Origin of the sequence: Parabacteroides goldsteinii DSM 19448 = WAL 12034, from assembly GCF_000969835.1 — a bacterium.
Taxonomy (GTDB): Bacteria; Bacteroidota; Bacteroidia; order Bacteroidales; family Tannerellaceae; genus Parabacteroides; species Parabacteroides goldsteinii.
The window spans coordinates 57672-115342 of sequence record NZ_KQ033913.1 but is presented as its reverse complement, the minus strand read 5'-3'; the positions used below and the strand labels follow the sequence as shown (position 1 = coordinate 115342).

Here is a 57671-nt window from a genome sequence, read left to right as displayed (position 1 = left end):
GGGATGTTCGACCGGATTTTCCTGATGGGGGTCAGTCCTATCACTTTGGATGATTTATCGAGCGGTTATAACATCAACTGGAATATCTCGACTGACGAAACTTTTAACGCAATGATGGGATTCGATGAAACAGATGTTCGTGAAATGTTTCATTATTACCGGCAAAACGATATGCTGACAGGAGACATAGATACAATGATCGCAGAAATGAAACCGTGGTATAATAATTATTGTTTCGCACGAATGGCATTGGATAGTGACCGGGTGTTCAATTGTGACCTGATTTTGTATTATTTACACAATCAGGTAAATTTCCACCGTGCCCCGGAAGAGATGGTAGACAAAAATATTTGCATAAATTACAGCAAACTAAAAAAGCTAACCGGTATCAACCATAAAAGTTTACACGAAGATAGCTGTATGAATACTATCAAAGATATTGTCGCAAAAGGAGAAGTGCTAGTCGACCTGCACACCTCTTTCCCGGCTGAAAAAGTAATGGATATCGATAATTTCCGAAGTCTACTTTATTACTACGGACTGCTTACTATGTGCGGTACACACGGAAAACTATTAAAAATGTGTATCCCCAATAATTGCGTACGTGAACAATACTTTGGTTTCCTGCGCGATTATTATCAACAGTTTCATACAATAAACCTTTCTCATCTGAAAGATTTAATAGACGACTTCGCTTACGACGGCCAATGGAAACCGTTTTTCGAATCCATCGCCCTTGCCTATCGTGAAAACTCTTCCGTACGTGATGCTATGGAAGGAGAAAGAAATCTGCAAGGTTTTCTGAAGGCATATCTGGCACTCGCTTCTTATTATCTGGTAGAACCGGAACTGGAAATGAATTACGGTTACTGCGATTTCTTTTTATTACCTGACAAAAAGCGGTATCCTGATATCGGACACAGCTACATATTGGAGTTAAAGTACGCTGGACGTACCACCACTGATACGGAACTCGAAACACAAGCAGAAGAAGGACGCCGCCAACTATTACAATACAGTAAAGACAAAATCGCTTTACAGTTGGCCCAAGACACAACACTTCATTTGATACTGCTTCAATTCCGGGGTTGGGATTTGGTTAAGTGTGAAGAAATAGCTTCCTGCTAACAATCTTCACCGGATGATAGCTTTCAAAACGCTATCATCCCAACACCTTATTCTTAGCGATTGTTGCCTGAAATTCTTTCAGGTAGAACGGCTCGAAATAAGCGACATCCTCAAACCGACTTCCGGCAAATGCTTTTTCAGACAAGGTTATCATATTAACAGCCAGCGGGTGGATATTATCAATAAAGAGCGCATTCGGAGAAGTAATCACCTCCCGACATTTGGCTGCACCGTTCCCAAAGAAACAAACTTTCCCTTTTTCCAGCCAGGAAGCATAAGTTTCTGCATCTACAATATCAGCAGACGTTTCGCGAACCGTCTTCAAATTAACATCATAGATAGCTGCATACACCTCCATCCGACGGGCATCGAGCATGGCGCAATACAAACAGTCGGACGCATTATTTTGCTGTTCCAATGCGGCAACAGCCAACACTTCCAGCGTAGGGATACTGATCAGAGGTATGCCGTAACCGAAACACAAACCTTTGGCGACCGATACGCCGATACGCAATCCGGTATAAGATCCCGGACCGCTGCTGACAGCTACTGCATCCAGCTTCAATCCTTTTTCTTTGGTCACCGCAATAGCCTCTTCCACATAAACACCCAACAAAGCAGCATGCGACGGACCTTCAAACGAACTCTTTTCAAAAAGCACCTCACCATCAGCCGATAAAGCGACGGAACACACCGAGGTCGATGTTTCAATATTTAAAATACAAGACATAATAGTTGACAGTTGACGGTTGACAAGTGACAGATATTTTTCAATAGAACTCCGCTGTTCATCAACCGGATTAATTGGTCGCAAAAGTACAAAAACGTCTTTATACGAATGAGAAAATAACGAACTTTTTCTCTATCAGGACGAAGAATTATCAACTGTCAACTGTCAACTATCAACTGAATAAGCTATCTTTGCACAAATTTTTAGAACAATGATACAATCAATGACTGGATTCGGTAAGGTTACAGCCGAACTTCCTTCAAAAAAGGTAACCGTAGAAATAAAAGCACTCAACAGCAAACAACTGGATTTATCAACCCGCATCCCTTCTATCTACAAAGATAAGGAAATGCAAATCCGTAGCCAGCTGCTTCAGTCGCTTGAACGGGGTAAGGTCGATTTCAGCATTTATATCGAATATATAGGAAAAGATACTCCTACCCAGATCAACCTTACCGCTTTTGAAAGTTATTACAGCCAGGTTAAGGATATTGCAGAAAAACTGAATATTGCACTTCCGGCTGACTGGTTCCAGACATTACTAAAAATGCCGGACGTTATCAAATCTGAAATTGTAGAAGTAGACGAAAGCGAATGGGAAGTTGTTTTCAATGCGGTAAAGGGAGCCATCAAACATCTTTGTGACTTCCGCATCCAGGAAGGCGCCATGCTGCAAAAGTTATTTGAAGACAAAATCGGTAATATCGCCCGCCTGCTGACCGAAGTGGAAGAATATGAAGGCGAACGCATCGAAAAGATCAAAGCCCGTATCATGGATAACCTCGAAAAGGTAGCCAACCAGGATTACGACAAGAACCGCTTCGAGCAGGAAATGATCTATTACATCGAAAAACTGGATGTGAACGAAGAAAAGAACCGCCTCGACAACCATCTGAAATATTTCATCAGCACGATGAAAGACGGACACGGACAAGGCAAAAAGCTCGGTTTCATCGCTCAGGAAATGGGCCGCGAAATCAACACGCTCGGTTCGAAAAGCAACCATGCGGAAATGCAGAAAATTGTCGTTCAGATGAAAGACGAACTGGAACAAATCAAGGAACAGGTACTAAACGTATTATAATATGGCTGGTAAATTAATTATATTCTCCGCCCCGTCAGGCTCAGGTAAATCAACCATCATCAACCATCTGCTAAAACAGAACCTGAACCTGCATTTCTCTATCTCGGCAACAAGCCGTGCACCGCGCGGAACAGAACAGAACGGTGTGGAATATTATTTCCTGACTCCCGACGAATTCCGGGCCCGTATCGCTGCCGGTGATTTTTTGGAATATGAGGAAGTATATACCGATAAATACTACGGCACATTGAAAAGTGAAGTGGAACGCCAACTGAACGAAGGCAACAACGTTATATTCGATGTGGACGTTGTCGGCGGATGCAACATCAAAAAGTTTTATGGTGACCGTGCTCTTTCAGTATTTATCCAGCCGCCCAGCATCGCCCATCTGCGTGAACGTCTGGAAGGTCGTGGCACGGATGCTCCCGAAGTGATCGACAGCCGTATCGCAAAAGCGGAATTCGAACTGGGATTTATTCCTCATTTCGATGTCTGCATCGTAAACGACGACCTTGCGACAGCACAGGCCGAAGCAGTGGAAGTTATAAAAGATTTTCTGTCTAAAGAATGAATAACAACAGACAATTATCACGTAAATGGGGATATATTTTCGCACTGACCGGAATCGCGGCATTGGGAACCTGCATTGCAGGCCTCATTTATAAAGAATATCTCATTGCATTTGCAACCGGACTCGTATTCGGCGTACAGGCATTCAACTTTATAATGTGGAAGAAACAACGGTAAAGGAAAACAACAAACTGAAAACCGGAATCTTTTCCGGTTCTTTCAACCCGGTTCACATCGGTCATTTGGCCCTGGCCAACTGGCTGTGTGAGTTTGCGGGGTTGGACGAACTGTGGTTTGTTATCACGCCTCATAACCCGCTAAAGAAACGCGACGACCTGATGGATGACCGGCTCCGGCTCGAACTGGTCGAAGCTGCCGTTGCCGGATATGCTAAATTCCGTACCAGCGATATCGAGTTTACGCTTCCCCAACCGACTTACACGATAGACACCTTACGTACCCTCGACCGTACATATCCCGACCGCGAATTTCATTTTATAATGGGAGCCGACAACTGGTCGTCAATCAATCGCTGGAAAGAATCGGAAACGTTAATTACCAGCTACCCTATCCTGATTTATCCGCGTAAAGGATACGAAATCAACATCCCCGACAACCTTCCCGACATCCGTAAAGTCGATGCTCCGCTGATGGAAATATCCTCCACTTTTATACGCGAATCACTGGCAGCCGGCAAAGATATACGTTTCTTCTTACCGGAAGCAATACGTAACCATAAGTGCTTTTCTAATATATAATTAAGTAAACTACTACTCACTTTTATCCTATAAGTGAGAAAAATTTTGTACTTTTGCGCCGTATTATACAAAATAATAGCGTAATGAATCTATTAGAACTGAGTGAACAGGAAATCATAAGACGCAATAGCATGGAGCAATTGCGCCAAATGGGGATAGAACCGTATCCCGCTGCTGAGTACGTAACAAACGCATATTCCAAAGAAATAAAGGCATCTTTTAAAGACGATGCAGAACCCCGTCCTGTAACTATTGCAGGCCGTATCATGAGCCGCCGTATTATGGGTAAGGCTTCATTCATGGAGTTGCAGGATTCGGAAGGCAGAATACAGGTATATATTTCCCGTGATGATATCTGCCCGGGTGAAGACAAAGATTTATATAACGTCGTTTTCAAGAAGTTGCTCGATATCGGAGACATTGTAGGAATCAAAGGTTTTGTATTCCGTACGCAAATGGGTGAAATCTCCGTCCATGCACAGGAATTGACGGTATTATCCAAATCACTCAGACCGCTGCCTATCGTTAAATACAAAGACGGTGTAGCTTATGACGGATTTAACGATCCCGAACTACGTTACCGTCAGCGTTATATCGACCTGATCGTAAACGATGGCGTAAAGGATATTTTCATGAAACGTGCAAAAGTGATCAAAACAATGCGCGCCGTACTCGACGAAGCCGGATATACGGAAGTAGAAACTCCGATCCTTCAGTCTATCGCCGGTGGTGCAAGTGCACGTCCGTTTATCACGCATCATAACTCATTAGATATTGACCTTTATCTGCGTATCGCTACCGAACTGTATCTGAAAAGACTGATCGTCGGCGGTTTCGAAGGGGTTTACGAAATCGGGAAAAACTTCCGTAACGAAGGTATGGACCGGACGCACAACCCGGAATTTACCTGCATGGAATTGTATGTCCAATATAAGGATTACAACTGGATGATGAGCTTCACGGAGCAGCTGCTGGAAAAAATATGTATGGCTGTCAACGGTACATGCGAAACCGTAGTCGACGGCAAGACTATCAGTTTCAAGGCTCCTTTCCGTCGCTTACCTATCCTGGAAGCCATTAAGGAAAAGACCGGCTACGACCTGGAAGGCAAGAACGAAGATGAAATCCGTTCAATTTGTAAAGAATTGAAGATGGAGATCGACGAAACAATGGGTAAAGGCAAGTTGATCGATGAAATCTTCGGAGAATTCTGTGAAGGTACATTTATCCAACCGACATTCATTATCGACTATCCGGTTGAAATGAGTCCGCTGACCAAAATGCACCGCAGCAAACCGGGACTGACCGAACGTTTCGAATTGATGGTGAACGGAAAAGAGTTGGCAAACGCTTACAGCGAGCTGAACGACCCGATCGACCAGGAAGAACGTTTCAAGGATCAGTTGAAGTTGAGCGAAAAAGGGGACGACGAAGCGATGTTCATCGACCAGGACTTCTTGCGCGCACTGCAATTCGGTATGCCTCCTACATCCGGTATCGGTATCGGTATCGACCGTTTGGTCATGTTGATGACCGGCCAGACTACTATTCAGGAAGTATTGTTCTTCCCGCAAATGCGTCCGGAAAAAACAGTAAAGAAAGATGCTGTCGACAAATACGTAGCATTAGGTATCGATGAAGCCTGGGTGCCGGCATTACAGAAAGCCGGTTATCTGACTGTCGACACGCTGAAAGAGGTGAACCCTAACAAGCTGCGCCAGGAACTTTGTGAGATGAACAAGAAGTATAAGCTGGAACTGCAAAATCCTGTGGCCGAAGAAGTGGAAGCATGGATTGCCAACGCAGCCAAATAAAAGGGAATGCTATGAAATTACCCGGTAAAATTGCAATAATGGGAGGTGGTAGCTGGGCTACCGCCTTAGCCAAGATTGTACTTTCTACACAGGATAGTATTAACTGGTATATGCGCCGGCAGGACCAGGTTGACGACTTTTTAAAGACAGGACATAACCCCAGTTATCTGTCTGCCGTAAAGTTCGACACGGACAAAATAAAATTCTACACGGATATTAACGATGCGATTAACGATTCCGATACGCTAATCTTCGCGACTCCATCTCCGTTCCTGAAACAACATTTAATGAAGGTGACAACCCCGCTGAATGATAAATTCATCATCTCGGCCATCAAGGGGATTGTACCGGACGAGAACATGCTGATTGCCGACTATTTCACGGAATATTATAATGTACCTATGGAAAACATCGCAGTAATCGGCGGTCCGTGTCATGCGGAAGAGATTGCGCTCGAACGTCTTTCCTATATTACATTAGCCTGTTCCAATATCGACAATGCACGTGCCGTCGCCCATGTATTCCAGAATCAATATCTGAACAACTATTGTTGTAAAGATGTTAGAGGAATAGAATATGCTTCTGTTTTAAAGAATGTATATGCGATTGTTGCCGGTATCTGTCACGGGATGAAATATGGAGACAACTTCCTGGCAGTATTCATCTGTAACGCAATCGAAGAAATGCGTAATTTCCTCAATTCCGTACACAGCCTGGAACGCGACGTAACCGACTCGGTTTATCTGGGAGACTTGTTGGTGACAGCTTATTCCCGTTTCAGCCGTAACCGTACGTTCGGGACGATGATTGGAAAAGGATATTCCGTCAAGATTGCCCAGCTGGAAATGGAAATGATTGCCGAAGGATACTACGGGACCAAATGTATCCACGAGATAAATGAAAAGTATAAGGTAAACATGCCGATTCTGGACGCCTTATACGATATATTATATGAAAGAAAATCGCCGACTACCGTTATACGGCAGTTGACAGAAACATTTAAGTAGGTATGAAAAACATCAGTATTAACATTGACAAAGCACTGGGCGTTGTTACAAAAGAACAGGTTTACGCACAGGAAGCCAAGGCAAACGAATGTATTGCCACTTTACATAACGGAAACGGAGCTGGTAACGATTTTCTGGGTTGGTTACATCTCCCCTCTTCTATCACGGATGCTGAATTAACAGACATCGAGAACACGGCCAACGTGCTTCGTTCTAAATGTGAAGTTGTCGTTGCCATCGGTATCGGCGGAAGCTATCTCGGCACAAAAGCCGTTGTCGAAGCATTGAACAACAGTTTCGACTGGTTGCAGTCTGACCGTAAGAACCCGGTTGTTCTCTATGCCGGACAGAATATCGGTGAAGATTATCTGTATGAGCTGTGTGAAATACTGAAAGGTAAACAATTCGGTCTGATTAACATATCCAAATCGGGAACAACAACAGAGCCTGCCCTGGCATTCCGTATGCTGAAGAAGCAACTGGAAGACGCAGTCGGCAAGGAAGAAGCAAAACATCGTATTGTTGCCATTACTGATGCCAAAAGAGGTGCCCTTCGCACATTGGCAGACCAGGAAGGTTACAAGACATTTATCATTCCTGATAATGTAGGCGGACGTTTCTCCGTACTGACTCCGGTCGGTTTACTGCCTATCGCAGTGGCAGGTATCAGTATCCGCGACCTGGTTGCTGGTGCCGTATCTATGGAGAAGGCTACAGGCATTGAAGTTCCTTTCAATGAAAACCTGTCGGCTATCTATGCTGCAACCCGCAACGAATTATATAAAAGCGGCAAGAAGATTGAAATCCTTGCCAACTTCCATCCGAAACTTCATTACATTGGTGAATGGTGGAAACAGCTGTACGGCGAAAGCGAAGGTAAAGACGGAAAAGGTATTTTCCCGGCTTCTGTCGACCTGACAACCGACCTTCACTCAATGGGCCAATGGATTCAGGAAGGCGAACGCATCATCTTCGAAACAGTCATCTCTGTTGAAACTCCTTCACACAAAGTAGAAGTCCCGACAGACGAAGCCAATCTGGACGGCCTGAACTTCCTTGCCGGGAAACGTGTAGACGAAGTAAATAAGATGGCAGAACTGGGTACTCAGCTGGCACACGTAGACGGTGGTGTTCCAAACATCAAAATCACGATGCCGGAAGTAAATGCTTATTACATCGGCCAGTTGTTCTACTTCTTCGAGAAAGCCTGTGGAATCAGTGGTTATATGCTGGGCGTTAATCCGTTCGACCAACCGGGTGTCGAAGCATACAAAAAGAACATGTTCGCGCTGCTGAACAAGCCCGGATATGAAAAAGAAAGCGAAGCAATCCGCGCACGATTGTAATAACCTGTTACATGACATAAATAAAAAGGTGAAAGTGGATGTTCTTGCTTTCACCTTTTTATTTTTAAGAAGATATCTATACTAAAGGAGATTCATATCTTTGCAAAGATTATTAAGGATATAAATAAAATGATACAAGAAGCTATCAACCGTTATCTGCTTAGGACTAAGCAGAATTCTCTTTCTCCTAAAGCTGTACTTTTCGATATGGATGGTGTCTTATACGACTCCATGCGTTTTCATGCCCGTGCCTGGAACGAAACAGCGATACATCATCAGCTCCAGGCTAAAGAGGAAGACTTTTACATGTTTGAAGGCCGTACCGGTGACAGTACGATCAATGAATTGTACCAACGTACCTTTCAGCGTGATGCGACCGATGAGGAAAAACGGGAACTATATGAAGAGAAAGCAACACTTTTCAATAAATATAATGATGGTAAAGCAATGACAGGCGCCGCAGAAGTACTGGCTGCCGTTAAAGCGACCGGACTACAAACATTAGTCGTGACCGGTTCCGGCCAGCACAGCTTGATTAACAAACTGGAACATACCTATCCCGGCTGTTTTACCCGCGAAAAGATGGTTACGGCTTTTGACGTAAAATATGGCAAACCTCATCCCGAACCTTATCTGATGGGATTGCAAAAGGCCGGAGTCCATGCCAACGAAGCATTTGTCGTAGAAAACGCCCCGATGGGTGTCGAAGCCGGTGTTGCAGCAGGCATCTTCACGATTGCAGTCAATACCGGTCCCCTCCCCGACAAAGTGTTATTGGATGCAGGCGCCGATTTACTATATCCGGATATGGCAGGCCTGGCAAAAGACTGGGATAATATAATGAGGTGTATAGGATAGATTCTATTTCCATATAAAAAAACAAAGCGATACCTACAGAAAACCGTAAGTATCGCTTTTGCCATGAATAATTATCTTATAATCGTTTACTTTACATAATTCGCCTTGTTCAGGAAGTCGAAACTTTCTTTACAGCTGGCTACAGGATCATTGTTTGTATATTGTTCCACTTCAACGTACCAGTCTCTTACATTATTTGCATACATCTGGTCGAAGATCGGTTTAAAGTCGATCTTACCGCTGGCACCGATTTCCATGTCATCCTTAATATGGATCGTCTTGAACTGGCTCGGACGGGATTTCAGATAGGCTACAGGATCTGCACCACCTTCTTTCACCCAATAAACGTCCATCTGGAAGAATACGTGATTCGGACTTACGTTATCCAACAGGAAGTCGTAAATCAACTTATCGTCGATTTTACGGAATTCGAAAGCATGGTTATGATAACCGAATGCGATACTGGCAGCAGCAGTCTTATAACCAACCGTATTGAAATAATCGCAATACATCTTCAAGTCATCCAAAGTAGTCTGATCGTTTACCGGCATCCAGGGCTGAACCATATATTTAACCCCTAATTCGTTGTGAGCGGCAATCGCCTTATCCCACCAACTCATTACTTCCGCTTCCTTTTCTTTAGTAAACTCCTGTCCCAGGTGGGCGCTGGTACATTTCATACCCAGGTCATTACACATTTTCTTAAATTCAGCAGGAGCTAAACCATAAATTTTACCATTGTCATAACCGGCTGTTTCCAGATTGGTATATCCTATTTTAGACGCTGTTTCCAACACCTTTTGAATGCCTTCGTCTTTTACAAGGTCTCTCAAAGAATATAACTGTAAACCGATATGTTTCTTTTCGGCACAAGAAGATAACAACTGAGGTGCAACTAAACCTCCCGCAAGCAACATGGAAGCTTGCTTTAAAAAGTCACGTCTGTTCTGCATAGTACTAAAAATTAAGTTTGATTGAGAATTTGTACAAAAGTAAGACTATATTCGATGGATTCTAAGATTATTTCGTTAAAATCAATAAAAAGATAAATTACTTTTGCCTTAACATTCGTTGCATCTTCATGTATCGATATTGTTTTATGATCAATTTTCGGCTACGCATAATCTGATACCTGTAAATAATGCAAGCTGTAATAAAATAGATACCGGCCTGTATCCAAAGCGTACGGTATTCGTGAGCTACTTCATTCAAGGAGGCTCCTGCCGTATTGATACGGATAAATCCCTGTATTCCAGGTGTGGAAGGAAACAAATAACCGATTGCTTTCCAGAACGGAGGTATTGCCTCCTTAGGCCAGGACACGCCGGAGATAAACAACAGAATGACCGAAGTAAAGACAAAGACCAGCATCGGCGACTCACGGCTTGTCATAAAACCGGACAAGGTCATCGACAAAAAGATGGACGCGAACAGATAAGGCAGAACAAACAACATAACAGTCCACGGCTCTCCCACCTGCGGCAATGAAAATAATTTCGGAACCACCCCTAATGCCCAGATACAAACGACTATATATAACAATATATAAGTAAGCGACTTGCCGAACACAATACGCAACGTCCCGTTAAAATGACGGCTTACCGGAACCAAACTGTGGAAACGGTTCTTTTCGCGTGCCGTTCCTCCCAACATACCGATACCCAGAATCAGCGTCTGCTGGATAACCAGAATAAGGATAGCCGGCACAAGGAAGCTGGCAAACCCGTTCTGCGAATTGAACAGGGCTACCGATTCATACGGAATAGGATTGATCGTTATCTTTTCCTGTTCTATCGTCGACGACGGATTATTCTGCGCCCGTAGTTCTTTTCCTATCTCGAGCGAAACTTCAGTCGTTGCCAACAGGAAGGCTTTATAAAACAACAAAGCACTCATATCACAATAAAGCGAAACCGTCGCCTGCTTTCCTTTATGTATATTTTTGCTGAACTCACTGGGGAAATACAGTATTCCGTATGCTTCTTTCGCATCCATCATCCGTTTTGCCTCTTCCATATCCGAACAGACGGCAACAACCTTTACATCTGCCGTTGCATCGACCTTCCGAATATATTCGCGACTCAGATAAGAATCCGACTGGTCCACCACCACCATCTTGGCATTGTGAACCACCTCATTATTATAGATAAACGCATACAAAAGCGGATAGATGAACGGGACCAGGAAGAAAAAGATCATGACTCCCGAATCCTTGAAGACGTTCTTCAATTCATCCTTCCAGATAAAAAAGGTATCCAGTATACCTTCTTTGATTATATATCGTAAACGATGTTCTCTTTTCATTACTTTCAGTTTTACGGAATATACTTAAAGTACAGCAACGCATTCTTCAGGTTCTTTCCTATCAAGAACGGTAAGATAAGGAAGCCAGCCAACCAGACATATTCACTCCATGAATAGAACAAATCCCTACCGTTCAACGCCTGATCCACATAAATCAAAAAATAGTGACGAAGCGGGAACAGGTCGCTCAATGCCTGCAAAGTCGGATCCATCCCTAACACGGGAAAAGAAAATCCGACAATAGAGAAAGCAATCATACCGAACAAACTGGCAAAACTCAATCCCAGACGCAAAGTTGGCAACACACCGATCATAAACACACCGACAGCCTGCGAAGCCAGCACCAACAGGATTATTGCCGATATCATCGGCATCCAACCACTATTCAGCGGGAAAGCATTGAAACCGTACAAAGCGGCACAACACATCAACGCCACAAGAGTAAAAATAACAGTTTGCGGGAGTAACTTCCCCAACAGACTAGTCGTCAAGGAGTTCCCTCCCGTCTGCAGCCACTGGCGGGCGGTCGAATATTTTATTTCTGTACCGATACTGAACACCGTCACCAGGAAGATCATCAACTGAAGCACGCCCGGCAAAATCGTGTTATTCAGATAGACGGAATAGTTCAGCCAGGGATTACCGATCGCATGAGTATCCACTACTACCGGCTGAAGCTGTCCCATAATCTGGTCGGTCGTATATCCTTTCGCCAGTCCGGTCTGCAAGCCGACCGAAGCACCAGCCAGGACAGACATGGTCTTCATATCCCTGAAAAGCAGGGAAGCTGCGATTAGATAAGTACCGTTCGTATAGAAAGACAATGTAGGTTGTTTTCCCGTTGTTGCCTCCACTGCAAAGTTCTTCGGTATATAGAAAATACCGTATATGTTTCCTTTTTGCATCTCCCGGCGAGCATCATCGAACGTAGCGGTCTTATAAACAACCTCCGTCTGTTCAAAAGCATCCAACTGCCGGATCAGGTTACGGGAAGTGGCTGAACCATCCATATCGACCACGGCAATCGGCAGATTGGTTGGCAAGCCATCTTGCATCAGTGACAGGAAGAAGACGACACAGAGAGCCGGAGCGATCAGCATACAGAAGAAATAGATCGGCTTCGATGTAAGCCGCTGTATCTCCCGCTTCGCCACATTCCAGATACTATGTAAACTCTGCTTCAATGTCATAATATTTCGTTTCCTTTTTTCTTCATTACGACAGACATTCCGGGACGTAAGTCTGCTATTTTTTCCTGCGGACGGGCACGGACTTCAAAGGTCTTCGAATCGAATTGTCCGGTTGTCTTTGTAGCTTTCCAGGCAGCATACGAGCCCATGTCCTTCATATAATATACTTTCAGCTTTACCGGCTTATTGTCGAGTGCCGGAATAAAAGCATTCAGTTCGGAACCGATCTTGATATCCTTCAACAGGTCTTCACGAACACTGAATGATACCCACATATCGTTCAAATCCGTAATATTCATAATTGGCGCACCGGTACCGACCAACTCTCCCACTTGTGGGAAACGTTCGGATACCTCTCCGTCGATAGGTGAAACCAAAGCCGACTCTTTCAAATAAGATTCCACTTCGGCAACAGCGCCGCCGGCCTGTTGAACCAGGGCAGCCGCAGCAGCCTTATCTTCCGAACGGGCACCGTCCCGAGCCATATCGTACTGTGACTTAGCCGCTTTTTCGGTAGCGACCATCGCTTTATAGTTTGCCTCAGCCTCATCTCTTTTCTGAGCAGACATGACTCCCTTATCATATAAGTTCTGAACACGGGTATATGATTTTTTGGCAATCTCCAAACCGGCTTGCGCTTTCTGCCACATCTCGTAAGCACCGGCTATTTCCTGTGCACGGGCTCCTTTAAGAGCTTTGGCATTCTGTGCTTCGGCAGCTTTCTGAACAGCTTCCGCCTGTTGCAGTTTTGCCAGGACTTCCGGAGTATTCAGATACACCAATGTATCACCTGCTTTTACCTTATCTCCTTCATCAAAACGATACATTTCGATTCGTCCGGGTACTTTTCCGGAAATACGAACCTGATTGGCTTCAGCCTGCCCCATAATAATATCGTCGGGAGGAGTAAGCAAAAAGAAACCGGTCAATGCGACTAATCCAATCACGACCAATACCGTGATAAATGCCAACATCATGTTGCTGATCGAAAACTTTTTATTCTCGTTCATCTTTGTATATTTTTATTGTTATTACTTCTGTTTATCTACCGACAGTTTACCCATTGCCTTCGACAGGTAAACTTCCGTTAATTTCACTTCTATCTGAGCATCAATCAGGCTGGAACGTGCCGATACCCAAGCCGTCTGAGCTTCCATCAGGTTTAAGGCCGGAATAACACCTTCCTCAAAACCCAGATTGGCATGGCGAAGGTTCTCCTCCGCATTCTCCATATTCCGCGAAGAAGCGGTCAGTTTCTTATTGGCTTCATTCACCTTATAAACGGACTGGTTGACCTGCAACTCGACCTTTTCGCGGGCTTCCATCAGTTGCAACATCTGGATACGTGTTTCAGCACGGGCGGAGTTCCTTTTATAAGTACCCTCCCACCAACCGGACAAAGGCACTTTCATCATCACACCGACATTAAACATTCCGGCAAATTCATTCTTAAAACCGTTGAAAGCATTCGGGTTCGTTACCAGATAGTTGGCTGACAAAGCCACATTGGGCAACATGTCTGCCAAGACTATCCGTTCTTTCTTCTGATAAATCTTAGCTGCCAGTTCCAGACTTTTCAACTCATCGCGGTTAGCAAACGCTTCATTCACATTTGCGGTAGCATCACTGGAATGGACGGGGAAGTTCTCTATATTTTCATCTGCCAGCGCCAAAGGTTCATCCAATGGCAAACCGCAAATCTGGGAGAGCAGCATACGCGACAAAGCCAGACCGTTATCCACTTTCGTCTGCGCCATTTCCGCCTCATTCAGTTTTACCTTCACCGACAGTCCGTCTGCCTGGGTGGCAACTCCTTCGGCGATCATGGCTGTCACGTCACTGTCCATCTTCCGGAGTAACCCGACATACGCATCGGCCAGCTTTTTCTTATTGACCAACGAAATCACCTGCCAATAAGTTTCATCGGTTTTATAAATGACTTCCTGTAACTGGAGGTCGTTCATCGACTCGGCCAATTCACGGGCATATTTGGTAATCTGATTATAGGAAACAATCTTTCCTCCCATAAAGACCGGTTGAACCAACGAAACGCCTCCCACCCAAATATTCTGCACATCCAGATGTTGCACATCGTCAATTCCTCCCATTAATTGTCCGAAAACAGGAAGTTGGGCAAGCGGTCCCAGGGCGGAACCGAGTTTGGCACTCAAAGCGTCCATATCCAGCAGATTGATATCTTTCTGATTCCACATATATCCTCCCATAGCGGAAAGCTGCGGAAAATATTTAGTAAAAGCCGCTTTTCGTTCTTCATTGGCCGCCTTTACCTTTTCGCCGGACATCTGTAATTCCTTATTATTCTGAATAGCTAAGTTTCGACATTCTTCCAATGTCAAAGTCTGTTGGGAACTTGCATAACCAGAACAGACCAACAATCCTACTAATACAATAATCCGTTTCATCTTTTTATTGTTTTTTCATCCGGAGACTTTATTTTACCACTAAAACAACTTATCACCTTTATCTAAATAAAAAACAACCGGTTATCTCCTATTGTTTATATTCGATAAACCTATATTCTTCGTACACAAACAAAAGTACGATTTATCGGTGCAAAAGTACTGGTTTAGTTTAAATATAAAATTGAATTAATTCAATTAAAGATGCGCTTTTTCAGCTTGCAGTACCAGGCATTGCTGATTCCCATATACTGAGCAATATATTTGTCGGGAACACGCTGCATGATCCACATGTAATGATTATAAAGGTATTTGATAAATTCTTCTGCCGTACACGACTGACGGATGGCAAACATAGAATAAAGTTTTGATATGATAGTCAGCATCGCATTCTGGTAATACGATGCAAATAGCGGATAACGCAGGGAAAGGTCCTCAATATGGGTACGTGATAGCCTTAGCAGTTCACCGGCTTCGAGCGCCTTAATCTCGAACTCGGAAGGCGCCTGGGTAAAATAACCGATAGCGGAAAGGAAAGGATATTGATAGTCGGATGAAAAACCGGTTACGCATTCATCGCCTTTTTCGCTTACATATAAATTAATGAACAGTCCTTTATTAATGAAGTAGGCATCCTGACAAATCTCACCGGTACGAAGCAGGTAATCCCCTTTATCGACAGCAACCACTGTAGTGATATTCTTCAGTTCACTCACAAAGACTTCGTCGCGGGCCAGAGATTCCGGTAGATCCGCTAAAAGCTTCGCTAAGTAGCCGTCTGTTTCCATCGTTAATCTTCCAACGTGAAGTTTCTCTTTCCAATCAAGTTTCCGTCAATAAAAATATCTACACGGTAAGTTCCCGGAGAAAGGAATTCTTCGATATCCCAATACATGGTAACGGGATATTCTTCCCCGTCATATTCGATCAGTTTCTTCATTGAGTAATTGATATCCTTTCCTTCGAAGGGGAAAACATCAGCACGGCTCTTTACCAGCACATCATCGTCCGGTTTCATAATACGCACATATACAGTCTTCTCACCAACAGGAGCGGTAATATTCTTGGCGATACGGAAATCGACTACGAAACGTTCCATACGTTTGATCTTCTTTGCCAGCTTTCCACGCGAATTGACCGGAGTAACCGTGATGCCGGTAGCATCCAGGCGGCTTGCAATAGTAACGCGTTCTGCCAACTTTTCTTTTTCTTTCTTCAGGGTAGCAGCTTGTGATGTGGCACGCTGGTATTTCTGAACAGCTTCTTTCTTTTCTACCTGCAACTGTTCGTTCGCTCGGTTCAAAGAGTCGATCTGAACAACATAATTACGCATGATCTTACGAAGCGTTTCCAGTTCTTTCTTCAGACGGGCAATTTCTTTGGTATTTGTCGCCTTCACCGTACGGAGTTCTTCCATCAGGCGCTGAACCTTTGCCTGCTCTGTGGATAACAAATTCATCAGGGAATCATTGCCTACCTTGAACTGGTATCCCTCATATTGCATAGAGAGTTCATTAAACTCATCTTCAAGCGTTTGCTTATCCAGGTCATAAGCCTCAACCAAATCATTCATCTGCTGTTTCTGCTGATAAATATAATAACCTGCACCAGCGATAATCAGTATCAACACGACTACCGCCATGATTAATAATGAGAGTTTATTTATTTCCTTCGTTTCTTTCTTTTCTGTATCCATACGGTTCCTTCTAAAAATGAACGTACAAAGGTAATGTTTAATCAGATGTATTAAAACATATCCTGTCTGTTTATACATTTTTTAAGAACTTAACCATCCTTTCAACATATACCGACATCTTTTTAGTTTCATTCGGATGAAAATACAGTTTCTTTCGGGAGAAAACACAGTTTCTTTCGAATGAAACTTTTGTGAAATCATAAAAAATATATTGAAATCTCCTCATCAATACCTTTATATATAGGATGAGCTTTACAGATTTTCTAAATAAAATTACTACCTTTGCGCCACTCAATTAAATAATAACACTGCATGCACGAGAAACTTATTATTCTTGATTTCGGCTCGCAAACAACTCAATTGATTGGCCGCAGGGTCAGAGAGTTAAACATGTATTGCGAGATCCTTCCCTACAACAAATTTCCGCATGATGCAACCGATGTGAAAGGGGTTATCCTTTCAGGAAGTCCTTACTCCGTTTACGACGAAAATGCTTTCAAGGCAGACCTGAGCGAGATTCGTGGAAAGTATCCGGTTTTAGGTATTTGTTACGGGGCTCAGTTTCTGGCTTATACATCCGGAGGCAATGTAGAACCGGCCAACTCACGTGAATACGGACGTGCCAATCTATCCTACATTAATAATGAAGATCCTCTATTGAAAGGCATCGACACCGGTTCTCAGATCTGGATGTCTCATGGAGATACAATCACCGTATTGCCGGATAACTTCAAAGTGATCGCCAGTACCGACGATGTAAAAGCGGCAGCTTATCATGTAGAAGGCGAACAGACCTGGGGCGTACAGTTCCATCCGGAAGTATTCCACTCTACAGACGGTACAAAGTTATTAGACAATTTCCTGAATATCTGCGGATGCGCCAAAGACTGGACACCGGCTTCTTTCATCGAATCGACGGTTGCCGAACTGAAAGAGCAACTAGGTGACGACAAAGTGATCCTGGCCTTATCGGGCGGCGTAGACTCTTCCGTTACAGCTGTATTGCTGAACAAGGCGATCGGCAAAAACCTGACCTGTATCTTCGTAGACCACGGTTTGCTTCGTAAGAATGAGTTCGAAAACGTAATGAAAGATTACGAACACCTGGGGTTGAACGTGATCGGAGTAAACGCAAAAGATAAATTCTATAAAGCATTAGCGGGAGTTACCGAGCCGGAACAAAAACGTAAGATCATCGGCAAAGGTTTCATCGACGTATTCGACGAAGAAGCTCATAAGCTGAAAGATATCAAATGGCTGGGACAAGGTACGATCTATCCGGACGTTATCGAGTCTTTATCCATCACCGGAACAGTCATCAAGAGTCATCATAATGTAGGCGGACTGCCTGATACGATGAAGTTGCAACTGGTTGAGCCGCTTCGCCTTCTTTTCAAGGATGAGGTTCGCCGTGTCGGTATCGAACTGGGCATGCAGCCGCATCTGATCAAACGTCATCCGTTCCCCGGCCCTGGTCTGGGTATCCGTATCTTAGGCGATATCACGCCGGAGAAAGTACGTATCCTTCAGGATGCCGATGATATTTATATGTCGCTGATGCGCGAATGGGGTTTATACGATAAGATCTGGCAAGCCGGAGTCATCCTGCTTCCTATCCAGTCGGTCGGTGTTATGGGTGACGAACGTACCTATGAAAATACCGTTGCCTTGCGTGCCGTAACTTCTACCGATGCCATGACAGCCGACTGGGCACAACTGCCTTACGAGTTTCTGGCAAAAGTATCCAACGAGATCATCAATAAGGTAAAAGGTGTGAACCGCGTTGTGTACGACATCAGTTCCAAACCACCAGCAACTATAGAGTGGGAATAAAAAATCACAAGAAGGATAATCTAATTAACTTAATAATTTTAGGAGGAATACGATGAAACAAGATATGATCGTTATTTTAGACCTGGGAAGTCATGAAAATACGGTATTGGCAAGAGCAATCCGTGCATTGGGTGTTTACAGTGAAATTTATCCTCACGACATTACAGTAGAGGAACTGAAAGCACTGCCGAACGTAAAAGGTATTATCATCAACGGTGGTCCTAACAATGTGATCGACGGTGTTGCCATAGATGTAAATCCGGGTATTTACTCGCTGGGTATCCCCGTAATGGCTGCCGGCCACGACAAAGCATTATGTGAAGTAAAACTGGGTGAATTCACCGACGATATAGAAGCTATCAAAGAAGCTGTGAAGTCTTTCGTTTTCGATAGCTGCAAAGCGGAAGCGAACTGGAATATGACAAACTTTGTCAACGACCAGATCGAACTTGTCAGACGTCAGGTAGGCGATAGAAAAGTCCTGTTGGCCCTGTCAGGCGGAGTTGACAGTTCTGTTGTGGCTGCCTTGCTTCTGAAAGCGATCGGCGATAAACTGGTTTGCGTACATGTAAACCATGGTCTGATGCGTAAAGGTGAATCGGAAGATGTAGTGGAAGTATTCAAAAATCAGTTGAATGCGAACCTGATATATAAAGATGTTACCGACCGTTTCCTGGATAAACTGGCAGGAGTTGCCGATCCGGAAGAAAAACGCAAGATTATCGGTGGCGAATTTATCCGTGTATTCGAAGAGGAAGCTCGTCAGCTGGATGGCATCGATTTCTTAGCACAAGGTACGATCTATCCGGATATCGTGGAAAGCGGTACAAAGACTGCCAAGATGGTAAAATCTCATCACAACGTAGGTGGTCTGCCCGAAGACCTGAAGTTCGAACTGGTTGAACCGCTGCGTCAGTTATTCAAAGACGAGGTTCGTGCCTGCGGTCTGGAACTAGGCTTGCCTTATGAAATGGTTTACCGTCAGCCGTTCCCTGGTCCCGGACTGGGTGTACGTTGTCTGGGTGCTATCACCCGTGACAGACTGGAAGCCGTTCGTGAAGCTGACGCCATCTTACGCGAAGAGTTCCAGCTTGCCGGATTAGACAAGAAGGTATGGCAGTATTTCACTGTTGTTCCTGATTTCAAATCAGTTGGCGTACGGGATAATGCCCGTTCTTTCGACTGGCCTGTTATCATCCGCGCCGTAAACACAGTAGACGCCATGACAGCCACCATCGAACCGGTAGACTGGCCTATCCTGATGAAAATCACAGACCGTATCCTGAAAGAAGTAAAAAACGTAAACCGCGTTTGCTACGATATGTCCCCGAAACCCAATGCGACTATTGAGTGGGAATAAGATATAGGATTTAATAATATGAAAAGGAGTTGTGTCGAAGGATGCAACTCCTTTTTTATATTATCTATAGCAACCTTCCTCCTTTACAAAAAAAACAATCGAACAAATATTATCCGATATAGACAATCATTCATAACCCAGGAATGACAAATATATTTTCTTTGTTTTATAGGGGGCAGCAAAAAGTTTGTCATAGCTCATTTTCAGTAGATTACAAAGAAAGCAGCTTACAACCAGGGGTAAAAAGTACCTACTTTCGCTCTCGAGTTTGTCATAATTAACATTTATCATTTTTATATCACTCCAATAAAGATCAAAGCAGGTTGCATTTCACTAATAATGAGTTTATCTCCTTTATGGATATAGACTCCCGGTCACTTTTATCATAAATAGTAACCAAATTGATTACACCTTCATCTAAAGATGTTTTTATTAAATAAGTAATAACCCTGGCACCTCCACTTTTTCCCTTATTCTTAGAACAAATGCGCATACGTATCTTCCGGATATTATTACCCAAAGAAATACCTAATTCAGGATTTTCCAGCAACTCATTCTGCAAAACTGATAAATCATCCTTCATCGAAGAATATCGTTTAGCAAGAAGTTTTGCTTTTTCGGCAAAAACCGCCGTCGGTATGATTTTAAAGTTCATCGATTAAATCCTGAAGAGTTTTCTGTTTGCCCTGGATATGCCCGGCTTTTCGTTCTCCTAATTCTCTCAAACCGTCAATAACAGATTCATGTACCATATAAGTCTCCTCTTCTTCCAATTCAACACACACTGAAACCGAATTACTAAGAGCACGCAAATAACGCAAGGCTTTGTCCAATAGTTCCTCACCCTGAAGGCCCATAATTGCTTCCACTGCTTCCATTTTTAGTATAGCCTCACGAGCATTTACATAAACGGCAACAGGCTCTGATACATTTTCCACTGTTGGATCTGGCTGTGAATATGGTTTAGCTTTCTTCATGCTATAATCTATTTATTTCTTTACAAAGATAGAGATATTCCTTTATTATTCACACGTCTGACAATTTTTAACCCAGCTTCTCCCCCCTACTTTTTCCCAACAATCTTCAGAAAACGTCCGGAAGTAATATTCACTTCTTTTATTTCGAAATAATCTTTTAACTGCGTAGCACTCACCCGTTTATTAACAGGCAGACCGACTTTGCGGTAAGCAGCCGTCAGGATTACAGACAAATCTGAACGCGAATAGGTCTCTCCTACCCGGAACTGCTTCTCCACGATCTCCTTCAGTTGCTGCTTTTTACGGAAGACAGTGGTGCCGGCTTCCTCTACTGCCCGTTTGATTTCGCTGTCTTTGAAGTCGACACTCCGGATATAATCGGCACCTTTGCGGAGGTAACATTCATGGAACATGCAATCGTATTCGGAAGAAAGGATACGCGCCAGGTAACGGCTGTAACGGTCCTGGTCTTTCTCGTCGGGAGAAAAACGCAGGTAAGCGATCCGTTCGAACTGCTCGAGGAGAAATATACGACGCTGTTTACGGCTGGTCTGCCGATGACGTGCCAAACGGTCGTTGTCGGTCAACGGATACTGTTTGTCTTCATGCGTCACCTCAAAAAACGGGACATCCCGGTAGGCATTGAACAAACTGTCCGCCGAGCGGTACAAGCTCTTTACCCGTTCCTGCTCACGGAAATTATCCTGCCGGAAATAATTATCCTTTCCATTCTGATAGACATACTGCTGATAGGTAAGATTGACGGCTGCCTCCATATACGTCTCCCGGTATCCGCGCCGCTTATCCTTTTTACTCTTTTCCCTGATCTCCGTCATGGCCAGCCGGGCACTCTCCAGCCACTCGTCTACCTCCGACGCATTCATTGCCTCCAGCGACGGCTTGATACTGGTTATATGCGTCAGGCTGCGAAAACCGTTACGGAAACGGCCGGCTATCTGTATCGCTTCCGTCCGCGGATCGATCACCGACTGCTCCGCTCCGTAAAGGTCGGAAAGCAGGATGATATCCGGCTTACATCGCACATCGATATCGACTGCCGAAAAGAAACGGCTGGTGAAGAAGTTATACCGTTTCAACTCTTCGATCCGGTCGTGCATGCTCCGGTCTTTTACATGCCTCAGCTTCGCAATGCCCTGGGTACTGCAAAAAGTAGCAGAGTTTTGCAACTCCGCCATATCCTTATAAAGCGATTCGATCGTATCGATGGAATTGACGAAAATACAAACTTTACTTTTACATTCGGGCAGCACTTCCGCCAACGCTTCCACCACATTATTGGTCGTAATCAGACGGAGCGGCTTGCGATACGGATAAGCCGGCTCGATACGTAGTTCGGTGAAACCATGTTCCTCAAACCTCGGATCGCGGGGCAGGATCGGCGTGGCACTGACAAATGCCATCTGCCGGAAAAGAAAAAAGTCGTCGAGCGGCGCCTCTATCGTCTCGCGGAAATCGTTATCCTGGATAATCTTCTCGCATTCGTCGAACAACATGAAAAAGTCCTTATACATATCGACACCTTCATCCTCCATCGCCTGCTTTACCTTCCAGAAACTTTCGGGTGTCACCATGATCTTGCAGCAGCCGGGATATTTGCGGATATGGCGCGCCACCTCATCAGTCTTGACACCGCGGTAAATACCCAGCAGGTTCTTATGTTTCTCCATCTTCCCGACGATCACCGGCACGTTCGGTTCGATGATAATAGAAGAACGGGGAGACATGATCTCGCAATAGGTTGCTCCCAATCCGGGCAATACCTTGTTCAGTATCACCCGTGTCGGTATATTTTCTTTTCCGTGGCGGCGAAGGGCATCCGACAGATACTCCCCTTTCCGGATATCCAGTTTAACGGTACGTATCATCACATTATTCCCTTTCAAATTGTACGGACCTCAGGCGTTGCATGAGTTCGGGTGAAACTTTAAACACGACATCTTTCACGGAGATAGATCCGGCACGTATCTCTTTGGGATCTTTCACCAGCCTCGACTGTGCCGTCAAAGTAAATGTTCCCAGCCCACTGATCGACACGCTGTTGCCGTCTTCCAGCAGGCTGATGATCCCTTCTTTGATTTGTTCGATTGCTCCGAGCATAGCGGCGCTGCGGAATCCATGATCGCCGGTCACATAAGAAGCCAGTCCTTTTGAATCGACATTGTCCGAACGGATCACCTGCGGATAGAAGCCGTCTTCGATATCTTTGGAGAGATTGGTCGGGCGTTTTCGTAGTCTATATTTTACAGCCATTGTTTTGTATTGCTTAAGGTTACTTTTCCAAAGATAGGATATATAATCGAGAAAAAGGCGGTTCCCGGCAATTAGTTATGGGAAAAGGCTGTTATCCGGATTGTCATTCCGGTGACAATGAAATATCATCGGGATGATGTCGGAACGTCACCGAGGTGACAGTTTGCAAAAGTAATAGGCTTTGCCGTTAAAGTATTAAGCTTTTAGGGTTAGATACTATAGCTTTTGAGGTTAAGGGCAAAAGGGTATGATCTATTGAATACCAGACATGCTTATTCTTTTAAAAGTGGCATTTGATTAAGCATATTTTTTATTTTTATTGCCACACGGGGCATTGGTTCAGCAATTGTTAAACCAACTACGTCATATTCTTTTGCTATATCGTTTATCACCCTTACGACGGTTTCAATCTTTAGTCCGTCAGGATCAGTGCCAACGGCTGCAATAATCTCAGCCGGATCTAAAGCATCCAGATCAAAATGAATAACCACTTTCGAAGCACCGGTAGTTTTAAGCCAATCAAGAACAGCCGTACTATTTTGAGCAACATGGGCAGGCGAAAGGCTCTCTACACCGATTTCCTCCTGACGCTCTTTTGAAGCGTTTGTATCATTCCAGGCACGCAAACCAACAATAATCGATTTTGACGGATTGAGTTTAGCGGGAAACAGATCTACAATCTCCTTGTCACCCATACCAAAACAAGCGGTCAATGCCATTGCATGATAACCTGTATAACTATCACCAGGTAAATTTAAGTCGGGGTGAGCGTCTATCCACACAACCGCAACATCTTCAGGATATTTTTCTGCCAGGTAGGTAAACGGCACCACACTAACCGAGCACTCTCCTCCAAGTGTCACAATACGGTCGGGATTTTCTCTTCTAATCAAATCCAAAGCATCTTTACTTTGTTTAATAATAGCACGATAACCGCTAATACCCTTTTCCTCTTTGTGACTTTCCATATCGAGAGAAATGGGGACTTCAACAGTTTGTTGCTTACTTTCGGGTGCAAGCACTTGCAGTAACTGCGCCCCAAGAAAATAACCACGTGAAACATCATTGGCGGGAATGTCGGGCATCCAGCTTGCAACCACTCCTCCCTGCCATTGAGGATAGATTAAGCGAAGTGTTTTAGAATTTGTTTTCATCTCATTCGATTTTGCATAGGTTGTGCCTATAATAAGGCTAAGCACAACAAATAATAAGAACTTGTGTTTCATTTTTAATGCAAAGTTACTGTGTATATACAGATCACACAAGTACTGATAAACCCTCATCCCTATTATTGAGCAAATAGAAAAGTGGGGAGATAATTTTCGACCTCAAATGAAAGAAATCCTTGGAATAGAAGAATAGAAAAATACGTTTCAGGATGACAAAAGCAATAACTCAAGACAATACCTTAGCCGATGTCCTATACTCATTCGGTGAACATCCGATAACCCGTTTGAAGGCTTTGCTGAAATATTGGGGATATTGATAACCCAACGCATAAGCAACGTCACTGATCGACTTGGACGGATCGGCTAATAGTTCTTTGGCAACAGCCATCGTTTTTACCAAAATATATTCCTGGACGGACGTTCCGGTTTCTTTCTTGATTAAGTCACTTACGTAGTGAGACCTTATATTCCGGCGGTTGCCTGGGGAGAAGTTTCTTTCTATTCATGGATGGGATCGACTACCACCAATCTGATCAATCTGCTGACCGCTTATCTGTGGGTAATCATTGTAATAGAAGTTTATCGTTCACAAAAAGTACAACGGGCCGTAGAACCGTTGGTCAGTTACGGCCGTATGGGGTTGACAAACTATATCGTACAGTCTGTGGCCGGTGTCTTCATCTTTTCCGGTTTCGGATTGGATTGGAGTCATTTGGGAGTTTTCCTGAGCGTATTGGTTTGCCTTGCTTATACAGGCATACAAATCGCAATTAGTCATTATTGGCTGAAAGGTTTCCGATATGGCCCAATGGAATGGCTGTGGAGAACGGGAACCTATATGAAATGGCAACCGCTGGTACGCTAACTGTAAGTTTTTATATCTCCATCTGAAAAAACATCGTTCCGCTGATCATCAAGTATCACCGGAACGATGTTTTTTTGAAATCACTTTATCTCTTTGACCACCCGGCAAGGATTCCCTACCGCCAGTACATTCGATGGAATATCTTTTGTTACCACACTGCCGGCACCGATCACGGTATTATCACCGATGGTTACTCCCGGCAGGATATTTACACCGGCACCGATCCATACATTATGTCCGATAGTTACGGGACGGGCATATTCAAGACCACGGTTTCGCTGCTCTGCATCCAACGGATGACCGGCAGTATAGATACCAACGTTCGGGGCGATAAAAGCATTGTCACCGATACAGACCTTAGCCCCATCCAGAATAACCAGGTTTACATTGGCATAGAAGTTCTCTCCTACTTCAATATTATATCCGTAATCACAAGCAAAAGGCGGTTCGATGATCAGGTTGTTTCCTGTTTTACCCAAAAAAGATTTCAGTAATTGCGTCTTTTCTTCCTGCTGAGAAGGGCGCAGACGGTTATAATCGTAAAGCTGTTCTTTCGCTTTCTCACGATCCGACAACAATTCAGCATCGTAGTTGGCATCATACAACAAACCCTGACGGCATTTTTCTTTCTCTGTCATCTTGTTTATTTTATTTGTTATAACCGAATCCTTATTTCCTGTCGGTCACTAATTCAGTACATGTATCGTATGACAAGCCACCAACGCAGCTGTCTCCGTACGAAGACGGCTATCTCCTAATGAAATAGGTTCAAAACCCTGCTGTAAAGCCAGTTCTATCTCTTCCGGGCTGAAGTCTCCTTCGGGGCCGATCAGTACTAAAGCGTTTTCACCCGGACGATACGTTTGTTTTAATAATGTTTTATCTCCATCCTCACAATGAGCGATAAACTTACGACCGTCAAAAGGTTGGCTGACAAATGATTTGAAATCAGTCATTCCTTCCAGCTGGGGTAGTGTCGCCTTTTGCGACTGCTTCATGGCACTGACCAGGATCTTTTCCAGACGGGCTGGTTTTATCTCCCGGCGTTCTGAGAAACGACAATTCAGGCAGGTAATGGCATCAATACCGATCTCGGTCGCTTTCTCTGCAAACCATTCCATCCGATCCATATTTTTTGTCGGAGCAACTGCGATATGAAGGTGGAAGTTCCATAAAGCCGGTTGCTGCCAACTCTCCAGAATGGACACTTCGCAATGTTTATGATGGGCACGACTGATAGCCGCCTTATAAAAAGTTCCTTTACCATCAGTCAGTAAAATTTCATCGCCTTCGGTCAGACGAAGTACACGAATACAGTGACCTGCCTCCTCTTCCGGCAGTTCCGGATTCACTGCAATATCCGGCGTATAAAATATCTGCACGTCTCTTTAATTTTCAATTTATAATTTTCAATTACCCGAGTATCATCCCTATAATCGTGGCTGACAACACAGAAACCAAAGCACCGGCAATCATGGCCGGAAAACCGAAACGGGTTATCATTTCCTTCTTCTCCGGAGCCAGCACTCCCATTCCGCCTAACAGAATCCCGATAGACGAAATATTAGCAAAACCACATAATATATAGGTAGACATTAAAATCGACTTTTGATACATGAACATCCCGGCATCTTTCCACTCCTGCAACTGGAAATAAGCCACAAATTCATTCAGGATCGTTTTCTGTCCCAGCAAAGAACCGACAAGCATAATATCCGGTGACGGAATACCGATCAGCCACATAAAAGGAGCCAGAATAACTCCGAGAATAAACTGGAACGTCAATCCCTGCGCTTTACCGTCAGTCACCGAAACGATCCATTCATTCAAACCGGTATAACGCCCCAGCAATCCTTCCAGAAGATAATTCGCCAAAGCGACCAGCGCAATGAATACCAAAAGCATTGCAGCTATATTGACCATCAGGCGGATACCGGTAGATGTTCCGGCAGCCAAGGCATCCAAAGCCGTCGGATGGGAACTTCCTTTTTCCAGCGTGGCAGCCTGATCAACGGCAACTTCCGTCTGCGGACAAAGCATCTTTGCCAAAACGATCGAGCCGGGTGCAGCCATCAACGACGCCGAAATCAGATGCTTGGCAAACAACACCCTGGCTACAAGGTCACCCCCCGATAACATACCAATATAAGTTGCCATAACCGTTCCGGCGATAGTCCCCATTCCGGACACCATAACCAGAAAGATCTCCGACTTATTCATCGCCGGCAAGTAATTCTTAATAAGCACGGGAGATTCAGTCATACCCATAAATATATTTCCGGAGGTAACTAATCCTTCCGCACCCGATATATTCATAAACTTTCGTAGCAACCAGGAAAAAGCTCCCACAACACGCTGGATAATTCCCCAGTAATAAAAGAGGGAAACCAATGCTGAAAAGAAAATGACAACCGGTAATGAATGGATCAGGAATATAAACCCATTACTTTTGGTTGCGTACGGTCCTAATAAAAAGCCAACTCCCGCCTGGGTAAAGTCCATCAGTTTAATGAACGCCTTCCCCATCCATTCCAAAGCTGTTCCCACGAACGGTATATAAAGAACTGCCAGGGCAAATATGACCTGCATAATCAATCCACCTCCTATCAACTTCCAGTCGATACGTTTCCGGTCATAACTCAAGGCATATGCCACAGCCAGAACTGTCACGATCCCCAGTATTCCACGTAAAAGGGATTCCAGACTAATCCCGCTCTGTTGATCTATCATTTGGCACTTCCCTCCTCTTCTTCACGACGGCGAATCTCGTCTTTGTACATCTTTGCATACTCATAGTTCTCATCAGCTACAGCTTCTTCCATCCGTTCGCTCAATTCTTCTTCATCCAGAAGAGAAAGCCATTTCTTCAATTCCGCCTCATCTTCTATATCTTCCGGTTCTTTGTCCAGCAAAGCATAATCGTTGTCATCCATTTCATCCGGCATCGAGGATTCTTCCAGCACGACTCCGCATTCTGAAACGATATGTTCTGTCGTATAGATGTCGCATTTCACCCGAAGAGCAATTGCAATGGCATCCGATGTCCGTGAATCGAGGCGTACCTGAGTTATGCCATCATCAAACAACAGCTCGGAATAGAAAACACCGTCTTCGAACTTATAAATGAAAACCTCCCGTAGCTGAATGCCGAAAGCCTGGGCAAAAGTCATAAATAAATCATGAGTAAGAGGCCTGGGAGGCGTAATATGTTCTAATGCAATAGCAATGGATTGTGCTTCCGATGTCCCTACTATAATAGGTACGCGACGAGCTCCGTTTTCTTCCGCCAGTATCAGGGCATATGCTCCCGACTGAATCTGGCTATTAGTCAGCCCTTGAACCCGTAATTTTATTTTTGTATCCACACCACATAAATTTTATAGTACTGATACAAAAGTAATATTATTTCGGAATTAAAAGAGGGAAAGTGGACAAATGATGATCGGTAAAGTCTATAAAAAAGAAAAGGTTGTCATCCCGACAACCAATCTTCATTGCTAACCTTAAATCTAATACCATGAAAAACACAGTGCAAATATAAGCACTTTATGTTATTCAGCATAGTTTTATAGCACAATTCATACTTATTTTAGCAATAATTTAGTAGAACACCTTATTTGACAAGGTATATTAACAATCAATTCTTATCTTTCATATATTCATCCGCTTTCTCCTTCATCCGTTCAACACGTTTAGCTGTTTCAGGATGGCTTGAAAACATCTGGCGAAATTTGGATGATTTCGGTGCATCTTCACTCAAACTCATCAGTTTATTCAATGAATTATGCATGCTGTACGGATCAAGGCCATTGGCTACACTAAACTCAAAGCCGTAATCGTCTGCTTCATTTTCCTGTTTTTGAGAATATTGTGCACCGGCCAATGCTGTTGCCAGGTCGCCTAACTGGGAATCCGATAATTTAGCTACGACATCACTGGTTGCTCCTGCGGCATTTTTTGCAGCCGAAGTCAGATAAGCGTTCTTCATGGCATCTTTCGAATCGGAATGGAGCACATGACCGATTTCATGTCCGATAACAGCCATTACTTCATTGTCGTCCATCACTTTCATCAATCCGCCGCAAACACGGACACTACCGTCGCCACAGGCAAAAGCATTTACGTCGATAACATTGTATACCTTAAAATTCAGATCCAGTCCGTCAACTTTGATATCCTTTGTCAGACGTTCCAGACGCTGTCCCATCTCCGTATCGGGGCCGGCCACTTCATTATGGGTATCCATCCATTCGATATATTCACGACTCATGGTCACTATATCGGCATCACTAAGTGTGATAGCCTTAGCAACATCGGTAGCGGCGCTAACCACTTTCTTGGTGTTAATTGTTTTCCCTCCGATTTTAAACTGCGCAGAAGCAGTCAGGCTGACACCAGCCAGCAAGATTACTGATAATAACGTTGTTCTCATACTCAATTTGTTATTTACATACATTAGTTTGTTTGCATTTGCATAAATTCCATCAACTGGTTAAATGTGACATCTTTTAGTATAACTTTTTTCGTCTTATCCAACAGGTAAAGGGTTGGAATTGCTTTCAGATCATATATCTCATCATTTTTAAGGCTTACCGTATTATCATAGGAGTTTATCCAGGCTGCCGGTACATCAGGGATATGTTTCCGCCAGGCTTCCAGATCCTCATCGGGATAGACAGCCAGAATCTTTAGTTTCTTATCAGACATCATCCGGCCGATCAACGGATCACCCGACAACTGTTCCGTAATTTCTTTACAGGCATGACAATCCGGATTGTAGAAGAATAACAAAAGATAATCAGCCTTTACATTATATAATGTACCGGTTTTCCCATCAGCCAAGGTATAAGTAAAGTCGATTGCCGGCTCACCTACCCTGTTCTTTAATGCCAGTTCCAGTAAATGGGCAGGACGGATTTTATTTACTTCATCGAGGACCGGTGCGGCCAGGACGGATTCGAGTACAGGGATATACAAAGATTCATCGCGCATCGGAGAGTTAGGATCGTAAAGATACTTTTCATACAGACCGGCCATATGAGCAAAGAAGCTGCTGTCAGCCGCAGCCTTGTGCATCATACCTTTGATGGAAGAGGTCGCAACTTCCGGAGTCACATATTTCATCAGGTCGATATAGTTGGTAAGTGCCTGTTCCGTAATATCCGGCAGATGGATATACGCCGTATCGGTAAAATCAAATTTATCCCAATAATGCTGGACCAGATATTTGGCTCGTTCGCCCGGATCGGTAATCATACTGGGAACGGCAACCATTTCAAAGGTTCTCGGCGTTGTATCCTCTTTCTCTGTTTTTGCTGTCTGCTGGCCGTGACATGAGTTAAAAATCAACGCAAATGCCAGCAAGCAAAGTATTCTGACTATCATATCTTTATGTTTTTACATGCAAATATAATAGTTACTACAGTTTCAGATATCACTTTAGCCAATTATTTTATAGAGAATCCCTCCTGACTCTACTTTATAAATCAAAAAGTCAGGAGGGAGGGAGCGGTTAACATTCAATTTTAACGTATAATCACCTTTTCGGTTTTTTGCCGGTTGCGGGTGGTTACAGTAACCAGAGTAACTTGTTCAGGAATAAACACATCGAGAGAAACAGTACTTTGACGAATAGCTTGCTTATTATATATCAGTCTACCGTTTAAAGCATGTATTTTTACAGATTCAATCGGATCATCAACAGAACTGCTTACTACGACCCGGCCGTTGCTGACAGCAATACGTATATCCGAATCCGGAATGTCATTCTCCTCTATTTCACCTATCCGCAGGAACAACCGTCCTTCTACAAAACCTGTCTGATTATCAAATGTATATTCAGGATTCTCCCTCATATTCTGCAATGTTCCCGTAAAAGTATCCTGCAGATAAATATTCTGAGCCGTATCAAAAGTTTCCATTCCGGATAAGCGAAGGGTCAACTCACCTTTGACATCGGTACGGATACCCAGTTCAATGGGTTTCGATAAATCGCCCAATGTACGGATAGAAGCCGCCTTTCCATCCAGTAACGTATATAAAACAGCCGGTTCTGTATTCTCTTCCGAAAAGAGAGTCCACATATCTTTGCGTGCATTATACCGGTTTTCTTCAAGCGGAACATATTTCAGACGAATATGACTCTGGGCTACCTGATTCCTCAACACGTCCATCTTCAGCGTTGCCTCTTCCATTCTGCGGGAGGAACGCAGGGTGATGTCAGACGTTGTTGTCGACATCGTGAAATTGAATTGAAGCTCAGATATCTGTCCTGTCTTTTCTACAATAAAGGATTGCATAGGTGCAATAAGATACGGATCATTTGAAAAAACCCCTGGGTTATAAGCTTCAAACGTTTCATTATCCGTCCATATATAATAACCGCCAGTTATAGCCTGATTGGCTGCTTTAAATTGATTGAAATTCAGATGTGACATAAAAGGATTGCCTAACAAAGCTGTCGTATAGCCTGTTTGATCGTTTTTCACAGTCACATTAAAGTTCTTATTTTCATTATCTAATGGTCGGTTACCTTCCATCTCTTCTATACACTGCTCATAAGTAAACCGCCCTATACCGGTACGATCCATTGTCTTTGTTTCGCCCAGATAAACACCATGATAATTCCACATTGAATAGGTAACGCTATCTTTGGGGAAACGGAAAGACTGCAGTTCTGCTTCGATGTCTTCTCCATCATAGACTCCGATAGCGTATCCGAGCCCCGGAGACAAATCTTCGGTCAGCGTATTGAAAGGATTCGAGAAGTCGCCTGTCACCTTTGCCGGTGTATCTTGTGTCTGTGGATTGGTGGTATTATATTTCATCATATAAACTGTTGGATTCTGACGCTTTATATTTCCTTCGACAAAATAATCACCGGAATACATTGCACGTAAAGGAGCCGAGACAGTATACCAACGACCTGGTTTCACATCAAGATCCACTTCTGCAAATCTGTAGTTCAAATAATTCGTACGAGCCACTCCGCCCCCCATCTTGAAGGTTATCGTATCGCAAGCTGGGCGGAGAGAAAAGAATCCGTCATTCTGCTTTTCTTTCTGTTGATTCAGATATAACTGACTATTGGTATAATCATTTACCACATTCAACGAGTCTACTGTCGGCTTTATCAACAGAGGATAATGACCTAACAGATTGGTTTGATCCACTTTGATTGATTCATTGGGGATGATCACATTAGTACAGTATCCGGGTACACCGTTGTCCCAGTTTCTGAAATCATTCCAGTTGTTTGCTTCACCATTACCGGTCCAGGTGGTTACTTTGGGGAATAGTACAAACTCATGCATAGAAGCCTCAGTACATCCCACGGAATTATTGGCAGTCAACGAAACCGTATAAAATCCCGGAGCATAATCGTCCAACTTTATTTTCAAAGCTCTTGCTGTAGTATCGGAAACGACCGTCCCACCGACCATCCAGGTATAACTTGCATAAGGATTATTATCACTCACTTGCGTATCCTGGTTGGTTATAGTGATATACCCGTCTCTATCTACATCGGAATAGCAGAAAGCTGTTCGGTTACCGGCCAGCGAAGGTGTAGGAATCTTATCTATAGAGGCTGCAAAAAGTAATTCACGAGGCTCTGACACAGCCATACAGGCATAATTCGGAATACCGGCAAAACCTCCCGACTGAGCTACTACTAAACGATAATATCCATTGTTGGCTGCTGTAAAAGGGTAGATTTCGAATTTTGATTTATCAGTCGTGATCACTCCTGAAGTCACCTCTCCGATAACACTGGCAAGTGGTTGCCACGGACCATCTTTTCCGGTAGGACTAAACTCCCATCGATAGTCCAAATAGTTTCCTAAGGTACCGTCATCCGTATAAGTTCCTTTCAGGATAAGCACTCCCTCATCTTCTGCACAAACATAACCGTTTACAGATGGCACGAGGGTCACGGGAGGGATAACCAGATAAATTTCAATATCATCCATCAACACATCATTTCCCCCTCCGGTACCAAAGTTGTTATTGACAACTTCCAGAGTTATACTGGTTACATTCTCCGGAACAAGGAACCTGAATCCGAATTGTCTCCAATTATTACCTTCCCCATCAAGCATATTTCCGGAAAGATATTCTGCTAATATATCTCCTGTTTCTGTGTTTGTCAATATAAATTTAAGATTCACTTTCTCCAGTCCGTTCCATTTTACAAAGCTGGTAAACCATCCTGTAATAACTAATTCGATATTACGGCATGCGCCCAGGTTCGTTAATTGATGAGTATAGAAACGTCCGGGAGTCTCTGTAGCGTTTACAGCGACCAAATAACCATGAGTTTCATTAGGCTGGTCTTCATAAATATGGTCTGTCATAGCCATCCAGCCATTAGAACTCCCTGCGGGACTTTTCTTCGTAATCATATAACCGCCTTCCGGCAAATTGCCATCACCGGATTTATACTGTTCGTAATCAATCGTAATATAATCGATTGGCTCTTGTTTTATATTCAGATCTCCGGGAACTGTTCCCCCAAAGTTCTCCCTGTGTATACGACGGGCATTTGCCGGAGAAATAGCAGCATCTACGCTACCACACAAATAACCAGGCAGTAAATAATATGCGGCTCTCTCATCCAAAAGGGGAACTCCGTTCATATCACATATCTCTACCCAATAAGTTCTTGCTTTAAACTGTCCGTCTGTATTTCTTTCGTTCTGGACAGACAGGGTATGTGTCTTTCCGTCAGACAGTATTACAGGATCCTCTATGGCTTGCGTAGAAGAATATTTCTGATCATAATCATACTCATCCTGATCAGGCAGTAGATCTTCCGTACCTCCGTCTTTACTAGTGTACCATTTATACGTAACTCCAGTTATTTCTGGGGCCTCCATATGAATAAGCGAAGGCAAATAACCTGGTTCACCCAAACTCACCATTCCTGGAAGATATTCACCACTTCCCCTATAAACTGTAGCTTGCTCTTTCGTCATGTTATCCGGACATACGAAATAGGTTTTCGATTTAGATGCATCTTCCGGTATAAATTTAACCGAATCAGAATAGACAGATACATTATCTCCTGTTACCACAAAACGATAATAAATAGTCTCATGAATGGCATTTGTTGTATAATCGGTCGCAAAATTTCCATTTCCGACAGTACCGGTAGCTCCCGTTCCACTACTATTGATCCACCCTCCGGTCTCAAGACGTTGCTGCCATTGATAGGTGAGCAAGCCTGTCAAACTGCCGCAGGCATACCCCCCTGTCAGGGTTTCTTTCTTACCGGATAACACAATCATCTCCGTCTTTGTTGGTGTAAATATCTGTGCCGGGCTCAATAATTTTATTTCAATATCATCCAATGCAACCCCCTTACCCCAGTCCCAGGCTCCTTCCGTAAATAGGGAAAGTGTAGCGATAGTAGCACCTTGCGGTACAAAAAAGTCAAATCCATATTGTTTCCAGAGACTATTACTTCCTCCGCGAATATCTCCTGTCGTATATTCTTGGGTATCTCCGTTATCGAAACCGACAAGAAATTTGAAATTCTGCTTGGTATTGGTGTTTTTCTCCAGATTGGCAATCCAGGCTTTAAACGATAGTTTCGAACCACCACAAAGATTGGAAAGCGTCGTTTTATAAAATGGCATACTTTCACCATCCGACGTACCCCTGGCGTGAACCAGCAGAAAGTAACCGTCTTTACAACTGGAATGATCTGTTACATCCGTATTCCAGTTTGTCGTACTTTCAGAATTATCCTCATTTGTCCAGTAATTCAGGTATACTTGATTCGTTATTATATAGTTACCGCTCCCGGGGTTGGGTCTTACGATTCCCTCCGACACCTGGGTATATTCATATCCGGGAATAACATATTGATTGTCGGCTTTATAAATAAAATCCTGTGTAGAACCACACCCTCCAAAGTCTTCTCTGATCAGGTAATTGCCATCCCGAAACAGTCGCACAGGTTCTGAGACCAGAGCTTCCGTAAAATCCGTATCACCACCATTCCCCTTGATTACCAAAACTCTATAATAGTAACCGTCTACCACCGCTGGTATAGTCCCGGTAAAAGTTCCGCTGTTACCTGTCGCCGTACCGTCCGATCCAGCAATATCTGTCCATCCATTACCATCAGCACTTCTTTGCCACCTGTAATTAATAGAAGGACTGATATATTTATAATCCACCATAAAATCCACATTGAAACCGACAGTACTTCCCGATACTGGAGATTTGATAGTTATAAATGATTCATATCCGGTAAGGGAGATATCATCTAATCCAAGCCACAAATTATCACCTACAGATGATATACGTATTTTAATCTCATCGTCCTTATAACTAAGAGGAATGTAAAACAATAATTTTCTTTCTTCCCATTCGTCGCTTACCTTAAACTTTGCAGAGTCCATCACAATACCTCCAGCATCTTCAACTTCCAACTTAAACTGATAGGGAAGAGTATCGACCCTCCCCCACAAGGCAACCTGCCATGTACTGAGAGAAAAGGTTTGTCCCAACATGTCCGTTGTTACCGGAATACTGGCTTCATAAACAGTCTTCTCTGTATTTGTACGGTTCACAGCGTACATAAAATAACCTTTTGAATTGTCTCCAGGGATACTGTGATCCTCAAAGCCACCTTTACCGCCACCGTCTCCGTCTCCCCAATTCCACTCTACACCCGGAAAACCGGGGATAGACAACTTCCATCCGGCCAGTTTTGTGATTGCATAAGTGGCAGCGCCTCCCTGATCCAGTTTAATCGGTCTTTCCCCGTAAGCTTGTTCGGCTTTGTCCCTGTTGTAGGCTCTGTCATCGGGGAGTCCGTAAGTAAAATCCGTTGTTATTGTTGGATGCGGACCAGCAGCAAGCCACCAGTCGCCCGAAGCTCCTGCCTGGTTTGTCGAATCGGTAGAGGGCCAGTTTCCACCAAAGTCCTCCTTCAACAGATATTCGACCGCTGTGTACTCTACAGTAACTATATCCGAATACAAAGTTTTACTACCTGCCGTGACTACAAGCCGGTAATAGACAAGACCTTCCATACTTTCCGCCGCAGGAGTGAATTCTGTTGTAAAAGATGTTCCATTAGCTCCTCCTGTCGCTCCCGTACCAGTGGCCTGAACCCAAGAACTACCGTCATATTTCTGCCATACATAGGAATAAGCTTCACTTCCTAAAGGATTGTTATATTTTGCCAGAAAAGGAGCAGCAACCTGTGTGTTGACTTTCGTATAGGTGTATAAAGAAGCAGGAGATGCCATCTGTATCGCCTTCATGTTCACCGTTATATCATCCACCCCAAATTTGTGCTTCTTATTTTCATATCCATATTTATCAACAAGACTGAAAGTTATCGCTCCATCCTGGGTAGCTGTAACAGAATGAGACCAATAAATCCATCCGCCATTCGAATTTGCATAGTTGGCCGAAGTTTTAGTCTGACCGCCAAGTCCGGTTCCCGTAGCTTGTATTTCAAAATTATATCCGCCATCCACATCGTCATAATAAACGCCAAACTTAACAATCTCTCCTTTCTTTACATAAGAGATTGTAGCAGCATAGATTTTTTTAGGATCGGTACCTGCTTCCTTCACGGCAAAAAGATAATATCCGGTTCCTGTGGTATGATCGGGATGTGGCCATTGTGGAGGTTCACCGTGACCAACAAGGTTTGAATTTTTAGTAATGATACATTTTCCGGCATCATCGGCCATAGGTACAGTGGCAGCATACGTGAAATCATAGTAACTCCATATTCCCGGATTAGGATCTATGTAGTTACCGCTAAATTCGGGTCTCTCAAAATCTTCATTGATAACGTTTACTTTTGTTGCCTGTTGTGCTTTCACCTGTCCACCGACCAATAATAGTCCCAGAAATACGATGAGTTGCATCTGCTTAATACAGATTGTCTTTTTTGAAATATTTGTCATAACCCTTATGCTTATTTAGAATATGATTGACTGATTTCTGATCAGAATATTCGAGTTACTTTTTACCTCCGGTACAGCAGACCGGGTAACAGTCTCTATAAACTCTGGTTTGGACTCCGGCAGAACAGGCGATCCGATAGAGATCATTTTTTCTATATTCAGTTTGTACCAGTTATTCCGTACCACACCGAAACGTCCGTATTTTCCGATACCTTGTGCCTCTGCAACGGAAAAATGTTCTATTGGTACCTCATAATACATTTCACCGTTTTTATAAAATGAAAGATTGGCAGATTCTGCCGGTTTTTCGTTTCTCCAATTAGAAAAGTTAAAATCAGGATGGTCCTCTTTAAATTGTCTGATCGCTTCGAGAATACCCTTCCGAAGATATATATGAATATGTTCTGTTGTAGAGGCCGAGGCGTAGATCTCCACATCCTCCGGACGGAGAATAAAAAAAGTGGTATTGTCTTTATTATAATTATTGTATTTATAATTTTCGATATCCGTATTTCCTCCTTTAAATACAAAGAACCCCTCGATCGGTTTTAACGGAAGCTCCGGATTCACCTCTGTACTCTTCTCACCAAACTGCTCTCTTTTAAGAACCGCTTTAAAGATAACCCTAGTCACGACATCTTTCTTTTGTTCATTTTGAACCATGGTATTTTCGGGTATGTACACCGGTTGAGTGTCTCCCTTTTTCCATGACCAGTAATTATAATATTTATAATCGGAGAGTTGAGGATACAGCTTTTTAGCCGTACTATTGGTACCCGGATTTAATTCTGTGCCATCCAATACATAGCTGAAATTTTGTTTTTTCGCATCTGTTCCTGAAAAGCCAGAGAAGTTAGGGTCTTCAGCGTAAAAATATTCCCGGTCGATATCTCCCTGTTCTTCGATTACGGTTCCTCCGGCTTTATATGTAAGATGTCTGAGCCAATAGCTTTTTTTATTGACTACATCGATTTCCCAGGTAAGGTCAGTTGCAACCATATAACGCACCCGATCGGAAACAAGTCCCAGGCCATCATATGTATGAAGATAAGGTTTGGCACTACACTGTTTCGTTTTCCGGTTAAATGTACCGGTACAACCTTGCACCGGACATTTAATACAATCTTCCGGTATATCGTATCCTTCATCACCCCAGGGAGCTTCTGATTGGTTATTATAATCCAGCAACATAACAAATCGTCCGTAGGGAGCTACTGCAGTAGATTTGGTATTTGCGGTACCAGCATAATCACAAGTGACTTTTGCTGCCACACGTTCCAGATTGATGAAAGCCGGATTGTTCTCTGCTTTTTCTTTAGTAGCATAGAAGTTTCCGGGTATTAGTTCGACAAGTTTTTGGGAATTCATCATCAGGAAATAAGCCGGTTCTTCGTATGTTCCCTCTTCTCCGATCACGGTACGGGAACGGAACATACCGATAGTAGTATTGAATGCAACATCCAATGCGGTGACATGTTCTCCTTTTTCCGTTTTTGCCTTAATCGAATCATTGGGATTGATCACGATTAGCATATCATAATTGCTCCGTTCAAATGTGCGTGCTATTGTCTGAATGAAGATTCTGTTCCCATCAGTGGTCCAATTATAGAGATCACTTCCAGTAACTTTAAAATCATTGTTATCGGGCTGCACCTGTATATCCAGATCCAGACAATATTTAACAACACCACCTTCATAGAGAACCATTCTTACTCCATCTATCAGTATTTCTGAAATACTCCCCCTGTCTACTCCTTCATAGGTTTTCGTACCCATATAATCATTTGGCAAAGGTATTCTCATTGCCAGCGAAAACATATTCCCTGTACCGCTGGGAATACTTTCTTCTGGGATATTTCCAAGATCATCGATAGGGGTTTCTGTGCCCGTACAAGAGACAAGCCATAAGGCTAATCCCAACATCAAAAAAATACGATATACATACTGCTTCATTCTTCTTTCACTAAAATTAATCGCTTAACACGCCCGGTAGAATTTAAGTAAACCAGGTTTCCGCACTCACAACTTCAAACTTTATCTATATGCTGTCAAAGTTCTATTCCCTGCCCCCTTTCCACCCAAGGAAGAATAGTAAATTCAACAGATAACCAAGATTTATCTTTGTCATCCGGTTCGGGTCTGTCTTTCGGTATTTCACCCGTACCATAATTCTTTATACTGGTCAGTAACAGATTATACCAACTATTGCGGACAACTCCATAGCGACCATATGCCATAGACTCACTTTGAAGTTCGTCTCTGAAATGACGGATAGGCACATAGTAATAATTAGGTGCACCTGCCGCAAAAAAACTTACTGTTCCATTCGATTTAACAACATCTTTCGACGTATCGGGAACGTCTGTATATCCATTAAAGTCCTCAGAACCTTTCATACTATCCAAAATAGCGGGTAAAACAATAATACTGGCATTTGTAGCCTCCTCAGTAAGTATCTTCCATGTTTTACCAACACAGGTAATAATTGTCTCCGGATTACTATAAGCAGCATGAATCTGCTGTATATCCGTAAAAGTGAAAGCCATATTACGAAATAAGAAATATGGAGCACCCGGTAGTAAGGATGTGCCAAAATACGTTGTTTTAGGAGTTATAACCGCAGATATCAGAACACAGGTAGTTACATCCTCCCATTGCTCCGATGCGACCATTGTGTTTTCTGTGACATATACTTCAGTAGGTTCATCAGATGTTGAAGGTTTAAAGGGAAGAGCTATAGTTCCGGATTTATAAATAAATTCATTTGTAAGCGAAGCTATAAGATTTGGATTACGACTATGGCTGAATCCATTCCAGTTAGGATCTGTGGCATACATATATATTCGATTCGTCGCAATAGCGACTTCAGGAATTGTTTGTGTAACAACACCGGATGAAATAGAGTTTTTGTCAAGCATAGGAGCCGCATTTCTCATCCAGAATGTTTTCCTGTTAATAACATCGACATCCCATTTAATCTCACCGATATTCGCACCCAGTGTCGCCGAAGCGGCATTAAGATTATCAGCTACGCTCAAAGTCACTTTAGCCACCGCACGTTCAACGTCTAATTTTACAGGTGCAGCTTCAGCCTTGGCATCGGTATCATAAATATCACTCTTATCCACCTCAACTAAGCCAGCAAAGTTGCTCATCAAAAAGTTGTCCCTTATCTGTTCTCCCATAGTAAGCTGGTCAACAGTGACTTCAGCCGCAGCAGTCATAATACCTAATTTTTCACCTTTGCCCGTTAAGCCCTTCAGTATGGCAGGAGGATTAATAAATACCGCAAGTTTATAATTATCTTTTATAACTTCCTTCGCTTTTATTCTGTATGTAGTAGTATTCGTCCCCTGTAATATACTGTGGATGTCATTACCCGGCGAAGTCGGAGTACCTATATCAGTCAGCACAAACTGATACTTCACCTCACTAGTAACCGGATCATCACCATTATACATGACAATCAGGATTGACTTCACTTTATTCTCATCCGCAGTTCCATAATGCAGAGAGTCCAGAGTTTTTGTCTCCGTACCGCGAACACTGCTATTGCTCAGTACAAGGGAGATATAACCAACCGGGCCGTCATTATCGTCTGTTTTACCCTGATCGTTTATTTCATTAGAGCAGGAAGTAAAGATTGCTCCAGCCATCAAAATAGTCAAAACTATTTTTTTGATATATCTAATTTTTATAAGAATCCTCTTAATTACGCAAGCTATCATATAGTTTTTACTCTATCTAACCGTTCCAGGTTATAAATAATCATTTCTTGCAGACATGGGAGGATTTCTCCTGGTGTTCGTACTGATAGTTATAAAACTAAAATCAGGCATTTATGCCTCTACTAAAGCACCTCGATACTTTTTCGACTTTTCTAAATTTCTATTAGTGGATTAAAAACAATATTCATTAATGTGGTCTCCACTCCATGTCGCATCCATTAAACACTCATTTTTTACTCTCAATCAAATAACAATTCCTTACTTTGCTTTGTTGAGTATCAGACAAACTTAGATAAAAAGACAGATTAAAACGTACCTTATAAAAAAGTTTTTTATTTATCCTTGTTTGCTATAATAATTTAAGACTACTGTCTTAATGTAGACAAAGATAATATATAGATGTCTTTATAAAGATGTATTGAACTTAAAAAAGGTAGAAATTCAGCAATTTAATATCTATTTGCTTTTGTTAATTATAAACAAAATTGTCGACAGTTATCAGTATCATGACTGAAAACTATCGACAATCGATTTATTGGGAATATAATTTTGTCTAGTATCTATGCTAAACAAATTACATCAGGTTCTATTAAGTTTTTTATTTAATACGTCCCGTGCCATCCAGAAAGTTCAGGTAAGCCTTCTGGCCTGCCGATACGCTTATGGCTTCAGGATCACCTCCGTTCTTCCGGTATTCTATTTTATTGTTCAGGACAATAAACTCACTGCGCCACCAGTCCGTAGACGGCAACTTAACACACATACGTAATGTGCCACCGGCAACAAAAGCAGGTGAAACAAATTCACCTTCCCCGGAAGGTACTGTAAATTTACGGGCTTCATCAAACGTATCCCAACCGCCGGATGGATCACCGGTCACATAAACATCGGGAGTAAGGAATTCAAGCGTATAAACCAGATTCTTTCCATCTACAACAGTTGTCACTACCAAAATATACCAGCCGGCATTTTTAACACCGATATTCTGTCCGCCACTGCCGTCATCTACACCGGACACTCCGGCTAAAGAGGCCGATGCAGCCGGAACAAGACCTTCGGAATAAGCGACCTGATTGCCGTCCCACAAAGGTTGCGCATTGAACTTCATTACGTTATTACCACCAAAATACTGCATGGACCAGAATTTACCCGGAGTATCCGTTACCGGGATCATTTCAACCCATTTACCCCAACTGCTTCCGGAGGCAAAATCGCCGACCAGATACATCTGTTCCGGCAAAGTGACAGGAGGTTCCACATTATAACCCAACACTTTCGGTAGTTCGATGACATTGGACGTGATTTGTCCCGCTCCATTATTCGTAAGGGAAGCGTTCAAACGAATATAAACCGGCATGGGTGTCTCCGGCAATTCGGTATTATCGTTCGAAGCCTTCCACAAATCCAACAAAGCCATGGCAAAGTCAACGGCGTCTATATTCAACTCTGGCAGTGGGTAAGCCGGGGATAAGGTGGCATAATTTGCTTTTGTACCGGCTGCCTCATCGGCCTCCTTAAAAGTTTCTTCCAGAGAGAGCTGTACTTTATAGGTGGTAGAAGCCACGTATCCGTAATTAGGTTGCGTACAGGTCAGTTCAATGGAAGAAAGATTCTTCAGATCATATACTTCATTTGCCTGTGCCGGTGTATTCAGGTTGAACTCAGTTGGTTCCTGAAAAACCGGATTATCGTCTCTGTCTTCTCCGCAACCGGTCCAGCATAATGAACCGGCTAAAAGGAGCACATATATATTCAGTTTCTTCATTTGTTTACAGATTTGGAAGTTATTATTTTAATGATTCATATCCCGGGTTTTGCACCAGGTTCGGATTGGCTGTCAGGTCGCGGTCGCTGATCGGATAGATATTGAAGCGACTGTCGATATTTGCAACGCCTTCCAGTGTACCCCCTTTATATGCCCAGGCATAATCCTTAGTGAATTTTCCGAAACGTACGAGGTCGGAACGACGCTGTCCTTCCCAATATAATTCGCGGGCACGTTCATCGAGAATAAAATCAAGAGACAGGTCAGAGGCTGTAATATTGGCACTCTTATCACCGTTAGCACGTTCACGCAGTTGGTTTACATACTCAACGGCCTGTTCCTTATTGGTTCCGGCAGCATTGCGTACGGCACATTCCGCATAAATCAAGTAGATGTCTGCCAGACGGAACAACGGAAAGTCGGTGTTCGGATCAGGTGTCGGAGTTACTGCTGCGCCGTCCCAGCCCAGGTTCGTAAATTTATGGCACAGGTAGCCGGTGTTCCAGTCCTGCATTTTCGATTCAGGAGTACGCGTTCCGGCACCATCATAGAAAGCATAACGTTTATCTTTCTTCACCAGGCTGCCGTGGCTGTCGGTTCCCGCGTCCGGACTTTCGTTGAAGAATCCGATCATCTGTTGTGTCGGCTTCAGGCAAGTCCACGAAGAAGACATTCCGAACCAGGTCTGGTCCATATCGCCGCCATAGGCAGCGGCTGTCAGCATAATTGTACTACCATAGCTTTTTGCATTGACATTATCGAAAGGAATCGCGTAGATGATTTCATTCTTATGCATACCCGTCAGATGGTTTTCACCACAGAAAAGGTTGGCATAATTATCTTCCAGACCGAACCCGGCGTCAATTACTTTCTGGGCATATACAGCAGCCTTGTCATACATCGGTTTGCCGGTATAAACTTCTGCATTCAGATACATTTTGGCAAGAAGCGTGTTAATAACCGGTCTGGTTACACGACCGTACGTTGCCATAGAAGGCGTTTCGTCCAGATTACCATTTTCGGAAAGATCGATCAATTCGGCTACGATCTTGTCAAACAATGCCTCCGCCCCTATCTGTGACGGTTTCCACGACTTATCGTCTGTCGGGCTGTCATCCCAGACAACACCCGGATTGCGATAAAGGTCGATCAGGTAATAATAATTCATTGCCCGGAGTCCGCGCACCTGGTCACGATATTTCTGAATATCCGGAATGTCGCTATCTGCCGCATAAACGTCCAGGAATTCCTTGCAGTAACGAACATTCAGCATGGCACGCTGGTAGAATGAATAAGCATAAGGCAATGTATAATCCCAATTCAGCTGACATAACTCCACAATACCTTCGTCTGCCCAGTTCCAGATCGCTTCATCGGAAGGGAACAATTGCAAGGAGAGCAATCCGCGGAGAAAAACCAGCGAACCCTGGTCGCCCCCCTGCAAGTCCGGTTCGACATTCGTATCGGAAGAGTTTCCCGACAAGCCGAAACCGGAATAGATTTTAGCCAGAAAGGACTGGCAGTCGGCTTCATTATGGATAGAACTGCTGGATTTATCCAGTATCGGCTCCTGATCGAGGTCGCCCAGACAGGAAGTAGCCCATACACAACATAAAGAGGCAAGGCCCAATGATATATATTTTTTCAGTTTCATGATAGATGCATTTTAGAAATTGATGTTAACTCCGAATAATACTGTTATCGGACGCGGATATACGTTGTTATCCATACCGTCGTTCACTTCAGGATCGAGACCGTCATACTTGGTTATGATGATCGGGTTCTGCACGGTTGCATAAAAGCGGGCATTCCAGCTACTTTTGATAAACTTGTCGACATTATATCCCAATGTAATATTGTCGATCTTCAGGAACGAAGCATTCTGGATATAGTAATCCGACAAACGCTGGCGTGACTGGAATCCGGTTTTCAAAGCTGATATAGGTTTATTGCTCAACGCATTGTTCCCAAACAATTCGTTGACGCCCAATGCTGCATTGGCGGCCGTCGAGTTGAAATTGTAATTGCCCAGGCTGACACGTCCGTTGAAGCCTAAATCCCACTGCTTATACGTGAATTTGGAGTTGAAGCCCATCAACACGTCTGCGGTCGGTTTCTTATAACGATAGAGGTCGTTATCGGTAATTACACCGTCGCCGTTACGATCCACATACTCACCTTCGATCGGGTTTCCGTCGGCATCATACACTTGCTGGAAAACATAGAATGTACCCGGAGCATAACCAACGCTATGGATCTTCAGACGCAAACCACCGTCACCACCAGTCGATTCAAAGCGTTTACCCGGTGAGTCGGAATTATCGTTATAAGTCAGTTCCGTAATTTTTGTCTTGTTGTAAGCGATATTGAATCCCAGGTCCCAACTAAAGTCACGACTTACTATCGGACGGGTATTGATAGAAAATTCAACCCCTTTGTTTTCGAGCGAACCGATATTCGAAACAACATATTCGGCAAAGTCAGTTCCGGCCGGCACATTCACTTCCGCATTGATAAGGTCTTTTGTCTTACGGATATAACCATCCAAAGAACCGGTAATACGGCCGTTCAGGAATCCGTAATCGATACCGACATTATAGGTCGTCGTTGTCTCCCATTTCAGATTCGGGTTGGCGGCAGTCAGTGCCAATACATTTATCCAGGTCACATTTCCGGCAGCATCATAAACAGGATACATGGCTCCCCCTTTTCCTTCCCGGTAAAATGAAAGATACGGATAATCGCCCTGGTTAATATCCTGCTGCCCGGTAACACCCCAGCCTAAACGCAACTTCAATTCATCCAGGCTACTGAAATCTTTCATAAAACCTTCTTCATTCATCTTCCATCCCAAAGCCAGCGAAGGAAAGAGTCCCCAGCGTTTATCTTTGGCAAAACGGGAAGAGGCATCATCACGCAAGGTGAAAGTCAACAGATATTTATCCATCAACGAGTAATTCATACGTCCGTAGAAAGAGGCCAGTACATATTTGGTATCTGTTTCCTTATATTCGTTGCTTACAGTCGTATTCTGTCCGAACGTTTCCGGCTTACGCGACAAATAATAAGTCACATTATCCGTCTGCGTCTGGTAACTCTGATAAGAATAACCTGCCATGACGTCGAAGCGGCTGGCTACCGACGGCAGTTCTTTGGAATACTGTGCATAGAAATCAAACAGTTTGTTTTTATGTGTACTATTATAGATACGGTTACTTCCGGTGGCGTCATCGTCCGGCTGATAAGAACCGGGAGCATTCGGGTCTATATATTTCTTTCCTTCCACAGATGTATAATCGATACCCATATTCATATTAAAGCGTAAATCCGGCAAGAAGTGCAGTTTGTAATCGAACTGCGCATTTCCGATAAACGACTTGGCTGTCGAACGGTCATCGACCATTTCCAGCATAGAAACAGGGTTGACTCCGGCCGAGGTCGCTCTGGTGCCGTCCGGTGTGTAATCGCCGGTCCAGGTAAAATAACCTCCGTATTTACTGCCGTTTGTTACCGGCTTGGTCGGGTCGAAGCTAACTGCGCTTCCCAAAGCACCCGTATCGGCAAAACGGTTTTTGATATAAACGCCTTTACCATTCAGGTTTACATTCAGGTGATCCTGAAAGAAAGAAGGAGTCAATGAAACACTTCCGGTATATCGCTGGAAATTAGATGTTTTCAGAATACCATTCTGATCAGTATAACCGAAAGAGACACGGTAAGGCATAAATTCTTTGACGGAACCGTAGGCACTGATATTATGGTCGGTCGAAATTGCCGTACGCAACACTTCATCCTGCCAGTCTGTGCTGACATTCGGGAAGAGATTCAACGCATTCAACATACCCTCCGTCGTGTTCGGAGCATTTGTGATATAATCCCGGTATTCATCCCCGTTCATTACATCCACTTTATTACGTTTCGTGCTGACAGACACATTACCGCTGTAATTGATCTTGACACTACCGCTCTTTCCTTTTTTCGTTGTAATGATGATAACACCATTCGAGGCACGGGAACCGTAGATTGCAGTGGCCGATGCATCTTTCAGGACTGTAAAAGACTCGATATCAGATGGGTTTATCGTACTCAGCGGATTGCTCAACCCGTCCGGGGCACTGTTACCCATAATCACACCGTCGATAACCACCAACGGATCGTTTTTAGCAGACAGGGAAGAACCGCCACGGATACGGATCGAAGAAGAGGAACCCGGTTGTCCGGTAGAAGAGGCAACGGATACACCGGCCACCTTACCCATCAACATATCCTGGGGACTGACCTGCAAGCCACGGTTCTTTTCATCCGGTTTAATGGCAATAACGGAACCGGTAGCATCATTCTTCTTAACCGTACCATATCCGATCACGACAACATTCTCCAACATCTGGGAATCTTCTGCCAGAATAATATTCATATCAGAAGCAACAGGCAATTCCTGCATCTTATATCCGATAAATGAAACAGAGATAATATCGCCTTTAGAGGCAGACAACAGAAACTTACCGTCTATATCGGTAACGGTCCCGTTCGTCGTTCCCTTTATAATAACATTCGCCCCGATAACCGGTTCTCCTGTAGGATCTTTCACAACTCCGGTCACTGTCATTTGCTGGGCAAAAACAGAAACGGACATACACAAGCCTGCGATCAGCATCAACAGTGCTTTAAACCTTAAACGTTTCATGTGCTTAAATTTAAGTTCTTTACAAGTTTACTTAATAACCTTAACAATCCTTTTACCTTATAGATTTTTTAACCCTTTTAATTCTTTCGGGTCGCTCACTTCCTGAATGCTGATAGCAAAGCCACCGCCACTGGCTGCCTTCAAATTCAATTTGCTTTTGCTTGTCAACACACCTTTCTTTATAGTATATGCCTGCGGATTATTTTTCCAGTCGGCATCTTTAGCATCAGCATAAACTACGGCCACATATTTCTTTCCCGGATCGAGGAAGTCGAAAGACAGGCGGGATTCGTGTCCGTTCTCATCGGCCGTACAGCCAACGAACCAGTTACCTGTTCCTTTTGCTTTGCGGGCAATCGTGATATAATCGCCCGGCTCTGCTTCCAGGTAAAGCGATTTGTCCCAATCGAGAGCGACATCTTTAATAAACTGGAAGGCATCGGCATACTGTTCGTAATGTTCGGGGACATCGGCTGCCATCTGGAGCGGACTGTACATCGTTACGTAAAGTGCCAGCTGGCGTGCCAGTGTCGAACGAACCTGAGAGGTGTTCGACGGATTCATCGCGCTGCAATGTGTTTCGAAGATACCCGGCGTATAATCCATCGGGCCACCGATCAGACGGGTAAAAGGAAGAATCGTTGTATGATCCACGTTATTACCTCCAAATGATTCATATTCTGTTCCGCGGGCCGATTCATTACCGATCAGGTTCGGATAGGTGCGGCACAGGCCGGTCGGGCGTGTTGCTTCGTGAGCGTTTACCATGATCTTGTAGTCGGCTGCTTTCTTCACGGCATACAGATAATGGTTACACATCCACTGTCCGTAATGATGTTCTCCGCGGGGAATGATATCACCTACGTAACCACTCTTCACACTGGTATAGCCATTGTCTACCATAAACTGATAGGCTTGATCCATATGACGTTCATAATTGCGGACAGAAGCGGATGTTTCGTGGTGCATCATCATCTTTATTCCTTCGCTGGCTGCATAACGATGGATTTCTTGTACATCGAAGTCCGGATAGGGAGTAACAAAGTCGAATACATAATCTTTACTCTTGCCGAACCAGTCTTCCCAACCTTCGTTCCAACCTTCCACCAGGACGGCATCGAAACCATTGGCTGCCGCAAAGTCTATATAACGTTTTACGTTCGTTGTATTGGCGGAGTGACGGCCATTGGGTTTTGTTTTTGTATAATCGGTTTCGCCTAATTTGACACTGCTCAATTCGTCGGTATAAGCCCATGTTCCTTTGTTGGTAATCATATCCCACCATACACCGATATATTTAGTCGGCTTGATCCAGGATACATCGTCCAGCTTACACGGTTCGTTCAGGTTCAATGTGATGCGGGATGCCAGGATATTACGGGCATCATCGCTTACGATAACCGTTCTCCACGGTGACTGGCAAGGTGTCTGCATATATCCTTTATCGCCTTTTGCATCCGGTGTCAACCATGATTCGAACGTCATCGTTTTGTCATCCAGATTCAGATGCATACAGGAATAATCAACTAAAGCGGCCTCATGCAGGTTGATATATAATCCGTTATCCGATTTCATCATTAACGGAGTCTGTACACCGGTCTGCGAGAAAGGTGTTTGTGATGAGTTGGGAGTAACAGCTTCTTTCATCAAACCGCGGATCTCGCTCAGGCGAGAGGTCATGGTACTATATTCCTGTGTATCGTAATCACCCGGCAACCAGAATGTCTTATGGTCGCCTGCCATAGCGAACTGCGACTTTTCTTCCTTGATCACGAAGTAATTCAACTCTTTTTGCTGAGGGAATTCATAACGGAAACCCAATCCGTCGTTGAACAGGCGGAAGCGAACCACGATAGATCGGTCGTTGGAAGGTTGTTCCAGCGTTACAGCCAGTTCGTTGTAATTATTACGGATTTCTTTTTCCTCGCCCCAAACCGGTTGCCAGGTTTCATTGAAACTGGAAGTACGAGTGTCTTTAATCCGAAAACCGTCATACAGATTCGTTTTCTTATCCAGTGCATCCACGTCCTTGCGTTGCTTGAACTCAAAGTCGACGGCGGCATCCGCATCTTCTTTCTTCAATTCCAATCCCAGATGGCTGGGTTTGATCACTTCTTTCTGTTTATAACTCAGGTCATAAACCGGTGCACCCTTTTCATCCAACCGGAAGTTCATTTCCAGGTTTCCGTCAGGCGACAACAATTGCTGTGCATAACTGATCGTGCTGCATCCGAGCAGGGCGATCCATATTAATACTTTACTTCTCATGGTGTTATTATATGATTTAATTAACTTTTCCGAATTCAAGGATCAATACGCCTTTACCTTTCAGCGGTAAAGAGGTCTGCAAATCGATCTGCCGATCATTCAACAGGTCGTAAGCCCGACGGGCGGGAAGCACTTCCTGATAAGGAGCCAGATCGACCGTGCGGTCGGCATCAGAACCGTTCAGGAAAACGACAACGGAATGATTTCCATACTTACGTTCGTAAACGTATACTTCGTTCTGCGTAATAAAATGTTTGAACGAGCCTTTGGCTATCGCATCATTGCCTTTTCGCCAGTTGAGCAACTTACTTATATATGTATAGGCTTCGTTCTGCTGAGGGGTACGACCGGCCGGAGTAAATGCGTTTTGCTTGTCACCAGCCCATCCGCCAGGGAAGTCACGACGCAGAACACCATCGCCTTCGGCTTTATCGGCAGCCATCAGTATTTCGGTGCCATAATAAATCTGCGGGATACCACGAACGGTCAGCAGGAAAGCCAAAGCCTGTTTGTAACGGTTCAGGTCGCCTGTAGGCGGTACTTTATAAAAACGGGAGGTATCGTGGTTATCGAGGAATACCAACAGATTCATCGGGTCGGCATACACGATATCCTGTGTCAGGTAATCATAAATACGTGCCAGTCCCCTATCCCAGCTGTTCGTCTCTTCATCGAATGCCGACGACATGATATTCATCAAAGGGAAATCCATGACCGTAGGCAGGTAAGAGTTCCGGGGATAAGCCACTTTGCTGTCCTTCTGCCAGAAAGAGACACCTACATTATTTCCGATCCACGTCTCTCCTACGATATTGAAATCGGGGTATTCAGCATTAACAGCCCTACACCAGCGTGCCATCATATCGAAATCGGCATACGGATGCGTATCTTGTCGGATACCGTTGATCCCGGCATATTCAATCCACCAGATACTGTTCTGGATCAGGTAAGAAGCCACGTGCCGGTTACGTTGGTTCAGGTCGGGCATCGACTGGGTGAACCAGCCGTCTATATTTTTCACTTTGTCATAATCAGAACGGTAAGTGTCGGCCTGCGGCATCGTCTGGTAACCGGTCTGTACGAAATTATCCTGGAAGTTGAACCAGTTGTCGGACGGCTTATCGGTAAAGAAGAAATGTTCGCTTCCGCAATGGTTAAAGATCATATCCATTACGATCTTCAATCCTTTATCGTGGGCAGCACTAACCAGTTGGCGAAACTCTTCATTATCACCGAAGCGAGGATCGACTTCATAATAATCAGTAATGGCATACCCGTGATAGGAACCTTCGGTCATATCGTTCTTCAGGATAGGATTCAGCCAGATGGCGGTAACGCCCAGGTCGGAGAAATAATCCAGATGATCGGCTATCCCTTTCAGGTCACCTCCATGGCGGGCATACATATCCGTACGATCCACTTTCGACTCGCGCATTCCGGGAACGACATCATTCTTCGGATCACCGTTGGCGAAACGGTCGGGCATGATCAGGTATAAAACGTCTGAAGCATGGAAACCTTTCCGGACAGACGAATCCTTCTCGCGTTCTTTTATCTGATAAGGGATGATCGTTTGTTCCCCGTTCTTTGTCAGTTGAATGTTAAATTCTTGGGGAGCTGTTTCCGACAGATCCAGATAAAGCAGTAAGTAATTCGGATTTTGTAGCTTCACGATCTCTTTCACGCGAATATCGGAAGAAGTTATCAATACGCTATCGGTCGCGATATCCGTACCGTATAATAGGATTTGCAGTTCGGGATTCTTCATACCCGACCACCAGAAAGCAGGTTCCACTTTCTGTATTTTTACGCCTGACAAAACAGGCAGGCAAAAGCCCAGACATAATACAAAGGTTACAATTATCTTTTTCATGGAATGATTTGTTGGTGAACGATGCAAATGTAGCGGGATAGATTACCGGGAAAACGCATTAGAAAAAAAATCAAAACCTTAAAAACTCCTTTTTACCTGTAATACAACACAATAACACATTTCAATCAGGCAAAAAATCAAAACGCATTAGAAGGTATTTCAAATGTATTTCACTACCTTTGCGCTAGATGAATCAAATCAACAACATGAAAAACACGCTATATTCTCTTTTTCTACTCCTTTTGTCGATATTGCCGGCATATGCATCCGGCGATAAGCCGACGATCAAATCCCTGCTCAAAGAGCTGGATCGTACTATCGCAATGAAAGCCGACTTTCACAAACAGCGGGAACACGAGATAGACAGTATCCGGAAACTGGCACATGCCACTCCTTCGCCGGAGGAAAAATACCACCTGTACAGCTCCCTGTACGGAATCTACCTACATTACCAGGCCGACTCGGCACTGCATTATCTGGAAAAAAGGAAAGCGCTCCTTCCGTCTCTCCAAAATCCACAGTACGAGAACGATTTATGGATCGCAAGAGCCGAAGTTCTGGGAATCATGGGACTTTACAATGAGGTGGCCGCCCAACTGGAACAGGTACGCCGGGATCAACTGGACAACCAGACCCTGCTTTACTATTATTATACCTGTCGTACTTACTACGGTTGGATAGCAGACTACACCCGTACCGACGAGCGACATAAGTATATCGAAAAAACGAATGCCTACCGCGACTCCATCTTATCCCTCACAACCAACCAGCTTGACCACAGTGTGGTACTGGCCGACAAAATGATCGTAGAGGGACAAGCGGATAAAGCAATCGAACTGATCGATAAAGAATTGGCAGGGTTGGACAATCAGGAGTCACTTGTCTATCTGTTATACAACCTGTCGCAGGCCTATGCCCAGAAAGGCGACACCGAAAAACAAATCTATTACCTGGCACAAACCGCCATAGCCGACCTGAAAACAGCTAAACGTGAATATATCTCCCTGCAAAAACTGGCATTGCTGATGTTTGAAAAGGGAGATATCGAACGAGCCTACAAATACCTGAGTTGCTCGATGGAAGATGCCGTTGCCTGTAATGCCCGCCTCCGTTCGGTAGAAGTAACCGAGTTTTTCCCGATCGTGGATAAAGTGTATAAACTGAAAATAGAGAAAGAGAAACAGATATCGCGCACGTTACTGATCAGTGTGAGCTTTTTATCCTTCTTATTATTGGTAACAATCATCTACCTGTACCGGCAGATGAAGAAACTTTCCCTCATGCGAAAAGCAGTCAGTGCCTCCAATGAGCAATTACAGGAGATCAATAAAGAATTGAGCCAGGCCAGCAAAATAAAGGAAGAGTACATTGCCCTTTACCTGAACCAATGTGTCATCTATCTGGATAAACTGGATACGTACCGCCGTTCTTTAGCGAAACTGGCTATGGCCTCCAAACTGGATGACTTATTCAAAACAATCAAGTCCGAACAATTCATACGCGATGAACGGAAGAATTTCTACAATGAGTTCGATAAATCGTTCCTGAAGCTATTCCCCCATTTCATCAAATCGTTTAACGACCTGATGAGTGAGGAAGGAAAACTAAGCCCAAAATCAGGAGAGATATTATCTACGGAACTCCGTATCTTCGCCCTGATCCGCCTGGGGATCAACGACAGCAGCAATATCGCCCATTTTCTGGGTTATTCGCTGGCTACCGTTTATTCGTATCGCAGCAAAGTGAGAAGCAAAGCGCTCGACAAAGAGAAGTTTGAAGAAGAAGTTGCCTCCCTTTAATCTTTCATACAGATTGTAAACAGGGGTTTTATACTTTTGCTTTCACCCTTCACCGGCTATACCATACTGTAATACAATGATTTGCAGTGAAGAAAGAGAGATAGGTGATAAAATGTTGTTTCGAACAAAAGTGTGCGTTTCCCCCCTATATCCCGGCAGATCACACCCTATAAAGTAGCGTCCGATCCCCTATACCCTATCGGTATGTACGTTATAGGGCGGGTATGCCATCATGCCGGTCCTACTATCTCATCCGGCCGGCATCGCAGTATCAATACCACTCACATTACTATGTGAAGGCGGGCGACTCCCAAACGGACAAGCATCGGTTACCCTGCGGATAACTATCCGTTCCCACACCGATGCCTACTCACCGGAAGGTTTCCTGTTACGGTTCCAAAAACAATAGTGTAAAGGCTGGGTTCACCACAAGAAACTATAATACAATCTGTTACATATGTGAAGGATGAGGTGTGAAAATCATGGAGGGGGGAGATTGTTTCCGTCGCGGACTTTCTCATGGCTTTAAACTACCTTTGTCAGAAAAAGAACAGCCCCCAATCTGTTTTCTTTCGGTCGAAAACTGTTTTGGGGGCGGTTACCCTGCTTTTCAAATAAATTCATTACATTTGTGACCCATTATAAAGGAAGGAAATAAATGATCGATCAACCTACCATAGACCGGATACTTGACGCTGCAAACATTGTGGATGTTGTTTCCGAATTCGTTACCCTACGCAAACGAGGGATAAACTATGTAGGATTATGTCCTTTTCATACTGATAAAACGCCCTCGTTCTACGTCTCTCCGGCTAAAAATATATGTAAGTGCTTTGCCTGTGGCGAAGGTGGTACGGCCGTTCACTTCATTATGAAGCATGAACAGCTGAACTATTTCGATGCCTTGCGTTATCTGGCCAAGAAATATAACATCGAGATACAGGAACGGGAACTGACCGACAAGGAGAAGCAAAGGAAAAGCGACCGCGAAAGTATGCTGATCGTCAATAGCTGGGCACAGCAATACTTTACCACCCAACTATACGAACATGTAGAAGGGAAAACGGTCGGACTCCGTTACTTTGCCGAACGTGGGTTCCGTGAAGACACCATCCGTAAATTCCAGTTGGGCTACAGTCTCGACAAGCGCGATGCATTATACAAGGAAGCAACCAAAAACGGTTATAAGAAAGAGTTTCTGGAAAAGACCGGTTTGGTTATTGCCTACGACAATGGAGGAGTCAATGACCGTTTTCGCGGCCGTGTGATATTTCCGGTACATACGTTAAGCGGAAAAGTCGTAGCCTTTGGCGGCCGTGTGCTCAAGAAAGACGAGAAAACAGCCAAATATGTCAACTCGCCGGAAAGCGAGATTTACCATAAGAGTAATGAGCTTTACGGTATCTATTTCGCCAAACAGGCGATTGTCAAGGAAGACCGTTGTTTCCTGGTGGAAGGTTATACCGATGTAATCTCCATGCATCAGGCAGGAATAGAGAACGTGGTTGCCTCCTCCGGTACGGCTCTTACACAGGGACAGATACGGCTTATACATCGTTTCACCAGTAATATAACCGTATTATATGACGGTGATGCCGCCGGTATCAAAGCAGCCCTGCGCGGTATCGACCTGCTGCTGGAAGACGGGATGAATGTGAAAGTGGTTCTCTTGCCGGACGGCGAAGACCCCGACTCGTTTGCCCGCAAACATAATGCCAGCCAGTTTTCCGAATTTATCAAACAAAGCGAAACGGACTTTATCCGTTTCAAAACCCGTTTATTACTGGATGATGCGGGAACCGACCCGATCAAGCGCTCGGCGCTGATTACGGATATTATCCGTACGGTTGCCATCATCCCCGATAATATAGCCCGTTCCATCTATATCCGCGAATGCAGCGCCATGATGGAGATAGACGAACAGGTCTTGCTGAACGAAGTCAATAAGATCCGGTTAAGCAAGGAAGAAAGGCAGAACATGCAGGGACAGGTAACTCCCCCGGTATCCAATACGATGAGTATGATACCGGAATATCCGGACCTGCCCGGTTACCAGCCGGTTGCCGGAGACAGTTTTCTGCCACCGGATGATACCGTGCCATTGCCGGACGATTATATGCCTCCACCACCCCCACCGGAAGAATATCCGATGGAAGAAACCGGGCCTATGGATGTTCCGCCTCCCGATTATCCGCCGGCACAACCGCCACAGACGGTTCAACCAGTACAACCGGTACAAACAGGCCAGCCGAAACGTTCGCCTTACGAGGTGTACGAACTGACGTTGCTGAAATATATCGTGCGGTATGGCGAACAAATCCTTTTCGATTATGTGGATGAGGAGACAAACGAACATATTGTGATGCGTGTGGCCGAATATATCCGTTACGACCTGGAGCGTGACGACCTGACTTTCTATACCCCGATCATTAAAAGCATGCTCGACGAAGCGGCAGACAAATGCAAGACCGAGGGATTTATTGCCAGCCGTTATTTCCTGGCCCATCCGGACCCGAACGTAAGCCGACTGGCCGCCAACCTGATCAGCGAAAAGTATCAACTGAGCAAGTATCACAGCAAATACCGCGAGTTGGAACAGGAACAGGATAAACTGGACCAGTTAGTCACCCGCGAAATATATGCGATGAAAGATGCCTATATCCTCCGGCAGATAAAGGAGACACAACTGGGCATCAAGGAGGCGCACGCACAAGGAAATGAAGAAAAGGTGTTCGAGCTGATGAAACAACTCACACGCCTGAATGAAATAAAAAACGTATTGAGTAAGGAATTGGGAGAACGTATCGTATTAAAAATGTAACAACTTATAGCCTATGAACTTTTTGGAAACGGAAGATGTGGTTAAACAATATGCCAATCATCTAGCCCTGAACAAAGTCAGCATACAGGTGCCCGAAGGGAAAATATTCGGGTTACTCGGACCGAACGGTGCCGGAAAAACCACGCTGATTCGTATCATCAACCGCATCACCGCCCCCGACAGCGGCACCGTCCGTTTCAACGGACGCGAATCGAGACCGGAGGATATTTACCAGATCGGTTATCTCCCGGAAGAACGGGGATTGTATAAAAAGATGAAAGTAGGCGAACAGGCCATCTATCTCGCCCAACTTAAAGGACTGTCTTATTCCGAAGCCCGGACCCGTCTGACCCGTTGGTTTGAAAAGTTCGACATCATGCCCTGGTGGAATAAAAAGCTGGAAGAGTTATCGAAAGGGATGCAACAGAAAGTGCAGTTTATCATTACCGTTATTCACGAACCGTCATTGCTAATCTTCGACGAACCGTTCAGCGGTTTCGATCCGGTGAATGCGGAAAGGTTGAAACAGGAAATCCTGGAACTGAAAGAGAAAGGACATACGATTATTTTCTCTACCCACAATATGGCTTCGGTGGAAGAGATATGCGATAACATAGCTCTGATCAACAAATCGCAAGTGGTATTATCAGGAAATGTGGCAGAAGTCAGAAACCGTTTCCGGAACAATACATTTACATTACGTATCTCATCCGATAGTGTCCTTTCAAACGTTCCGTCGGATATCTTCACGCTGCTTTGCGAAAAAGAACAAAGCGGAATACGCGAACTGCAAATCCATAAAGCCGACGGGATCAGTAATTCCACTTTACTGTCTACTCTGTCCGAACAGGTCGAAATCCTGTCGTTTGCAGAGGAACTTCCTTCCATGAATGATATATTTATTAACACCGTATCGGGCACAAACACCACACAGGCATGAATAAAATAGGACTTATTATCAAAAGAGAATATCTGCGCCGGGTAAGCAAAAAGTCGTTTATCCTGCTTACACTTCTGACTCCGTTTTTGTTTGCCGCACTGGTATTCGTACCGTTATGGCTATCGACAATCAAAGGGGATGAAGTACGTAACGTTGCCATCATCGATACGACCGGGAAATATGCCTCGCTGTTCGAGAATAACGAGAGTTTTCATTTCATCCACAGCGATAAAACGTTAGACGAATATCGCCAGGGTGAAGATAAGGAGGTATTCGCCTTCCTGAGTATCACAGACGATTTGCTGAACAATCCTAAAGCAGCAACCCTTTACTCAGAAAAACAGGTTCCGGCCGAACTGAGCCGTTTGGTCAACCAGACACTCAGCAAGCAGTTGGAAAGCGAAAAACTCGCCTCTTTCAATATCCCTAACCTGAAAGAGATCATCAGGGAAAGCAAAATCAATTTCAACGTACAGA

Annotated in this window: 43 protein-coding genes and 2 pseudogenes (2 of these 45 cut by a window edge); 17 read left to right on the top strand and 28 right to left on the bottom strand. The window is 44.0% G+C overall.

Annotated elements, in window-relative coordinates; translation table 11 throughout:
- Positions 1-1128, top strand: partial view of an ATP-binding protein gene (locus tag HMPREF1535_RS13565; protein ID WP_046146583.1) — the 3' portion only. It extends 615 nt beyond the left edge of the window; only the last 1128 of its 1743 coding nucleotides appear in the window; the start codon falls outside the window, past its left edge; the stop codon is at positions 1126-1128.
- A gap of 34 nt (positions 1129-1162) precedes the next feature.
- Here the strand turns inward: HMPREF1535_RS13565 and tsaB are convergent, their stop codons facing one another.
- On the bottom strand, positions 1163-1858 hold the full coding sequence (tsaB, locus tag HMPREF1535_RS13560; RefSeq protein WP_046146582.1) for a tRNA (adenosine(37)-N6)-threonylcarbamoyltransferase complex dimerization subunit type 1 TsaB: 696 nt from the start codon (positions 1856-1858) through the stop codon (positions 1163-1165).
- A gap of 211 nt (positions 1859-2069) precedes the next feature.
- On the opposite strand from tsaB, the gene HMPREF1535_RS13555 reads away from it, so the two are divergent.
- The 8 genes from HMPREF1535_RS13555 (at position 2070) to HMPREF1535_RS13520 (ending at position 9295) form a co-directional block, all read left to right on the top strand.
- Complete coding sequence (locus tag HMPREF1535_RS13555; protein WP_010800122.1) at positions 2070-2942, top strand: YicC/YloC family endoribonuclease; 873 nt, start codon at positions 2070-2072, stop codon at positions 2940-2942.
- 1 nt (position 2943) lies between these two features.
- Positions 2944-3513 carry a guanylate kinase gene (gene gmk / locus HMPREF1535_RS13550; RefSeq protein ID WP_007657745.1) on the top strand — a complete coding sequence of 190 codons (570 nt, stop codon included), beginning with the start codon at positions 2944-2946 and terminating at the stop codon, positions 3511-3513.
- On the top strand, positions 3510-3689 hold the full coding sequence (locus tag HMPREF1535_RS13545; RefSeq protein ID WP_007657744.1) for a hypothetical protein: 180 nt from the start codon (positions 3510-3512) through the stop codon (positions 3687-3689). Before gmk ends, HMPREF1535_RS13545 begins: the two co-directional genes overlap by 4 nt.
- The gene (nadD, locus tag HMPREF1535_RS13540) at positions 3671-4270 is read left to right on the top strand and encodes a nicotinate (nicotinamide) nucleotide adenylyltransferase (RefSeq protein WP_007657743.1); all 600 of its coding nucleotides are present in this window, start codon (positions 3671-3673) and stop codon (positions 4268-4270) included. Before HMPREF1535_RS13545 ends, nadD begins: the two co-directional genes overlap by 19 nt.
- An 83-nt stretch (positions 4271-4353) precedes the next feature.
- Positions 4354-6084: a lysine--tRNA ligase gene (lysS, locus tag HMPREF1535_RS13535; RefSeq protein WP_046146581.1), complete on the top strand. Its 1731-nt coding sequence runs from the start codon at positions 4354-4356 to the stop codon at positions 6082-6084.
- A gap of 11 nt (positions 6085-6095) precedes the next feature.
- Positions 6096-7091 (top strand): NAD(P)H-dependent glycerol-3-phosphate dehydrogenase, encoded by a 996-nt coding sequence (locus tag HMPREF1535_RS13530; RefSeq protein WP_010800125.1) that lies wholly within the window; start codon positions 6096-6098, stop codon positions 7089-7091.
- Positions 7092-7093: 2 nt separating this feature from the next.
- Complete coding sequence (locus HMPREF1535_RS13525; protein WP_046146580.1) at positions 7094-8437, top strand: glucose-6-phosphate isomerase; 1344 nt, start codon at positions 7094-7096, stop codon at positions 8435-8437.
- Positions 8438-8566: 129 nt separating this feature from the next.
- Complete coding sequence (locus HMPREF1535_RS13520; RefSeq protein WP_046146579.1) at positions 8567-9295, top strand: inorganic diphosphatase; 729 nt, start codon at positions 8567-8569, stop codon at positions 9293-9295.
- Positions 9296-9381: 86 nt separating this feature from the next.
- Here HMPREF1535_RS13520 and HMPREF1535_RS13515 read toward each other — a convergent pair whose 3' ends face one another.
- The 7 genes from HMPREF1535_RS13515 to HMPREF1535_RS13485 all read right to left on the bottom strand — a co-directional run bounded on the left by HMPREF1535_RS13515 (position 9382) and on the right by HMPREF1535_RS13485 (position 16905).
- Positions 9382-10248, bottom strand: coding sequence for a sugar phosphate isomerase/epimerase family protein (locus HMPREF1535_RS13515; protein WP_046146578.1), 867 nt, complete (start codon positions 10246-10248; stop codon positions 9382-9384).
- A gap of 97 nt (positions 10249-10345) precedes the next feature.
- A complete protein-coding gene (locus tag HMPREF1535_RS13510; RefSeq protein ID WP_010800129.1) occupies positions 10346-11599 on the bottom strand; it encodes an ABC transporter permease in 1254 nt (417 codons plus the stop codon).
- A gap of 11 nt (positions 11600-11610) precedes the next feature.
- Positions 11611-12789: an ABC transporter permease gene (locus HMPREF1535_RS13505; RefSeq protein WP_046146577.1), complete on the bottom strand. Its 1179-nt coding sequence runs from the start codon at positions 12787-12789 to the stop codon at positions 11611-11613.
- Positions 12786-13799 (bottom strand): HlyD family secretion protein, encoded by a 1014-nt coding sequence (locus HMPREF1535_RS13500; protein WP_007657723.1) that lies wholly within the window; start codon positions 13797-13799, stop codon positions 12786-12788. The genes HMPREF1535_RS13505 and HMPREF1535_RS13500 overlap by 4 nt, the downstream gene beginning before the upstream one ends.
- 21 nt (positions 13800-13820) lie before the next feature.
- The gene (locus tag HMPREF1535_RS13495; RefSeq protein ID WP_007657716.1) at positions 13821-15212 is read right to left on the bottom strand and encodes a TolC family protein; all 1392 of its coding nucleotides are present in this window, start codon (positions 15210-15212) and stop codon (positions 13821-13823) included.
- A gap of 191 nt (positions 15213-15403) precedes the next feature.
- Complete coding sequence (locus HMPREF1535_RS13490; RefSeq protein WP_010800133.1) at positions 15404-15997, bottom strand: Crp/Fnr family transcriptional regulator; 594 nt, start codon at positions 15995-15997, stop codon at positions 15404-15406.
- A gap of 2 nt (positions 15998-15999) precedes the next feature.
- On the bottom strand, positions 16000-16905 hold the full coding sequence (locus HMPREF1535_RS13485; RefSeq protein ID WP_044215181.1) for a hypothetical protein: 906 nt from the start codon (positions 16903-16905) through the stop codon (positions 16000-16002).
- 312 nt (positions 16906-17217) lie between these two features.
- Here HMPREF1535_RS13485 and guaA (HMPREF1535_RS13475) point away from each other — a divergent pair, with 312 nt between their 5' ends.
- Positions 17218-18738, top strand: coding sequence for a glutamine-hydrolyzing GMP synthase (gene guaA, locus HMPREF1535_RS13475; RefSeq protein ID WP_007657711.1), 1521 nt, complete (start codon positions 17218-17220; stop codon positions 18736-18738).
- Positions 18739-18790: 52 nt separating this feature from the next.
- Positions 18791-20098 (top strand): glutamine-hydrolyzing GMP synthase, encoded by a 1308-nt coding sequence (guaA, locus tag HMPREF1535_RS13470; RefSeq protein WP_044215166.1) that lies wholly within the window; start codon positions 18791-18793, stop codon positions 20096-20098.
- Between the two features lie 313 nt (positions 20099-20411).
- Here the strand turns inward: guaA (HMPREF1535_RS13470) and HMPREF1535_RS13465 are convergent, their stop codons facing one another.
- From HMPREF1535_RS13465 to HMPREF1535_RS13445, 5 genes are all read right to left on the bottom strand, one after another.
- Complete coding sequence (locus HMPREF1535_RS13465; RefSeq protein WP_046146575.1) at positions 20412-20753, bottom strand: hypothetical protein; 342 nt, start codon at positions 20751-20753, stop codon at positions 20412-20414.
- Positions 20743-21075, bottom strand: a complete 333-nt coding sequence (locus HMPREF1535_RS13460; protein WP_010800136.1) for a hypothetical protein — start codon at positions 21073-21075, stop codon at positions 20743-20745. The genes HMPREF1535_RS13465 and HMPREF1535_RS13460 overlap by 11 nt, the downstream gene beginning before the upstream one ends.
- Positions 21076-21161: 86 nt before the next feature.
- Positions 21162-22961 (bottom strand): DEAD/DEAH box helicase family protein, encoded by a 1800-nt coding sequence (locus HMPREF1535_RS13455; RefSeq protein ID WP_046147542.1) that lies wholly within the window; start codon positions 22959-22961, stop codon positions 21162-21164.
- A gap of 4 nt (positions 22962-22965) precedes the next feature.
- Positions 22966-23346: an HU family DNA-binding protein gene (locus HMPREF1535_RS13450; RefSeq protein ID WP_007657701.1), complete on the bottom strand. Its 381-nt coding sequence runs from the start codon at positions 23344-23346 to the stop codon at positions 22966-22968.
- A 272-nt stretch (positions 23347-23618) separates the two neighbouring features.
- Positions 23619-24629: an arginase family protein gene (locus HMPREF1535_RS13445; RefSeq protein ID WP_392391965.1), complete on the bottom strand. Its 1011-nt coding sequence runs from the start codon at positions 24627-24629 to the stop codon at positions 23619-23621.
- Here HMPREF1535_RS13445 and HMPREF1535_RS26255 point away from each other — a divergent pair.
- A pseudogene (locus HMPREF1535_RS26255) lies at positions 24622-24708 on the top strand (winged helix-turn-helix transcriptional regulator); the annotation flags it as partial. The gene HMPREF1535_RS13445 and the pseudogene HMPREF1535_RS26255 sit on opposite strands and share 8 nt — an antisense overlap.
- Positions 24709-24741: 33 nt before the next feature.
- On the opposite strand, the pseudogene HMPREF1535_RS25410 reads toward HMPREF1535_RS26255, so the two are convergent.
- Positions 24742-24969: pseudogene (locus tag HMPREF1535_RS25410) on the bottom strand (helix-turn-helix domain-containing protein); the annotation flags it as partial.
- On the opposite strand from HMPREF1535_RS25410, the gene HMPREF1535_RS13440 reads away from it, so the two are divergent.
- Positions 24970-25380, top strand: coding sequence for a DUF418 domain-containing protein (locus tag HMPREF1535_RS13440; protein ID WP_010800139.1), 411 nt, complete (start codon positions 24970-24972; stop codon positions 25378-25380).
- A gap of 80 nt (positions 25381-25460) precedes the next feature.
- On the opposite strand, the gene HMPREF1535_RS13435 is transcribed toward HMPREF1535_RS13440, so the two are convergent.
- The 14 genes from HMPREF1535_RS13435 to HMPREF1535_RS13370 form a co-directional block, all read right to left on the bottom strand.
- Positions 25461-26018, bottom strand: coding sequence for a sugar O-acetyltransferase (locus tag HMPREF1535_RS13435; protein WP_010800140.1), 558 nt, complete (start codon positions 26016-26018; stop codon positions 25461-25463).
- A 48-nt stretch (positions 26019-26066) separates the two neighbouring features.
- A complete protein-coding gene (locus HMPREF1535_RS13430; RefSeq protein ID WP_046146574.1) occupies positions 26067-26762 on the bottom strand; it encodes a 16S rRNA (uracil(1498)-N(3))-methyltransferase in 696 nt (231 codons plus the stop codon).
- A 31-nt stretch (positions 26763-26793) separates the two neighbouring features.
- Complete coding sequence (locus HMPREF1535_RS13425; RefSeq protein ID WP_046146573.1) at positions 26794-28110, bottom strand: NupC/NupG family nucleoside CNT transporter; 1317 nt, start codon at positions 28108-28110, stop codon at positions 26794-26796.
- Positions 28107-28745 (bottom strand): bifunctional nuclease family protein, encoded by a 639-nt coding sequence (locus tag HMPREF1535_RS13420; RefSeq protein ID WP_007657688.1) that lies wholly within the window; start codon positions 28743-28745, stop codon positions 28107-28109. The genes HMPREF1535_RS13425 and HMPREF1535_RS13420 overlap by 4 nt, the downstream gene beginning before the upstream one ends.
- Before the next feature lie 272 nt (positions 28746-29017).
- Complete coding sequence (locus tag HMPREF1535_RS13415; protein ID WP_007657687.1) at positions 29018-29812, bottom strand: M48 family metallopeptidase; 795 nt, start codon at positions 29810-29812, stop codon at positions 29018-29020.
- A gap of 23 nt (positions 29813-29835) precedes the next feature.
- Positions 29836-30765, bottom strand: coding sequence for a DUF5106 domain-containing protein (locus HMPREF1535_RS13410; protein WP_010800153.1), 930 nt, complete (start codon positions 30763-30765; stop codon positions 29836-29838).
- A 140-nt stretch (positions 30766-30905) separates the two neighbouring features.
- On the bottom strand, positions 30906-37316 hold the full coding sequence (locus tag HMPREF1535_RS13405; protein WP_046146572.1) for a hypothetical protein: 6411 nt from the start codon (positions 37314-37316) through the stop codon (positions 30906-30908).
- Between the two features lie 15 nt (positions 37317-37331).
- Entirely contained in the window at positions 37332-39269 is a 1938-nt protein-coding gene (locus HMPREF1535_RS13400) for a fimbria major subunit (RefSeq protein WP_046146571.1), read from the bottom strand.
- A gap of 95 nt (positions 39270-39364) precedes the next feature.
- Entirely contained in the window at positions 39365-41044 is a 1680-nt protein-coding gene (locus HMPREF1535_RS13395; protein WP_046146570.1) for an Mfa1 family fimbria major subunit, read from the bottom strand.
- Between the two features lie 598 nt (positions 41045-41642).
- Positions 41643-42809, bottom strand: coding sequence for a SusF/SusE family carbohydrate-binding protein (locus tag HMPREF1535_RS13390; protein WP_046146569.1), 1167 nt, complete (start codon positions 42807-42809; stop codon positions 41643-41645).
- A 22-nt stretch (positions 42810-42831) separates the two neighbouring features.
- The gene (locus HMPREF1535_RS13385; protein WP_046146568.1) at positions 42832-44463 is read right to left on the bottom strand and encodes a RagB/SusD family nutrient uptake outer membrane protein; all 1632 of its coding nucleotides are present in this window, start codon (positions 44461-44463) and stop codon (positions 42832-42834) included.
- A gap of 12 nt (positions 44464-44475) precedes the next feature.
- The gene (locus tag HMPREF1535_RS13380) at positions 44476-47493 is read right to left on the bottom strand and encodes a SusC/RagA family TonB-linked outer membrane protein (protein ID WP_046146567.1); all 3018 of its coding nucleotides are present in this window, start codon (positions 47491-47493) and stop codon (positions 44476-44478) included.
- A 57-nt stretch (positions 47494-47550) separates the two neighbouring features.
- A complete protein-coding gene (locus tag HMPREF1535_RS13375; protein WP_046146566.1) occupies positions 47551-49761 on the bottom strand; it encodes a glycoside hydrolase family 97 protein in 2211 nt (736 codons plus the stop codon).
- A gap of 16 nt (positions 49762-49777) precedes the next feature.
- On the bottom strand, positions 49778-51634 hold the full coding sequence (locus HMPREF1535_RS13370; protein WP_007657674.1) for a glycoside hydrolase family 13 protein: 1857 nt from the start codon (positions 51632-51634) through the stop codon (positions 49778-49780).
- A gap of 206 nt (positions 51635-51840) precedes the next feature.
- Between HMPREF1535_RS13370 and HMPREF1535_RS13365 the strand changes: the two genes are divergently transcribed.
- From HMPREF1535_RS13365 to HMPREF1535_RS13350, 4 genes are all read left to right on the top strand, one after another.
- Complete coding sequence (locus tag HMPREF1535_RS13365; RefSeq protein ID WP_046146565.1) at positions 51841-53433, top strand: DUF6377 domain-containing protein; 1593 nt, start codon at positions 51841-51843, stop codon at positions 53431-53433.
- Positions 53434-54091: 658 nt separating this feature from the next.
- Complete coding sequence (gene dnaG, locus HMPREF1535_RS13360; protein ID WP_010800174.1) at positions 54092-56254, top strand: DNA primase; 2163 nt, start codon at positions 54092-54094, stop codon at positions 56252-56254.
- Between the two features lie 13 nt (positions 56255-56267).
- Positions 56268-57194, top strand: a complete 927-nt coding sequence (locus HMPREF1535_RS13355) for an ABC transporter ATP-binding protein (RefSeq protein WP_046146564.1) — start codon at positions 56268-56270, stop codon at positions 57192-57194.
- Positions 57191-57671: the 5' portion of an ABC transporter permease gene (locus HMPREF1535_RS13350; protein ID WP_007657635.1), read on the top strand. It continues 830 nt past the right edge of the window; 481 of the gene's 1311 nt are visible here — the first part of the coding sequence; the start codon lies at positions 57191-57193; its stop codon lies beyond the right edge, outside the window. Before HMPREF1535_RS13355 ends, HMPREF1535_RS13350 begins: the two co-directional genes overlap by 4 nt.

Coding starts and splice junctions, on each gene's coding strand:
- tsaB (WP_046146582.1), bottom strand. CDS start 1,858: ATGTCTTGTATTTTAAATATTGAAACATCGACCTCGGTGTGTTCCGTC.
- HMPREF1535_RS13400 (WP_046146571.1), bottom strand. CDS start 39,269: ATGAAGCAGTATGTATATCGTATTTTTTTGATGTTGGGATTAGCCTTA.
- dnaG (WP_010800174.1), top strand. CDS start 54,092: ATGATCGATCAACCTACCATAGACCGGATACTTGACGCTGCAAACATT.
- HMPREF1535_RS13545 (WP_007657744.1), top strand. CDS start 3,510: ATGAATAACAACAGACAATTATCACGTAAATGGGGATATATTTTCGCA.
- gmk (WP_007657745.1), top strand. CDS start 2,944: ATGGCTGGTAAATTAATTATATTCTCCGCCCCGTCAGGCTCAGGTAAA.
- HMPREF1535_RS13500 (WP_007657723.1), bottom strand. CDS start 13,799: ATGAACGAGAATAAAAAGTTTTCGATCAGCAACATGATGTTGGCATTT.
- HMPREF1535_RS13375 (WP_046146566.1), bottom strand. CDS start 49,761: ATGAGAAGTAAAGTATTAATATGGATCGCCCTGCTCGGATGCAGCACG.
- HMPREF1535_RS13485 (WP_044215181.1), bottom strand. CDS start 16,905: ATGGATACAGAAAAGAAAGAAACGAAGGAAATAAATAAACTCTCATTA.
- HMPREF1535_RS13530 (WP_010800125.1), top strand. CDS start 6,096: ATGAAATTACCCGGTAAAATTGCAATAATGGGAGGTGGTAGCTGGGCT.
- HMPREF1535_RS13465 (WP_046146575.1), bottom strand. CDS start 20,753: ATGAACTTTAAAATCATACCGACGGCGGTTTTTGCCGAAAAAGCAAAA.
- HMPREF1535_RS13405 (WP_046146572.1), bottom strand. CDS start 37,316: ATGACAAATATTTCAAAAAAGACAATCTGTATTAAGCAGATGCAACTC.
- HMPREF1535_RS13425 (WP_046146573.1), bottom strand. CDS start 28,110: ATGATAGATCAACAGAGCGGGATTAGTCTGGAATCCCTTTTACGTGGA.
- HMPREF1535_RS13395 (WP_046146570.1), bottom strand. CDS start 41,044: ATGATAGCTTGCGTAATTAAGAGGATTCTTATAAAAATTAGATATATC.
- lysS (WP_046146581.1), top strand. CDS start 4,354: ATGAATCTATTAGAACTGAGTGAACAGGAAATCATAAGACGCAATAGC.
- HMPREF1535_RS13510 (WP_010800129.1), bottom strand. CDS start 11,599: ATGAAAAGAGAACATCGTTTACGATATATAATCAAAGAAGGTATACTG.
- HMPREF1535_RS13355 (WP_046146564.1), top strand. CDS start 56,268: ATGAACTTTTTGGAAACGGAAGATGTGGTTAAACAATATGCCAATCAT.
- HMPREF1535_RS13520 (WP_046146579.1), top strand. CDS start 8,567: ATGATACAAGAAGCTATCAACCGTTATCTGCTTAGGACTAAGCAGAAT.
- HMPREF1535_RS13455 (WP_046147542.1), bottom strand. CDS start 22,961: ATGATACGTACCGTTAAACTGGATATCCGGAAAGGGGAGTATCTGTCG.
- HMPREF1535_RS13450 (WP_007657701.1), bottom strand. CDS start 23,346: ATGGCTGTAAAATATAGACTACGAAAACGCCCGACCAATCTCTCCAAA.
- HMPREF1535_RS13370 (WP_007657674.1), bottom strand. CDS start 51,634: ATGAAAAAGATAATTGTAACCTTTGTATTATGTCTGGGCTTTTGCCTG.
- HMPREF1535_RS13410 (WP_010800153.1), bottom strand. CDS start 30,765: ATGATAGTCAGAATACTTTGCTTGCTGGCATTTGCGTTGATTTTTAAC.
- HMPREF1535_RS13460 (WP_010800136.1), bottom strand. CDS start 21,075: ATGAAGAAAGCTAAACCATATTCACAGCCAGATCCAACAGTGGAAAAT.
- guaA (WP_044215166.1), top strand. CDS start 18,791: ATGAAACAAGATATGATCGTTATTTTAGACCTGGGAAGTCATGAAAAT.
- HMPREF1535_RS13495 (WP_007657716.1), bottom strand. CDS start 15,212: ATGAAACGGATTATTGTATTAGTAGGATTGTTGGTCTGTTCTGGTTAT.
- HMPREF1535_RS13525 (WP_046146580.1), top strand. CDS start 7,094: ATGAAAAACATCAGTATTAACATTGACAAAGCACTGGGCGTTGTTACA.
- guaA (WP_007657711.1), top strand. CDS start 17,218: ATGCACGAGAAACTTATTATTCTTGATTTCGGCTCGCAAACAACTCAA.
- HMPREF1535_RS13390 (WP_046146569.1), bottom strand. CDS start 42,809: ATGAAGAAACTGAATATATATGTGCTCCTTTTAGCCGGTTCATTATGC.
- HMPREF1535_RS13555 (WP_010800122.1), top strand. CDS start 2,070: ATGATACAATCAATGACTGGATTCGGTAAGGTTACAGCCGAACTTCCT.
- HMPREF1535_RS13490 (WP_010800133.1), bottom strand. CDS start 15,997: ATGGAAACAGACGGCTACTTAGCGAAGCTTTTAGCGGATCTACCGGAA.
- HMPREF1535_RS13385 (WP_046146568.1), bottom strand. CDS start 44,463: ATGAAACTGAAAAAATATATATCATTGGGCCTTGCCTCTTTATGTTGT.
- HMPREF1535_RS13435 (WP_010800140.1), bottom strand. CDS start 26,018: ATGACAGAGAAAGAAAAATGCCGTCAGGGTTTGTTGTATGATGCCAAC.
- HMPREF1535_RS13505 (WP_046146577.1), bottom strand. CDS start 12,789: ATGACATTGAAGCAGAGTTTACATAGTATCTGGAATGTGGCGAAGCGG.
- HMPREF1535_RS13380 (WP_046146567.1), bottom strand. CDS start 47,493: ATGAAACGTTTAAGGTTTAAAGCACTGTTGATGCTGATCGCAGGCTTG.
- HMPREF1535_RS13515 (WP_046146578.1), bottom strand. CDS start 10,248: ATGCAGAACAGACGTGACTTTTTAAAGCAAGCTTCCATGTTGCTTGCG.
- HMPREF1535_RS13365 (WP_046146565.1), top strand. CDS start 51,841: ATGAAAAACACGCTATATTCTCTTTTTCTACTCCTTTTGTCGATATTG.
- HMPREF1535_RS13445 (WP_392391965.1), bottom strand. CDS start 24,629: ATGAGGGTTTATCAGTACTTGTGTGATCTGTATATACACAGTAACTTT.
- HMPREF1535_RS13415 (WP_007657687.1), bottom strand. CDS start 29,812: ATGAGAACAACGTTATTATCAGTAATCTTGCTGGCTGGTGTCAGCCTG.